A 56,550-nucleotide genomic window follows, 5' to 3' on the forward strand; every position below is an offset into this window, starting at 1 on the left:
CCATCAGTCTGCATCATCTGAATCTCTGTGCGCCGGCAGAATTTGTGCAATGTCTGGGCGGTGTTTTTGAGCATTCGCCGTGGGTGGCGCAAGCGGTGCTGCCGCAGCGTCCGTTTGCCAGCGTGGCGGATTTGCATGCCGCAATGGCAGCGGCAGTCAGGGCGGCCAGCGCAGCGGCGCGCCTGAGCTTGATTCGTGCACATCCCGAACTCGCGGGAAAAGCCGCCATCCGCGGTGAGCTGACTGCCGAATCGACACGCGAGCAAAGCGGCGCCGGGTTGAATCAGTGCAGTCCGCAGGAATTCGCGGAATTACAACGATTAAATGCCGAATATACAAAGAAATTCGGATTTCCTTTCATCATTGCTGTACGCGGACATGACCGGCAAAGTATCATCCGGCACTTCACGCAGCGGCTGGCGGCAGAACCTGCTGCCGAGATGCAGGAATGCATAGAGCAGATTGTTTGCATCGCTGGCTTCCGTCTGGCGGATCTGGTCGCGGACGGCACTCCGTAAAGCTGACGACAGACAGTGCTTTCCTTATCTGCCGGCATGGACTGCGGAACAGATTTTTACTACTGATAAGGAAATTCTATGAAATATCCCATGTACCGCGCCGCTATGGCGATGGCTGTCACATTGCTTGCAGGCAGCGCGATGGCGCAATCCAATGTGAGCGTACAGGGCCTGATGGACGTGTATGCCGGTTCTGTGAAATTCAGTGGCGATAGCGGAAACAAGGCATCGCTGAACAGCGGCGGCATGACCACATCCTGGATGGGTTTTAAAGGCGCGGAAGACCTCGGCGGCGGCTTGAAAGCGGAATTCGCGCTGACTGGTTTCCTGCAGGCTGACACCGGTGCCTCAGGTCGCTTCTATGGCGACACGATGTTTGCCCGTGACGCGAACGTCGCGCTGTCCGGTGCATTTGGCCGCGTCTCGCTGGGGCGCGATCTGGCGCCGAGTTTTTTGCCGACCGTGATTTTCAATCCGTTTGGCGACTCTTTCAGCTTTTCGCCGCTGGTATTGCATACCTGGGTGCCGAGCGGTGATTTTGGCAAACGCACCTGGGCCAATTTTGCAGCGGGCGACTCCGGCTGGAGCAATGAAGTCATTTACACGACGCCGAATTTCAATGGTCTGAGCGCCAATTTCCACTATCAGTTTGGTGAAAAAGCCGGCGATACCGGTACTAAAAATGCGGGTATGAATGCCTTGTATTTCAATGGTCCGCTGGCACTGAGTGCGTATTACCATCAGGTGCAGGTCGCAAATCCGACGCCGGGCGCGCTGATTGACGCGACAGTCGCTCCGGCGAACTATGCCGCGGTGAATAATCAGAAAACCTGGTTTGTCGGCAGTAGCTACGATCTCACCGTTGCCAAACTGTATGCCACGTATTCCAAGAGTAAAGACGACACGGCAACGGCTTTAGTGATGGAAGACAAAACCTACAGCCTCGGGTTGAAAGCGCCTGCTGCCGGTGGCGACATTCTGGCGGGTTTTGCCAGCACCAAACGTACCGGCACCCTGGTCGGTGCGGATTTGAAGCGGGATACCCTGACCGCAGGTTATGACTACAATCTGTCCAAGCGGACGGATGTATATGCATTGGTCATGAGCGATAAAATCAGTATGGCTGGCCGTGCAAACAGCATCGCAGCAGGACTCCGTCACAAGTTCTGATGGATTGAGCGGCGCAGGCTGAATACGAAAACGCATGTTTGCCATGCGGTTTTTTTATGGATGAGCCGATACGATATGATGGTGCTTTACATTTTTTGTTTGATCTCATGAAATCATCCCTGATCTGCTGGCTCGTCGCTGGCCTGACGTTGAGTGCAGCGCCGGTGTGGGCAGAAGACGTCGCGATTGCGCAGTTATTTGCGCAGGAACATGCCGAAGGAACTCTGGTACTGACCGCATTGCACGGCGACCAGCAATATATCCACAACGAACAGCGGGCGCAGCACCGTTATACGCCGGCGTCGACTTTTAAAATTCTGAATACGCTGATTGCGTTGGAAGAAAAAAAGACCAGCCGTGAAGAAGTGTTGAAATGGAATGGCGAGCAATACGATATCCCTTCCTGGAATCGTGATCAGACACTGGAAACGGCATTCCAGAGATCCTGCGTCTGGTGTTATCAGACCTATGCCAGGCGCATCGGCGCGGCCCGCTATCCGTATTATCTGGAGCAGGCAAACTATGGCGTATTGCGGACACCGTTTAATGAAACGACTTTCTGGCTGGATGGCGCTTTGCAGATCAGCGCGCTGGAGCAGATTGCTTTTCTGAAGCGCATGGTTCAGAAAAGCTTGCCTTTCAGCCCGGCTGCTTATGATACCTTGCGCGACATCATGGTCATGGAACGGACACCCGACTACACCATCCGTGCCAAATCCGGCTGGAGCGGCCGCGCTGACCCGCATATCGGCTGGTATGTCGGCTATGTCGAAACAACGGATGAGATCTGGCTGTTTGCGCTCAACATGGAGCTGGCAGACCCCGCACGCCTGCCGGTGCGGCAAAAACTGGTGCGGGCAGCGCTGCAGCAGAAAGGCATTCTGCCCTGAGCGCAGCGCCGTGATTCATCAACATAAACGGCGTCCTGCAATATTGCAGTGAAAAACACGGCAGATCAAAGACGGTTTGCCGTTTTCGTTTACGGTCGATCATCGTTGAAACGCAACCTTGCACCGTTTTTTTATACACTGAAATGTCGTTGAGTTGCTTTTGACCGGCCTGTTTTTCAGCCCGGACTTTGGTAAATAACCCGGTCGAGTTCCGGCAGACCATACACATCGGCATAGCTCAGGAAATCGTCAAACGGTCCGACCTTGCTGATTTCTTTTCCTTTGCGGAACACCATTTGCAGGCCATCTTCGGCATTCCAGTCACAGTCGCATTCAAACAGAATGTAAATTGCCTGATCGCCGGTATGGCGGCGGCATACCAGCGCTTCCGAACCAAACTGAATATGCTGCCAGACATCTTCCGGTGCGGTAATCTGCACACAGGTTTCGCCCTCGGTTTTGGCGAGGCGCGCACAATCGAGGTAGTAGTTAAAAATGGCAGTTTCTGCCGCTTGCAATGTCTCAGGCTGTAATCCGATGAACGCTGTGACGGCATCCGTAAAATCCTGTGGTTGCGAATCGCCGGCATAAGCTTCGAGCAGAAATTCGCAGGCAGTATTCAATGCCGGAATCATCATGGGCTGGCTGATCAGCCAGTCGTTGTCATCATCTCTGGTCAGCGGGCCGAGTGGGGAAATATGCATGGGATATCCTGTCTGTGTGCGGCTGCCATAGGCTGGCAATACCGATAATACCGGCAGCGTAGCACAATCCCGTGCGATCGCTTTGATCTGCCTCCCGTTTTCGGCAGACTGTCCGGATCAGCCGGATGATGCCGGATGCTGCGTCAGATAATCATCCAGTTCTGCATACCAGATACGCTTCTGCTCCGGGCTGACAAACGCTGCCTCGAAACTGTTGCGCGCGATTTGCCCCAGCTCTGCACAACTCAGTTGCAATGCCTCGGCAGCGGCTATGAAATTATCATTCATATAGCCGCCGAAATACGAAGGATCATCCGAGTTGATCGTGATGCACAAGCCGGCCCGCAGCATACGCGCCAGATTGTGATGACGCAGATCCGGCACGACACACAGCTTCAGGTTGGACAGAGGGCACACCGTCAGCGGCGTGCGTTGTTTTGCCAGGTGCTCCATCAGTGCCGTATCATCTTCTGCACGTACACCGTGATCAATCCGTTCAACCTGCAATACATCCAGCGCGCTGCGGATATAGGCCGCTGGTCCCTCTTCTCCGGCATGGGCGACCAGATGCAGTCCCATAGCCGCTGCAATCGCAAATACATGCCGGAATTTTTCCGGCGGATTGCCAGCTTCAGAAGAATCCAGGCCGACGCCGACCCATACATCCGCATAGTCGTCCCGTAAAGGCAGTGCAGCTTCCAGCGTCGCCATCGCATCATCCTCGCTCAGATGACGCAGGAAGCACAGAATCATGCTGCCGGAAAATCCCTGCTGGCGCGCATCGCGCAAGGCGCGGGCAATGCCGGAAAACACAGTGGCGACAGGAATTCCCCGTTCGGTATGGGTTTGCGGATCAAAAAATATTTCAGCATGACGTACATGATCTGCGATTGCCCGCCGGATGTATGCGCTGGTCAGATCATAAAAATCCTGCTCTGTCTGCAGCACTGCCGCCCCGGCGTAATACAGATCGAGAAACGATTGCAGGTCGGTGAAATGGTAAGCTGCCCGGATGGCATCCACCGATGGATAAGGCAGACGGACGCCGTTTTTCTGCGCCAGTGCAAACATCATTTCCGGTTCCAGCGAACCTTCGATATGCAGGTGCAGTTCGGCTTTCGGTAAACCGCGGATAAAGTCGTGCAAATGGGTATTCATGTCTGTTCATTCCGTTTCAGTAACGGCACAGGAAGTACCGTTTGTCAGTGCAGGGGCGTGCGACCACATCTGCAATAATTGTGCTGCGATAGACACCGCAATCACGGCGGGCTCTTTTCCGGTAATGCTGGTGAGGCCAACCGGACAGACCATGCTGCCCAGGCGTTCAGCGTCGATGCCATGCTCGCGCAGCCTGTGCTCGAAACGCGCTCTTTTGGTATCTGAGCCGATGAGGCCGAACCAGGCAACATCATTCCGTCGCAAAATATGTTCGCTGAGTCGCAGATCGAGTCCGTGGTGATGTGTCATGACCAGAAAATACGCACCGGCGGGGGCTGTGGCAATTACCGCTTCCGGGCTGTCGGTGGCTTCCGTCTGGACGGATGCAGCCAGTCCGGCGGGGAACAAATGATCGCGTTCATCCACCCAGATAATGCGGCAGGGCGTGTTCTGCAGTACATTGACCAGCGCGCCGCCGACATGACCGGCCCCGAACAGATACAGCAGCGGCAGTTGTCCCAGCTCCTGTATTGCCGTTTGCAGACATTGCTGCCGTTCTGCCTGGCTCCAGCAATCGGTGCGCTCCAGCAGCAGACTGACGGCGCCGCCGCAGCATTGCCCGAGGCTGGGGCCGAGCGCCAGCTCCAGTGTACGGGGGGCAGATGCGGGTGCTGTTTCAGCCAGCCACAGGCGGGCATGGGCAACCGCTTTCCATTCCAGATGTCCGCCGCCGATGGTATCGTATTGCCGGTTCGCAGTCACCAGCATGCGCGTTTTTGCCGCGCGTGGCACAGAGCCTCTGGTTGCCGTGATGGTGATCAGGACAGCCGGTTCGGTGACAGCAAGCTGCTGCAGGCAGGTCAACCAGTTCAGGGGCGCGGGCATAGATCGGTCTGGAGAAATGAACAGAGGATGACGATAGCAGTTTGCCAAACCAAACATATATGCGGCAGGTGATGCCGCCTATAGCCGGTGCAGGATGCCGGTACCAGGCATCCTGTTATGTACCGCTGTCAGTGCAGATAAACCTGTTGTCCCATACAACCTTCGTATTGTCCGAGAAAATCATCAATTTCTTCGATGCTTGGTTCACTGGCAATCAGCTCGGTCACATCGTTACGAAAACCGACGGCCATCGGGCCGCCGATAAACCACTCACGGCGGATTGTTTTATCGGTAATTTCATAGCCGCCAAAACGCAGGGCTTCATGGTCGGTATCTGCGCTATATTCGACGACGCTGTAATGTTCGCTGTTATAAATGAGATTCATTTTTTGCATCCTTTCTGGCTTGGGAAGTGTCTTCCCGTTTCAACCGGACATGGTGCTCATTGCAGCGGATTTCAAGTCATGCTCAGACAGGGGTGTTCGGATACTGCATCCGTGTCGTTCAGTTTCGCTATTCAATTCACCCCTTAGTTGCTTTACGACGCAAGCACTGCCTGACTTTAGTCTACAGGGAAATAAAAGACTCTGCCAGCAACAGCTGATCGTAGGGGGCTTGCTGTAATGTGTGTTTCAGATTGTCAAGATGCTCCTGGCTGGCCACGCCCAGGTAGAGAAAGCGGGCACCTTGCCGCAGCGCCCGGTTCAGGCTGACGCGCAAAGGCAGGTGGCCGATACAGCAAAAGCAGCCCGGGGCAATGCGCTGCACATGCACTGGTGACAAATCACTGAGAGGCATGCCGCCAGTGGGAAGCCCCTCCAGAATCACGGCAGCCCGCGGATGCTGCAGGCAATTTTCCGCAATCCAGCGTTCTCTTTCCGCATAGCCGGCGCCGCTGACGATGGTCAGCGGTATGCGATCTGCCGGTTTATTCGCCGCGTTTGGCGTACCGGACCGATTCAACGCCGAGCTGCTTCAGTTTGCGATAAAGGTGAGTGCGTTCCAGTCCGGTTTTTTCGGCTACCCGTGTCATGCTGCCGCCTTCGCGGTTCAGGTGGTATTCGAAATAAATCCGCTCAAACGCGTCTCTGGCTTCACGCAGCGGCAGATCAAACGAAAGACTGGCAAACTGGTTGGCAGGTGGTGCGGCGACTGCACCGGTGCCGGCAAACGGGCGGGTTTCAAATCCGCTGTGTACCGCCGGTGTGGCAGCGCCGGTACTGGCACCGCTGCTGACGGGTTCACTGCCGATCACGCGTAAAGCCGGTGCTGGCGGCCGTGCCGGTTCCGGGGTGCGGGTCAGACCCTGTTGCACGGCTTTTAATAATTTTTGCAGGGCGATCGGTTTTTCCAGAAAGTTCAGCGCACCGATACGGGTCGCTTCGACGGCCGTATCTATGGTGGCATGACCTGACATCATAATCACCGGCATGGTCAGCAGACCATCACGTTGCCATTCCTTTAGCAGCGTCACGCCATCGGTGTCCGGCATCCAGATGTCCAGCAATACCAGATCCGGTTTCGCTTCCTGTCTTGCCAGCCTTGCCTGCTGTGCGTTTTCAGCCAGCTGCACGACGTGACCCTCATCACCCAGAATCTCCGAGAGCAGTTCCCGGATTCCCATTTCATCGTCTACGACCAGAATGTTTGCCATAAATTTGCCCTATTACTGCCCCTATGTTTTGCATTTTTGTACCTGCTTCTCTCTGACGGAGACTTCAGGTGAATATCTGCATGCTCATGCCGTATTTGAATCCGGTGCTAACTTTAACAGTAAAATCGCCACTTTTGCACCGTTTGTATCGCTGCGATTTTGAATATCGATTCTACCGCCGTGTTCGTCAATTATTTTTTTGACCATCGCTAACCCCAGGCCGGTTCCGCGCGGTTTCGAGGTTGCATAAGGTTCGAATGCGCGCGCCAGAATCTTGCTGGAAAAACCAGGACCGTTATCGATAATCGACAGGCGCACGGCCTGATGCACATCATTACTTTTGCCGCTGTAGCGTACCACTTCGGTGATGACATCAATTTGCGGCTGGATATCTGACGGATTATCGGCCACAGCGTCCTGCGCATTCTGCAGCAGATTATGGATCACCTGGCGCAGCTGAGTTGCGTCCCCCATGATTTTGGGCAGATCCGGCGCCAGACTCAGGCGGATAAAATCACGTCCATCACCCGCCAGGTACAGATGCAGAACTTCGTCAATCAGCGCCGCCAGATTCAGTTGCGACAGCACGGCTGGCGGTGTTTTGGCATAATCACGGAAGTCATCAACCATGCGCTTCATCGAGGTGACCTGATTGACAATCGTGGTGGTGCTTTTGTTGAGTATTGCCGCATCGCTGTCGCTGAGCTTGTCCTGCAGTTTCATTTGCAGGCGTTCTGCGGAAAGCTGGATCGGGGTCAGCGGGTTTTTGATTTCATGAGCGAGTCTGCGCGCCACTTCGCCCCAGGCGATTGAGCGCTGTGCAGAGATGATGTTGCTGATATCGTCAAACACAATCACATAGCCGTTGCCGGAACCAACCGGCAGGTGAGAGCCGCGCGCCAGCAGCGTGATGCTCTGTTTGTCTGCATCAGGCATGGCATCGGAAGCCGGTTCTGCACTGGCGGTGGAGTCATGGCGCGGCACCTCAATCTGCTGCTGCCAGTGCTGTTCGCGCTCGTCTTTGCCGCCTGCGGCAGACTGCGCATGCTGTTCAGAAAAGGCTTTATCAATCGCTTGCCCGAATTCGCGCATCCCTTCAATCTCTGTCAGAGGCAGACCGATTTTGGCTTCCAGCGGGCGTTGCAGAATCCGTTCCACCGATTCATTGCAGGTGACCAGATGACCCGCCTGATCCAGCACCATCACCCCTGCCGACATATTCGCCAGCACTGACTCCAGATAGGCTTTGGCATTTTCGAGTTCGTTGCGGTTTTTTTCGACGGCGGCGCGGGCGTCGAATAATTGCCGGGTCATCGTATTGAACGATTGCGTCAGGCTGCCCAGCTCATCGCTGCTGGCCACAATCGGACGTGGCGACAAATTGCCTTCGGTGACCGCTTTGGTACCCTCTGCCAGTAACAATAAAGGCCGGGCAAGCTCACCGGAAATCAGGAAAGCGCTGGTGATCGCTGCAAAAATAGCCAGCAGCAGTGTGAGCGTCAGCGTAAAAATGTACATGGTTTTCAGACTGCCGCGCCCCAGCGAACGCATCTGATACTCGCTCGATGCACTTCGCAGCGCCTCGGCATGTGCCGCCAGATTGGCGGGAACCGGCTGTATCAGCTGGAGGTAATAAGTCTCGCGTTGGAGTGACAGGCTGGTATCGCTGGCCTGCATTTGCACCACCACCCGTGAGCGCAGGGTTTTTTCCGGTTCCGTGGTGATGACCGGCCGCTGACTGGTGTTCGCGGAATCGCTGCTGTCCGTTTCCGGGAGATGGATTTTTTCATCCGTGGCAGCATAAAAACGGGCGTTGCGTGCCTGCCGGATCATGTCTGCTGTCGGCAGTTCGGGCACCAGCCGCGCCAGACTCTGGCTGGCAGTAGCAATCAGGCGACCGCGGCTGTTGACAATGGTGGCATCCTGCACCATCGCTCTTTCACGCAAGCGGGAAAGCTGGATGCTGAGCGGTGTTTCCGATGGGGTTGCCAGCTCGCTGGCCATGTCGCGCGCCTTGGCCTGCAGGTCGGCCAGCAGGAAGTCGAGCGCAGCAAGACCGAGGTTTTTGCCGGAATCGAGCGCGGATTCCACTTTCACGTCAAACCAGGATTCGATGGAGCGCGTGACAAACGTGACGGAGACCACATAAATGACTGAGCCGGGCAGAATCCCGACCAGTGCAAACAGCAGAACCAGCCGGGTCATCAGGCGTGAACCGAATTCGCGGTTGCGGTAACGGCTGAACAGGCGCCACAGCAAGGTCACAATCAGTGCCAGTAAGGCCAGCGCGACGACCGCATTCGAGCCCAGCAGCCAGCCGTAGTAAGGCTCAAAATTGGCCGAATTATCCGATGCGGTCGTCAGCAGAAACAGCAGGATGCCCATCAGGGCACCACCGATAATCAGCGCGTACCGCAGGAATCTGGTCACTTGTCTTCCACCTTGAAGGTGAACCGTTTCCAGTCAGACGCAAAACGCCAGTCGCTGTCTTTCAGGGAGGTGATCAGAAAGGTTTTTGGCAGATAACTCAGATCCAGTTTCAGTTTGACTGCCACATTGTAAGTGGCGCCGGCGGTCAGGCTGCCTTTTTCCGCCACGACCCAGCGCCGTGGCCGCAGAACCAGCGCCAGCGCTTCCTCCAGTGTCGGAAAACTTTGTTGCAGGCCGCTGTTAATCGTGGCGGTGTATTGCCGGGTCCAGGTGTTGTAGGCAATTCTGACGGTTTGCACCGAACGGATGGTTTTTTCATCGAACCAGTACCAGCGGGGTCGGGTCAGTTCGATTTCGGTGGAAAACGTCAGCGGAATTTCACGGTTGATCGCGTCAATCAGGCCGTGGCTGAGTTCAAAGCTGAAAGTGGCCGCCAGTCGGTAACCTTCGTCGCTGTTTTCAATCCGCGCCGAACTGACTTCCGCTTCTGCCGCCTGCACCGGTGCAGGCATGATGAGCGCAGTCCACAGCGTTAACAGCAGTGTCAGCGCACAGCGGCACAGGAAATCATTCAGGCGGTCAGGCATGCATTCAGGAAATAGAAAGATTGAGACTGAATGATAACGTGAAGCCGCTGGTTTCCGTTAGCTTTGCTCCGGTTTTTGGAACAGGGCGTAGAACAAACCGTCATGTTCGTTGTGTGCATCGGACGAATTGGCCAGTGTCGGCAATAACTGACCCGGTGCGTCCAGGCGGATGGCGCCGTGTTTTTCGGCAAAGGCAGCAGCCTGCTGTTCGGATTCTGCCGGCCAGATGGAGCAGGTGACCATCAGCAGTTTTCCGCCCGGAGCCAGCATCCGCCACAGATTATCCAGAATCCGGGATGACAGCGCGGCCAGTTGGGCGGTATCGGTCTTGCGGCGCAGCCAGCGGCTGTCCGGATGGCGGCGTACCACGCCGGAAGCCGTACAGGGCACATCCGCCAGAATCCGGTCATACGGCTTGTTATCCCACCAGCCGGAGCGACTGGCATCGCCGTCCTTGATGGTGCAGAACAGTTTCAGCCGTGCCAGATTGTCATGAATTTTTTGTACCCGCGCCGGATCGGTGTCCAGTGCCAGCAACTCGATGTCGGCAGATTCGAGCAGATGCCCGGTTTTTCCTCCCGGTGCGGCACAGGCATCCAGCACCCGCATGCCGTCGTGCACATCCAGTAGCGGTGCGGCCAGCTGTGCCGCTGCATCCTGCACTGATACCATGCCTTCTTCAAAGCCGGGAATCTGCTGAACCGGCATCGGCTTGTCGAGCCGCACGGCAAACGGGCCGATCTGACGCGCACCGATCTGCTGGTTGGCAAGCAATTGCAAATAGGCTTCGGTGCTGCTGGCGCGGCGGTTCACACGCAGCGTCAGCGGCGGCGGATGATTACCTGCGGTCAGGATCGCCTGCCAGTCGGACGGATAGGCGGCTTTCACCTGGTCCACCCACCACTGCGGGTAATTCCAGACTGCCGCAGGCTGTTTCATGACCAGTTTCAGTAATTCGTCTTTTTCGCGCAGATAACGGCGCAGAACGGCGTTCACCATGCCTTTGGCAAACACCATGTGAGAATTGGCGCTGGCAGCGGTGACCGTCTGATCGACCACGACAAAATTCTCGTAAGGTGCGACCTCATTTTCGTTGCTAACCAGTAATGTCAGCGCGCAGCACAGCAAACCGTAGAGCAGGGCAGGCTCCGGCGTTTTGTTGGTCATTGCTTTCAGCAGCGCATCGACCCGTCCGACCTGACGCATGGTACGGTAAGAAATATCCTGGATTGCGCCGCGCGCCTGAGGCAGCGCCTGGGTTTGGACAAAGACTTTATTCAGCGCCTGCGGCAGTGCGGTGCCTTCCAGCACATAAGCGACTGCCTGTGCCGCTCCTGACAGGCTGAATGCGAGCGAATCGGGTTTCAGCTCAATCAGGGGTAATGCCGTATCTGCCGCAGTTTCGGTCTGTGCTTTGGCAGACTGGCGTGCTGGCTTGCCAGCAGGTTTTCCGAGGATTTTTCTTGGTTGTTCTTGCATATCAGTGTTTCGTGAGTACCAGTTTGATGCCGAGTCCGACAAATGCCGTGCCGACGACCCGCTCCAGCCACAGGCGGTAACGCGGATTGCGGTTGGCGCGGCGCGCCAGTGTACCAGCGAGAAAGGCCGTACCGCTATTCCAGAGCGTGCTCATTACGACAAAAATAGCGCCAAGCAGCAGGAAAGAGGTGGTTTTATGCGGTGCATCGGGATCCACGAACTGGGGGAAGAACGACAGGAAAAACAGGACGACCTTGGGATTGAGCACATTTGTCATGATGGCTTGCCAGAAAATGGTCAGCAAGGGGCGGCGTTCCGGCTCGGTGGAACGGGCGACCAGCGCTGCCGGTTTGCTCGATGCCATGCGGATGCCCAGATAGATCAGATACGCGCCGCCGGCCAGTTTGATGATAGTGAAAGCCAGTGCCGATGTGGCAATAATGGCTGTCAGTCCGAAAGCCGATGCAAATGCGTGAACCAGACAGCCGACCGAAATACCGAGTGCGGAAATGAGTCCGGCAGTACGTCCCTGTGCGATGCTGCGTCCGACGATGTAGGCCGTGTCCGGGCCGGGCGTAGCATTCAGCAACAGGACGGCCAGGCAAAACAGGCCGAAATTGACGATACCAAGATGTTCCATAGCAGTGCTTTCCGTCAGAAAAAGAGATTTAAGCCACAGCAGGTGGCGTGAATGGATGCTGATCCAGCCAGGTACGCAAATCATCAAATACTTTTGTCGCATCCAGTTCGTTCAGGATTTCGTGATAAAAACCGGGGTAATAGTGTGCCTGTACATGGCTGGGCCGGATGGCAGCGGCAAAGCGCTGGCTGCCGGCCGGGTCCACCAGATGATCGTCCATGGCGACCAGCAGCAACACCGGCACGCTGATGCCGGAAGCATGGGCATGCGTGAATTCGATTGCTGCCAGCATACTGTGCAGCAGACGCGCGCTGATTTTCGGATGGACCAGTGCATCGTTTTCGTAAGCCTGAATCACTTCGGCATCATGCGATAAATAGCGGGTTTTGAGGCCATTCGGCAGACCCGTGCCGGGAAACAGCCGGGTCGCAATGCGCAGCAGCCATTGTTCTGCACCGGACATGCGGATCGCCAGCGCCGGTGACGACAGGATCAGGCCACTGACCGGCGCGATGGCGCCGGCGACAAAGCGGGCGGCAAACAATCCGCCCATGCTGTGTCCCATCAGTAGTGGCGGGGCGCACAGCTGGCTGCTGAAATCCCGGATCACTTCTTCGGCATCACGCAAGATGGCGAGGTTATCCGGCACATCGCCCGCCGCACCGTCCGACTGGCCGTGTCCGCGGTGGTCGTAGGTGCGGACAGTAAAACCAAGAGCATTGAAAAAACGGGCAACATGGGCATAGCGGCCGCAATGCTCACCGAGACCGTGCATGATGACGATCCCTTGCGCTGCGGTTCTGGCGCCGGCAACGGCAGCAGCAGGCCAGTCGCGGACAAATAGCCGGATGCCGTTGCTGGTGATGAATTCGGATTCGTTGGTATGCTCGATGTGTGCCGTCATGAATCAGACACCCCAGACGACTTCTTTTTGCATTTTATTGGCGGCGTGCAGCATTTCCAGGACGGGAAACACGCGGGCCGCAAAAGAAACCGGTTCCGGGATTTCATGTTCATGGTCGTCGCCTTTTTCGCTGTGGTGCGCATTCACATCCCGGCTGACTTCCTCGGATACCGGATGCGCCTTGCTATCAGCGATGGCGGCTTCGATTTTGACGATGGCCAGCGGTAATTCCGCCGGAGTGATAATCCCGCGATCAACATCCTTGTGCAGCAGATCGAGAATGCGGCGGGCGTGTTCTTTGTACATGGTGATCTCTGTTGCGGCTTTGGATTTAAACGTGATCAGCATGGTTTTGGCTCCTTGTTTCTATCGTTCCGGTAGGGACGGCTGGTTCGTGTGCTGCAATCAGGATGAGGTTGTTGCGTCAAGAATGTCCTTGGCTGCAGACAGCTATTGACTGTGGTCATTTCTATGATAATCCGATTTCCGGTATTGTGGTGACTGTGGTTTCAGTTTGGCCGGAATGAACGCATAAATGTATCGATCAGATCCTGATCCAGCTTTTTTTCCGGCCCCAGTGCGATAATCTGATAGATATGCTCGCCCTGAATCACGAAGCGTGCCGCCATCAGCACGGGTTCACCGTTGCCCAGTCTGCCATGTATCTGCAGCACATCTCCCGGAATGTGGTTGTCCGTCGTGGTTGTCGCCTGAATATTGCGTAGCATGCCCTGTTTCATGGCTTCGGATACCTTGCCTGCCTGGCCGGCATCGTCCAGCTTCAGTGTGCCAACCGCAAAACTGATTCCGCCGGCTTCAGCAGCAGTCATCTGCATGGTCAGCGGCAGTCCCGCAAGCACCACAGGCTTTGACATGCTGGCAGGTTTGCCCGGCATCAGTATGCTGAACGGAACATCATTGCCGCGCACTTCGCGCCAGTCAAACTGCGGGCTGCAGGCGTTCAGGAGCAGTGCACATCCTGCGATCAGCATTAATCTTGTTATCAGTCGCATCGGTCGTTAAATCCATCAGTGTGGCTGGGTATGGAATTTCCGCAGCGCAAATGCCACACCGGCGCACAGCAGGATAACACCGGCGAGGATCGGCATGGCGGGCAAAGTCTGACGTAACGCAAAAGCATAAGACAGCGCTGCCAGTGTTTCAAAGACGATCAGCTGCCCGCTGAGACTGGTCGCCAGTTTCTGGCTGGCGTAATTCCATAGTAAGGTTCCCAGCCATGATGCCAGCAAGCCCAGCATGAACATGATCAGTACGAATTTTTGCGGTGTGCTGCCCAGGGGAAACTGGAATGCAGAAACATCCTGCTGATTGTGGAGCAGACCGTAACCGACGAGGCCGGCTAATGCCAGCGGCAAGGTTGCCAGTCCCTGCACGGTTGCCCAGGTGCCGGGCGGGATATGCGGATTATTTTTCAGATAACGGCTGTTCATGATCGGATACCAGGTCCAGGCTGCCACGGCGACCAGGGCAAGCAAAGTACCTTTGACATAATCGTTGATGCTGCGCTGGTGATCCAGATGCTGCAATTCTTCGCCATTCACCAGCATGATGCCGCTGAAAATCAGGAGCAGCGGAAACAACAGTTTTTTCCACGCAATCGCTTCGGACGGATGGTGCGGCGACCAGTTGGCGCAAACTGCAATCACGACGGGCAGGGTGCCGATCAGCATGGTTGGTAACGGCGCATCCGCCAGTTGAATTGCGCTGGCGAGTGCGGCGTAGTAAATGATGTTACCGATCAGAACCAGTTTCAGCGCACTGATCCAGTCCTGCCGGTGTAGCTGACGGATGCGCTGCCGATCCAGCCATGCAGGAAACAGCGCAATCAGACCGAATGCAAAATAGCGGCCGAATGACAGCATCAGACCGGGATAATCAGGCAACAAAAGTGGCGTGATAAATACCAGCCCCCACAATAGCCCGGCGCCGAGTGCGGCCATGACTCCATTGAACATAAGCACTTTCTCAAGAAATGGCATTTTAAGCCGTTCAGCATCCTATGATAATCGGTTTATCGCCGGCATACGCTGCCGGGCCGGATGAATTTACCACGGTGCTGGGTTATCATAGAGCGGCATTCGCTGTTAAGGCGGATGTCTTGCCCGACTTTTCAATATCTGGGGTTACGATGTCATTGCGTCATATTGCTGTACTGGCGGTTTTTCCGCTGCTGCTGAGTGCCTGCGACCGGCTGGGGATTGCTGATCCTGCCAGAGAGGCGGCACAGAAAGAGGCGGACGCACGTGCGACCGGCAGCGCCTGCCGTCATGCCGGCCGCGCGATTGAAGACTGCTATGCGCTCAATCCTGATGCGGCGCGTTCTGCGGTGTACGCCGGCTGGAAAGAGATGAATGACTATATGCGCGAAAATAAAATCGAGAACGTGAAGCCGGAGATTGCGCATAACGCACCGGTCGCCGATGAGAATGCCAGCGCGTCCGAATCCGCTTCTGCTTCCGCCTCTGCTTCCGCATCGGGCAAGTCCAAAAAATAAACGGATAGATCTACTGACCTTTGTCCTGTCTGCTCATCAGGCGGGCGATATTGTTTTTCTGATTTTCTGAACATGTTCACGATACGACTCATGCAGGAACAAGACCTGGACGCGGTGTTTCATGTCCAGACCCAGGCTTATGTCCCGCAGATGGTGGAGTCGATGGTCTTGTTGCGCGAACGCCTGCAGGTCGCTGCCAACTGCTGCTGGGTGGCTTGCGATGCTTTGGGTGCAGGGGCGTATCTGATGAGCTATCCTTCCGTGTCCGGAAAAATTTCCCGGTTGGGAGAGTCTTTTTGGGTTGCGGCAATGCCTGATACCCTGTATCTGCACGATGTTGCAGTCGGCCAGCGTCTGGCAGGTAAAGGGATCGGCGTGGCTCTGATACAGCAGGCATTACAGTATGCGCGTCAGCAGGGATGGCGTCATGTCGGGCTGGTATCGGTACAAGACACCCTGGCGTTCTGGCAAAAGCAGGGATTCAGCGTATGTGAAGGGCCGCCCCCCGGGCAGGAAGTTGCGTTGCAGACCTACTCAGGGGTAGCGTATTACTGTGAAAGGAAGCTGGATTTTCCGGACTGAATCAGGTGGCCGGAACTGTGATTATTCCTCGGTCTGATCCTGTTGTTTTTTTCCTTTCTGCTTGTGGTAAATGATTTTCTTTTTACCGCCTTCGCAAACGCCGACAACCCGTAATTTGGTTTCGGTTTCTTTGGGTACGATTTTGAGCGTGTAGTCGTTCACGCCCTTGCGTTCCAGTTTCGCATGGACTTTCTCTGCAATTGCCTCACAGGGAGTGATCGCCGCCCAGGATGAGGCACTGCCAAGCAAAGAAATGGCTACCAGACTTTGAGCCACGAAGTATTGATTCATTTTGTCTTCTCCTGTTCCATGGATGATTTGCTGCTGTTAATCAGAAGCTGGTGGTAAAAACGTATCATTTCTACATAATTTTTAACAGAGATGCGTTCATTGGTTCCATGAAAACGTGGTAAATCATCACTCGTGGCACGGACCGGCGAAAATTTGAAAATATGTTGGCTGAGTTTTTCAAAATGACGTGAATCCGTTGCTCCCAGCATCAGGCCGGGAGCAACGATGGTGTCGGCGAACACTTCGCGCACTGTCCGGTTCAGTGTCTGGTAAGCCGCCGAATCTGAGGCGGCCACCTGCGATGGCTCCGAGTTACCCGGTAAAGCGGTGATATGCAGCGCATCGTTGCCGACAGTTTTTCGGATGTGCTCAATCATGCTGGCCTGCGTATCACCTGGCAAGGTGCGAAAATTGACCGTGGCATCGATATGGCCCGGCAATACATTGTCCTTGTTGCCCGCATGAATAGTGGTCAGCGCAGTCGTGGTGCGCAGGATCGCGTTGGTGCTGCCGGCTTTTTCGAGCTGACTTTGCACCAGCGGGCCAAACAGCCACAGATTCGATAGCAACACCCGGTTCACGCCATCCATTTCGGGTGCAATCGTTTGAAACATATCCAGTGCCACGCCGCGTATATTGGCAGGTAGCTGTTGCTGTTCAAGCTGGTTTAATGCTGTGCTCATCATGCCGATGGCTGTCTTTTGCGGTGGCATGGAAGAATGTCCGGGCGTAGCATCCAGACTCAGATGGACGCTGGCATAGCCCTTTTCTGCCACGCCGATCAGAGCCGCAGCAGGTTTCAGTCCTTTCAGGATACCTTCTGTCACAAGCATTCCTTCATCCAGAATGAAGGCGAATTGCAGATGCCTGCTTTCGAGCAACTGTGCAATGACTTTCGCACCCTGCAGGCCGCCGACCTCTTCATCGTGGCCGAATGCCAGGTAAATGGTACGGTGCGGTTTGTAGCCATCGGCCAGCAGCCTTTCAACAGCCTCCATGATGGCAAACAGATTGCCTTTATCGTCCCATGCACCGCGTCCCCAGATCATGCCGTCTTTGACGATACCGGCGAAGGGCGGCTGTTCCCATCGCGCTTCTGTTCCCGGCGCGATCGGCACCACATCCTGATGCGCCATCAGCAGCACGGGCTGGGCGTTCGGATCGCTACCTTCCCAGCGGTACAGCAGGCTATGGCCGCCAATGACTTCCCGTTGCAACTGACGATGGATCAGCGGGAACGATGTTGCCATGTGTTGATGCAGCTGCCGGAATTCTTCCTGAGCGGTCTGGCCGTCGCCGGCTGAGATGGTTTTGATGCGCAGAGCACCAGCCAGTCTGCCGGAGAGCGCATTTTCGTCAAGACTGAGCATTGGTGCTGGGGTAACCGGGATTTGCCGGGATGCGTGACGCCATGTATTTCCGGCGATGATTAAAATCAATAACAATAAAATGCCTGAAAGCAATAAAATAATCCGTCTGGTCATGATGATGTCTCTTTATACTGATTAGAATAATTGTCGGATACTACTTCTCATCATTTCACATCTCTTACTTCTCTGGCAACATAAAGTGGCGCGAGTGTCGGATGTGAACACAGTCGGCTGAAGCTGGCCTGATAATCTGATAAACCCGAATCTGAGCGATATAACTTTTTGATGAAAACCGCAGCATTACATACTGGCCGGATTGCAAAGGGACTGGCGTTGTGCCTGATCATGGCAATTGTGCTGGCGGCCGGTGCGTTTGTGTATACGCTGCGCTTGCAGGAAATCAGGAAATGGGAGAAACAGACCGAGACTTACAGCATTGTGCTGGCCGAGTCGACCAGCCTGCAGATGGATTTTGCCTACGCTGCGCTGGGCAATATTGCTGAACGCATTCAGGATCGCTGGAGTATCAGCGCCGAATATTTGTCGACCAAGCTGGGGACCTATGATTTTCATCAGTTCCTGAATGAAAAGGTCGCTTTATTTCCATCGATTGAGGTGATTTCGATTCTGGATGTGGATGGTCGGGTGATCAGTACTTCCCGCGCTTTTCCGGCACCGGATTACAGTCTGGATGACCGCGATTACTTTCAGGTGCAGCGTGATAATCCGGTGCTGGGAACTTATCTGAGTAATCCTGTGCGCAGTAAAGCGACGGGGAAATGGCTGTTTTTTTTAAGTCAGCGGCTGACAGGCAGTGACGGTGAATTTATCGGAGTTGTGACGCTCGGCATCTCACCGGATTTTTATACCGGTTTTTATCAGAAACTGGGCTCGGAAGGGCATACCTCCATCAGCCTGCTGCGCAATGACTTCACTTTCCTTGCGCGCTGGCCTGAGAACGATGCCGTGATGGGCAAGAAAAATACGACAGGCAGCACATATCACCTGATTCACGATCTGCAGAAAAATTCCGGCGTACTCATTACGGATGGCGCACCCATGTCCGACGGCGGAGTGATCAGAACCCGCATGACGGCCATACAGTCGTTGAAAAAATATCCGCTGATTATCAATTTTTCCATCGACCCTGAATTGTATCTGTCTGACTGGCGCACGATGACGACGGCGATTGCCATCGTCGCTCTGGCAGCGATTGCCGCAGTTGTTGCTGCGTTCCGGGTGCTGATTCGGTTATCCCAGCAAAAAGACCACGACATGCAGGTCATGACCGGATTGAAGCGCGAGGCCGATATCATCAACCGTAGCCAGGCCGGATTACTCCATAGCCTGACCGAACAGCAAAAGGCACTCAAAGATTCGTCCGACCGCTTGCAGGCTATTTTCCAGAATGCGGCGGACGGTATTGTGATGATTGATGATGCCGGTATGATTGAAACAATGAATCCGGCGGCGCTCGGCATCTTTGGTTATAGCCAGAACGCATTGCCTGCCGACAGCAGCCGGCTTTTTTCCAGCCTGCGTCAGTTGGATGTACCGGGATTATCTGTCGTATCCGATGAATCTCTGGAGAATAGTCCGGTGCGGATGGAAACGGAGTGCCTGCGTAAGAATGGCACGCTGTTTCCGGCTGAATTATCCGTCAGCAGATATCGTTTGGCAGGACAGCGCAAGATCATAATCACCATGCGGGATATTTCTGAGCGTCGCAAGATCGAGCGCATGAAAAATGAGTTCATTTCAACCGTCAGCCATGAGTTGCGGACGCCGCTGACCGCGATACGCGGCGCATTAGGTTTGCTGGCTGGCGGTGCTGCCGGAGATATCCCTCTCACATTATCGCCGCTGATTTCGATAGCGAACAAGAACAGCGAAACTCTGGCGCGCCTGATTAATGATTTACTGGATATACAGAAAATCGAAGCCGGGAAAATGGATTTCAGTTTTGAACGGCTGAACGTGCTCAATTTGCTGGACAATGCTGCACACAATAATCAAAGCCTTGCCGAGAGCCAGGGGGTTCGTATTGAGCTCGATACAGATCCGGCGATGCCGCCGGAAACGGCTGTACTGGTGGATTATGGCCGCTTCCAGCAAGTGATGGCGAACCTGATTTCCAATGCCTGCAAATATTCGCCCTCCGGCAGCAAAGTCCGCTTAATGGCGATGCTGACTGATGCGCGCAGTCTGCGGGTGGCGGTGTCGGATCAGGGCGAAGGTGTGCCGGATAATTTCCATGACCGGATATTTAATAAATTTTCTCAGGCAGATTCTTCCGACACCCGGGCCAAAGGTGGCACCGGGCTGGGGCTGGCGATTTCCAGATTGCTGGTGCAACAAATGCATGGCGAAATCGGGTTTTATAACCTGCCTGCTGAACAGGGTGGCGGTGCCTATTTTTTTATTGATTTGCCAGTCGCTGATGCTGAAACTGCCTGAATCAGAGTAAGCCGATTTCTTTGGCGCGGACGCCCTGAAAAACGGTATTGAGCTGCTGACTGTTCAGACCGTACAGGCGACCAAACAATCCACCGAGGATGGCGCGGTACTCGTTTAAGACGGGGTAGTCGCGGTTCTGGAATAGCTGCCCCGGCGTCAGACTGATCTGCTCCCCCAGTATCTGGCCACCGCGCACATTGCCGCCCATGACCCAATAAACACTGCCATGTCCGTGATCTGTACCGCGTTTGCCGTTTTCGCGAAAGGTGCGGCCAAATTCGCTGATGACCACCACGGTGGTTTGCTGCCACTGGCTGCCCATGCCATCGCGGAATGCGGTCAGACCGCGGCCAAGTTCATCCAGTTTCCCGGCCAGCATGCCTTTGGCGGCACCCTGATCGACATGCGTATCCCAACCGCCGATATCGACGAAACCCAAGGTATATTTGTCCCGCATCATTTTCGCGATGCGTTGCGCTTCCAGCGTAAAACTCTTGGTGGTAATGGCGTTACGGTTGGCGGCGTCCATTTCTTCCTGCATTTCGCGAGCGACTTCCTGCCGGACTGTAAAGCCTTCATTGACCTGCTGCGCCAGCCCGGTCTGACCGTACATTTTTTCAATCAGCTGGCTTTGCCGCGCATCGAGGTTCTGACGGGAGATATTTCTGACGGCCGTATTCACGACCTCTGCCTGGCCTTGCATCGCCAGCGGCAACTGATCGGTAAACGCCATTGCGGGCACCGGGCCGCCGCTGCTATTTAACACGGCAGCCAGCCGGTTCATGAAGCCGGAATGGAAATCACGGCGCCCATTCAATGGCTGCCCCAGTTCGATACTGTCCTGTGTTTCAAAATGACTGCGTGACAGATCATCAGTACCTGCAAACGGAACGAAGGCAATTTCATTTTGCAAATACAGCGGATAGATACTGTCGCGCAGTACCGGATGCAAGCCCCAGTCGGCATTCAGTGCCAGTGCTGAATCGGCGCCAGTGCCCGGACGGGCGATGGCAATGTTGGGACGGGATTCGTAATAAAAACTGCTGCCGGTTGGTACCAGCAAATGACAGGCATCATAGCCGCCGCGCAGAAAAACCAGCAACAGCTTGTTCTGTACAGTCGGCGCTGCCAGCAACTGACTGCTGTAGCTCAGTGCGGGTAGGGCTGTCAGGGCAGCCATGCGTTGCAGAAGTTGACGGCGATCCATACATTATCCTTTGATTATTAAAAATCAGCGCCGCATCATCTCGGGCGATGCCAGAAACAGCATATTCCACTCTGCTGGTGTTTTTGCCTGTTCTAATGTCTGCTGGGTGTCTTTCCCTAACGTCTGACTGAGCGTTTTGACATACATGGAATTGGCCAGTGCGGGTGCTGGCGGTTTTTCCAGCATAGTCTGATTATCTGTCTTGAACAGTGCCGGCGTGCCGGCAGATAAAGCCCGTGCGACATCAAACCGTGTTGCCATCTGGCCCGGGCTGGCCCAGGCGCTTTCTGTCATCGCATAACCGTCTGGCGTCTGCCTGCCATTCAGCGGTTCACCCATCATGTTCAGCCAGTTCAGGATGGGACCGGTATTGACGATGCAATTACCGTCGTATGCCAGACGGATCGATGAGACGGTGTAATGCAGCGGGTCTTTGAATTTATTACCGAGCGAAGCGATAAATTCGGGCGATTCAAACATGGTCAGCAAAGTGCGCGGGATATTGCCGTCGCTTTCCAGAAAGGTTTTTGCCATGTTTTGTATCAGCGCCTCGGATGGTGTGTCGGAAACAAAGTAAACCGCCATTTTCTGGCTGATGTAGCGGGCGGTTGCAGGCTGCCTGCTCAACAGGGTCAGTACATCTTCCAGTTCGTTTAATCCTCGTCCCGGGATGCGTGTTCCCAGAATCTGCTTTTCGCCAAAATCATGGCGTTGCGGATTGAATTCAAATAAACCGTGGCGCACATAAACACGGCTCAGTTCGGGGCGGATTTTGGGGTTGTTTGGTGTGAGATTCACGCCGACGCCGGTCAGTACCCGTGCCAGTTCCTGCACATCACGCTGGGTATAGCCGCTGTTGACGCCCATGGTGTGCAGCTCCATGAGTTCACGTGCGTAGTTTTCGTTGATGCGGTTGACAGCATTGTGCTCATTGTCCAGGTAACGCAGCATCGCGGGATGATAGACCGTTGCTTTGAGCAGATCCCGGAAATTGCCGAGCGCATGCGGGCGGATGGCGTTTTCTTCAAAATCACCCAGCATGGCGCGCAGATTATGCTTGCCGCTGTGGATGTTGAAATGATTCATCCAGAACCAGGTCATCTGTTCCTGCAACTGGTTTGGGGAATAAATGTCGCGTAGCAGGGAACGTGTCATCGCTTCGCGCGCCAGGCGATTCAGCTCCTGCTGATAATCTTTGCGCAGGCTGTCGTCAGTGCCTTTTTGCTGCTCTGCGGCGATACGTCTTTTCTCCAGCGCAAAAATCATCTGGTCCAGCGGCTGTTGCGAAATCGTCATGGCGCTGATCTGCGCCTGCACCACTGGCGGAACGACCGTCGCACGCCCCCACAATTGTTGATGCAAAAAGAGATCTGTCCCGACGGCCTGCAACTGTTGATAAGTAGAAAAATTACTGCCCCAGGTCACGCGGTTTAATAGTTGTTCTGGCTTGACTCCTGCCTGACTAAGCACCTTGCTGGCGGGAGGCGGTGATTTATAAGTTGCTGTATTCGTACCGGAGGGTGACTGATGCGCACAGGCAGCCAGCAGACACACGAAACTTGTGGAAACGAAACGCGAAAGGGGTGCAGCGGTTAACATGAGAACTCATTTCTCCGGACACAATCAACGGTCGTCAGCATACAACGGATTACCCGCAGAATAGATGACTGTGACAGGAAAAATAGTGGGACTGACGGTAATTCAATCGCTTACATTTCTTCAGGGAAATGTAAGCAATGTTGTCAGACGATATCGCTATCGTCGCTGATCCCGGCGTCTGTATCGGTGAAGTCTGTCGTGAAGTCCGGTGAGCTGGCAGGTTCCGGATTTTGTGAAAAATAACCGGGGATCATGCCGCCTTCATTAGACGTCAGTTGTTGATTCATGGACTGGTCGGTGAGCACGGAGTGCTGCGATCCGCCACCAATCAGATGGCTCAGTCCCTGATACAAAAAGGCACCGGCGGCGACACCGGCAGCGGTTGCTGCCACATTACCCAGCAGGCTGCCACCCTGACCACCGAAAAAACTGCTGCCCGACTGCGGGATAGCTGTTGCTGCAAAAGGCGCGCTGGCGGCAGCGGTTCCGTAGGTCGTCAAAGGATTGCCGGTAACGGATGTTGCTGCTGGCGCATTGACAGCGACAGTAACCGGAGCCGGACTCAGTGGGCGGGTGCTGGCGCTATTGCCCCAGGCGCTGCTGGCCGGATCAAGAAAGGGTGTAGCGGCGGATGAAGCGGGCAGGGCATTGAGTGCCTTTTGTTCGCGCAGATCGGCCTGCAGGCTGCTGATCTGTGTATTGGCGGCGACCAGTGCTTGCTCCAGCAGCAGCGCACGCTGTACCAGCAGATACGTGGTATCCGGCTGGCGGGTTGCTGCCTGGCTGATCAATGCAGCTGCCTGCGGATCTTTGCTGACACCTTGCACTTGCACCAGCTGATCGAGAAAATTTTGTAAAACTTGCATTTCCTGAGGGGACATTGCTCTCTCCTGTCGAGGGTGATATGGCCCTATCTGGTCACGCTGTGATGATTTTCAATAGTCCCGCAGGGCACGCCGGTATTGAATGGCTTCGGCGACATGCGCCATGCGGATGTCGGGTTCTCCGGCCAGATCGGCAATAGTGCGGGCAACCTTCAGAACCCGGTGATAGGCGCGTGCCGACCAGTTGAATTTTTGCATCGCCTGTTTCAGCATCTGAGCTGCTTTTTCTTCCGGCTGGCAGAGTGTGTCGATATCGCTGGTGGTCAGCAGATTATTCGGTTTTCCCTGCCTGCGTTGCTGGCGCTGAAATGCCTGTTCGACCCGCTGCCGGATCTGGAGGCTGGTCTCACCGGCTTTTTGCGCCTGCAAATCTTCATACGGCAGCGCGGCAACCTGTATCTGCAGATCAATCCGGTCCAGCAACGGGCCGGAAATTTTGTTCTGATAACGCGCCACCATGTCGGGCGTGCAGCGGCACTGGCCATTGCTGTGCCCCAGATAGCCACAGGGGCATGGGTTCATGGCGGCGATCAGCTGAAAGCGGGCTGGAAAATCGGCTTGCTTTGCCGCACGCGAAATCGTGATGTGTCCGGATTCCAATGGCTCGCGCAAAACTTCCAGCACCTTGCGGTCGAACTCCGGTAATTCGTCGAGAAACAGTACGCCATGATGCGCGAGCGAGACTTCGCCGGGACGGGGTGTGCCACCGCCACCGACCAGCGCGACTGCGGATGAGGTATGGTGCGGAGAGCGAAATGGCCGGGATTTCCAGCGTTGCACAGAAAACCCCGAAGTCAGCGACTGAACGGCGGCCGATTCAAGCGCTTCCTGATCGGTCATGGCCGGCAAGATACCCGGAAAGCGGGATGCCAGCATAGATTTTCCGGTACCCGGAGGACCGACCATCAGCACAGAATGGTTGCCGGCCGCGGCAATTTCCAGTGCCCGTTTTGCCTGCAACTGGCCTTTGACATCTGCCAGATCGGCATAGCTGGTATTCCCGCAATGCAGCGTGGAGCGATGCGGTGCCAATCTTGCACTGTCATCGGTAGCGGCAAAGTGGGCGCATACCTGCAGCAGCGAGTCGGCCGGATAAATCGTGGCATCGCTGACCAGCGCAGCTTCGCTTGCATTCTCACGCGGCAGGATAAATGCGGCCTGCTTTTGCGGGGAATGCTGGCAGATGGCGAAGGTCATGGCGAGCGCTCCGCGGATCGGACGCAGCTCCCCGGAGAGCGACAGTTCGCCGGCAAATTCATACTGGTCGAGCTGATCGGCGCGTAACTGTCCGGAAGCGATCAGGATACCCAGCGCGATCGGTAAATCAAAGCGGCCTGATTCTTTGGGTAAGTCCGCAGGCGCCAGATTGACGGTGATCCGTTTGGCGGGAAATTCAAAGCGTGAATTCTGCAGCGCTGCTCTTACCCGGTCTTTGGATTCCTTGACTTCTGTTTCCGGCAAACCAACGATCGTAAATGCAGGTAAACCGTTAGCCAGATGCACTTCAACCGTGACCTGCGGGGCATGCATGCCGCTTAAGGCACGGCTTTTAAGTACGGCCAGCGACATTTATTGATCAGACTGTTGCTCTTCCATAGCGGCGATGCGTGCTTCCAGCGCCTCCAGTTTGGCGCGGGTTTTGGCCAGCACCTGTGCCTGAATATCGAATTCTTCCCGGGTCACCAGATCCAGTCTGGAAAAGCCTTGCGTCAAGACGGCTTTGACATTTTTTTCTATATCTTTGGCAGGTGAATTTTCCAGAGCCTGGCTGATTTTGGATTGAATATCGTTAAAAAAATTGGATTTATCCATGAGTTTTGCCTGAAATAGTGATGACCAGCAACGCACGCGTCATAGATGCACGCAACTGGTGCGAAACAGAAATTGGTAAAAGGCTGCTGATTTTTTTCGCATTAAAACGGTGCAAAACATATTCTCTGCACCAGATCGGTTCTGTTGCTGCTGAATTTACTTATATCTTTAGGAAATCATAGCGCAAAGCGTTGTCGCTGCCCATTGGTATGGTGATTTTCTTTGCACCGTGACAAGTGGTATCCGGAATATGGGCAGTGATTGCACTGTTATTAGCATGATCTTCCGGTGTCATCAAAGCTGGCACGACTCCTGCTAATACCTGATTAAACATCTTTTAGGGTTCATTTCCGATATTGCCACGAACGATCTTCTGGCGATACGCACCGGTGACCGATGAAGTGAGTTCAGTTGAGTTTCTTATTCCAAAACCAAGTTATGCAGATAAAAGAAGGGGAAGCGTCATGAAAAAATCCGTACTCGCCGTTGCAGTTGCCACGACATTGTTGAGTGGCTTTGCCTATGCTGATGAACCGAAGCCAGATAATGAACTGAGTTTCAATATCGGCGTTGCCAGTGAATACCGTTATCGCGCTATTGCGCAGTCACGCATGGAACCTGCTTTGCAGGGTGGCGCTGACTATACCAATAATCCGACCGGATTGTATGCCGGTACCTGGTTGTCCACGATTAAGTGGATTAAGGATGCCGGTGGCAGCGGTGATCTGGAATGGGATATTTACGGCGGCAAGCGCGGTGAAATCACCAAGGATGTCAGCTATGACATCGGCGTGCTGAGCTATGTGTATCTGTCGAACGGCCTCGATAAAGTGCCGGGCTCTGCGAATGCGAACACCACGGAGATTTACGGTCAGATCGGTACCGGGCCGTTTTACGCGAAATACTCGCATTCCGTTACCAATCTGTTCGGATTTGTGAACAGTAAAAACAGCGGCTATCTTGATCTGGGCGCGAATATTGAATTACCGGAAGCGTACACACTGAATCTGCACGTTGGGCGGCAGACGGTGAAAAATAATTCGGCCTATAGCTACAACGACTGGAAAATCGGTCTGACCAAAGAATTCTTTGGCGTCTCTTTCAGTCTGGCAGCGCTGGGCACCACGGCTGATAAAAACCTGTATGTGACGCCGGCAGGAAAATTTACCGGCAAAACGACTCTGGTGCTCACAGCCGTCAAAACTTTCTGAGATGAGAGAACACTATGAAACTGATTACTGCCATCATCAAACCCTTTAAACTCGACGAAGTCCGCGAAGCCCTGTCGGAAATGGGAGTGCAGGGCATTACCGTCACTGAAGTCAAAGGCTTTGGCCGTCAGAAAGGACACACCGAGTTGTACCGCGGTGCCGAGTATGTGGTCGATTTCCTGCCTAAAACAAAAATTGAAGCAGCCGTGGATGACGCGATCGTCGAACGCGCTATCGAAGCGATTGAGAATGCTGCCCGGACCGGAAAAATCGGTGACGGCAAGATTTTTGTCTATGACCTGCAACAAGTTGTGCGTATCCGTACCGGTGAAACCGGTAACGATGCACTCTGATTCGCCTACGAGGGAGTTCACATGAAAACATTATTCAAGAACATACTGATCGCAGGCGCTCTGCTTGTATCGGTGGGAACGACATCCATGGGATGGGCGGATGAAATACCGGTGAAAGCTGATGCGACAGCCGCCAGCCAGGCGGTCACTGCTTCCGCAACTGCCGCCACCCCGGCAGCGCCGGTTTCTGCTGCGGCAGCATCGGTCACATCAGCGGCACCGGCAGCAGTCGCCGATGCAGTGGCCGCATCCGCCGCGGCGCCGGCACCGGTAGCAAACAAGGGTGATACCGCCTGGATGCTGGTGGCGACGCTGCTGGTGATCCTGATGACGATTCCGGGTCTGGCATTGTTCTACGGTGGCCTGGTGCGTTCTAAAAACATGCTGTCGATCCTGATGCAGGTATTCATGATTTTTGCCGTCATCATTGTCCTGTGGTGTATTTACGGCTATTCGCTGGCATTTACCGAAGGTGGTAAATTCATCGGTTCGTTCGATCGCGTATTTCTGAAAGGCATCTGGGATCCTGCCAAGGCCACATTCTCCACTGCAGCGACGTTCAGTAAGGGTGTCGTGATTCCTGAATTTGTCTATGTGGCTTTTCAGGCGACATTTGCGGCAATTACCTGCGGCCTGATCATCGGTGCTTTTGCCGAGCGCGCAAAGTTCACCGCCGTACTGCTGTTTGTCGTGCTGTGGTTCACGTTCAGCTATTTGCCTGTAGCACATATGGTCTGGTTCTGGACCGGTCCGGATGCGATCAAAGATGCGGCAACGCTGGCGACCGAAACAGCAAAAGGCGGTTATCTGTGGCAGAAAGGCGCGCTCGATTTTGCAGGCGGTACTGTGGTGCATATCAATGCGGCGATTGCCGGCCTGATCGGTGCCATCCTGATCGGTAAGCGGGTTGGCTATGGTAAAGAATCCATGGCGCCGCACTCACTGACGATGACCATGATCGGCGCATCGCTGCTGTGGGTGGGCTGGTTCGGTTTCAATGCGGGCTCCGCGCTGGAGGCGGCAGACGTGGCTGCGCTGGCGTTCGTGAATACATTGCTGGCAACGGCTGCGGCAACAGTTTCCTGGGTGTTTGGTGAGTGGATGTCGAAAGGCAAGCCTTCCATGCTGGGCGGCGCTTCCGGTGCGGTGGCAGGTCTGGTGGCGATTACGCCGGCATGCGGCTTTGTCGGTCCGATGGGTGCGCTGATCATTGGCCTGCTCGCCGGCATCGTCTGTCTGTGGGGTGTGAATGGTCTGAAACGCCTGCTGGGTGTGGATGATGCGTTGGACGTATTCGGTGTGCACGGCGTCGGCGGTATTCTGGGAGCATTGCTGACCGGCGTGTTTGCTGCGCCATCCTTAGGCGGTCAGGGTATTTTCGATTATGTGACCAATAAAATGTCGGCAGATCCGTATTCGATCGCGGATCAGGTCATGACTCAGGCAACCGCGGTCGGTGTGACGGTGCTGTGGTCGGCAGTGGTCTCGGTGATTGCGTACAAGCTGGTGGATCTGGTCATCGGCCTGCGTGTTCCTGAAGATGAGGAACGTGAAGGTCTGGATATCACCAGCCACGGCGAGTCTGCCTATCATTCCTGATGCAGTCCTGATGCGGCTGACTGACAGTCGCAAGCCAAGTCTTGATGTAGTCAAGCTAGTATCCTCAGTGTCATGTGCAGAGCGCGTGGCACTGATTCCACGGTTCAGTCTCCGGCTGAACCGTTTTTTTATTGCAGGCAGTATTGCAGATAGCGGTGCCAGGAACGGATTGCGGCGGATAAAAAAACACCGGCAGTGTGAAACTGGCCGGTGTTTTTTTTGAACCTGCCCGGAGTCGTGCAGCGCATTGCTCTCCGGGGCGGACGGTACAGGATTACTTGGCTTCTTCCTTGCGGACATATAACCAAAGACGTCCCAGATCGGCTGTGCCGTCGGCAGCCTGCAGGGATTTGAAAATCTCCGCAGCTTTATCGCGGTTGCCCGATTGCAGGTAAGCCATGCCGAGGTGCAGGCGGGCTTCATCAACCGACTTCAGACCACCTTTGGCAATGCCTTGCTCCATCAGGGCGATGCCTTTTTCGGCCTGATGATTGATCACATAGTTGTACCCGATATTGACCAGACCGGTACCGGTCTTGGCGTTTTTGGCGGCAGTTTCACCGGCATCCAGCGATTTGATGTCTTCCGCAGCCTGTTTGTAGACGCGGTCTTTGAGCTGCTTGTGTTTGGGGGCTTCTTTTCCGGTGCCCAGCAGGTTGGCGGCATAACCTGCGTCCACGGCGGTTTTCGCTTCTGCCGGCAAGCCTGCCAGCAGCGCGAGCTCGGCCATTTCCACGTATTGCGCAGCATCATCCATATTGTTGGTTGCCAGCAGCAGGCGGTACAGATCAAGACGCAGGCGATCCGAGAAGCCGGGTTTATGTTCGACCCGGTAAATCAGGTCGCCCCAGTATTCGCGGGTCGGATAATGCTGAACCACGCGCTCCAGCACGGCGGTGTAGCCGGCATTGTCTTTGAGCTGCTGGTAGCTGCTGGCCAGCAGGCGCAGGTTTTCTTCGGTGGTGATGCGCTGCGCTTTTTCATCGTCAGCCAGCATGGTCTTCAACTGAGCAATCGCATTCTGGAAATCACCCTTGAGGTAGTAGCAGCGTGCCAGCAGATTGTTCATCTGCGCATTGGCGTTGCTCTTCTCGATATAGCGTTTGGCCCAGACGATGGCTTCAGCATAATTTTTTTCGTTGTAATAGGTACCTGCCAATCCCTCGATCAGGCGCAATTTCTCATTGTCTTTGAGAAATTCGGAATTGATCATTTTGTCAAAGGAAGTGGCCAGCAGCGGTGTATTGTTGGTGCCGGAAGCAACGACTGCGCGCATACGGCTCAGGGCGAATACTTCGTAAGGCGTTTTGTTTTCCATGCTGTCGAGCGCATTGATTTTTTCTGTCGCTTCGGCAAACTGTTTCTTGTCCAGCAATTCCTGAATTTCAGTCAATGGTTTGCCCATTTCTTTGCGCACTACCATTTTTTTGGCCAATTCGGCCTTATCTGCTGCTTCATCTGCGTAAGCGGTTCCGGTAGTGACAGGCAGCACGCCCGAGCCGAGTGCTGCCAACATCATGGCAGCGAACAGGAAAGAAATTTTTTTCATGGGATATCCGGTAAAAAATGAAGATGACCGCACGAGCGCGGGTTCGTCACAAAACGCTCAGCCATCGGCATCTGTTGACAGCTAATGGGCGGAAGCGGGCATTATAACTGAGTCGGCAGGCAGAACCTGTGGTCAGGCTTTACCACTTGCAACCGGTATCTACTACGGTACTGACCGCCAGGGGAATCAACCCGAGTAGTCCGATGCCGGAATACGCTTTCAGGCAGTCTTTCCGCTCTGCCTTACGGGTGCCGTCAGCCAGTTGTTTTTCCAGGTTTTCATCGCGCCGGTGGCTTTGCTGGATTTTCTCGATGGTATCCGGCTGGCGCTGGCGGTCGATGGCCAGTGCGCTGCGTTTCAGATTGTCCAGGTCGAGTGCAGGAGCCGGACCGGGGAGCGCGGCTTCCTGAGGGGATGCGCTGCTGGCCGGCGCAGGGATATTCATGCCCTGCACCGCCACGGCAGGCGGTGGCGTGACCGGTTGCCGGCGGCTGATGCGCGGCGTTATGCGGGTCGTTGCCTGTTGTTGCGTGAGAGATGGTGCGGGCTTGTTGTGCGGAGTTTCCGGCGTCAGCGGCAGTAGTTGCAGGTAGTGGATTACGGCTTGTTTATCAGCCGGACGAAACCACGACGATTGCTGAATGATGAGAATCACGAATCCGAGATGCAGCGCCGCAACAGCAACGATGGATGCTGTGCGTGCAACAGGGATATGGGCAGGAGAAGTGCGCATCGGTAACCTGATTGTCATTGAGACCACGTTTCAGACTCAGTGTTTTGGTAAAAAGTTCAACACTTCCCGTTGTTGCAAACGGCTGGCGATGATGTGTGTAGAACATCATCGCAATCAATTGCGTAAATTGCGCAATATCAGATGCTCAATACCAATGCAATAGCGATGGCTTAATGCATGCCGGCAGCTACGCCGGTTTCCGGCTGGTATTGCACCAGAATCCAGGGCTTGACGACCACCGTCCAGACTTCCAGATCCAGGTCCAGCCAGTTCTGCGCCTGCTGATCGCTCATACGGACAATTTTTCCTGCATGCAGCAAGGCCTGGATTTCACTGGCACGGTCTTCGGCCATCAGGCAGGCGACTGCCACCAGGTCCAGATCATGCTGGACTTCGATCACGGTACCGGAAGCGAAATGTTTCAGCAGATCACGCCAGGGATAACGGGCAGTTTCCTGATTGATCCTGGCCGGTAAAGATGTGTTGGAGAGGGTGGACGTCATGGTTTGGAATAGGATGAGGTGCAGGAAAAATGGTATATGTTTCTACTGCGGTGGTGCTGTTCCGATGTGATCTGAAATGGATATATTCCCTTTCAATAATCCGGCCAGTTCGTTCAGAATTGCCGCACAGTGTTTTTCTTTGAGACGGAATTGCAGGCGCGCACGATCGCTGTAATCGATATGCAATACCTGCGCTTCGTATTTGTCCAGTAAACGCCGCACTGCTGATTCATCGGAAAAATCAATGCTGATCGTGAGCGTGTGCATGAGCTCGACGGCGATCAGCTGTGCCAGTTTGCAGGTTTCCGAAATAGCCTGGCCATAAGCGCGGGTCAGACCGCCTGCACCCAGTTTGGTCCCGCCCCAGTAGCGGACTACCACTGCCAGCACGTTAGTGATTTCTTTATGCACCAGCACGTTATACATTGGCCTGGCAGCGGTGCCCGAAGGTTCGCCATCGTCATCCAGCCCGGAATCACCGGCGCAGATCAACGCCCAGCAAACATGCACAGCACCCGGATGCGCTGCCCGTATCTGCGCCAGCCGCTGCCGTGCTTCTGCTCTGTTGTGCAAGGGATACAGTTGTCCCAGAAAACGGCTTTTCTTGATTTCAATTTCCGCAAAAGCGGGAGCGGCCAGCTGGAACATCAGAAAAAATACAGAAAAAAGGTGAAGCTGCGCAGACAGCCCGCAGCGCTCAGAACCGTGTCAACCCGGGCTGCTGCGCAGAAAGAAAATGAAGGATGATATGCACGGACAGGCATTACTGGATAACGAAATTGACGAAAAACACATCGGTCACGCCGTCATGTTCTTTCAGTCCCAGTACTCCATTCAGGCGCTCCTTGATTTCATCAATTAGCGCATGCTTGCCTTCGGAATTCTGAATCTGGGCAGACTCTTTACCACTCAATAACATAATCATTGAATGCCGGACAACGGGCATATACAACTTGATTTTGTCCGCAGCCTCGACACTGGCGACCTGCAACGTGATATTGATTTGCAGGTAACGGTCAAAGCTGGACAGATTGACGGTAAACGGCTCCAGTACCGCAGTCGGTGTGCCGGCGTTGGCTTCTTTTCCGCCTGAATTGGCCAGGGCAGAACCTGATTGCAGCGCGGATAGCAACAAGATCGCTGTCAGCAAGGTTTTCAAAGAAGTGATGTTCAGCATGGCAGGACACTCCGGTTATTGCCTGTTCTATTCATAAACTGGTTGCAGGACAGGGCGGGTGACCTGCGTTGCACACATTGCCACTGCGCCCTCTCCCGGCATTCAATGATTAAACGCTCAATGGTTTGTAACGGATGCGTTTTGGTTTTGCACCTTCCTCACCCAGACGTTTTTTCTTGTCGGCTTCATATTCCTGATAGTTGCCGTCAAAGAACGTTACCTGAGAATTGCCTTCAAACGCGAGAATATGCGTCGCGATACGATCGAGGAACCAGCGGTCATGCGAGATCACCATCACGCTGCCGGCGAATTCGAGTAGCGCATCTTCCAGCGCGCGTAGCGTTTCCACGTCGAGATCGTTGGATGGTTCATCGAGCAGCAGCACGTTACCGCCCTGCAGCAAAGTTTTGGCCAGATGCAGGCGACCACGTTCGCCACCGGACAGATTGCCGACGATCTTTTGCTGGTCGCCGCCTTTGAAATTGAAACGTCCCAGATAGGCGCGCGATGGCATCTCAAAGCGACCGACAGTCAGGATGTCGGCGCCATTCGCAACATCTTCAAACACGGTCTTGGTATTACCCAAGTCTTCACGCGACTGATCGACCAGCGAGATTTTGGCAGTCTGGCCGAGTACCACTTCGCCGCTGTCCGGCTGTTCCAGACCCTTGATCATTTTGAACAAGGTGGATTTACCGGCGCCGTTCGGGCCGATGATACCGACGATCGCGCCGGGCGGAATCCGGAAACTCAGATTGTCGATCAGCAGGCGGTCACCAAAGGCTTTCGAGACATTTTTAAATTCGATGACTTCATTGCCCAGACGCTCCGCAACCGGAATGAAAATCTCCTGCGTTTCATTGCGTTTCTGGTATTCGTGCTCGCTCATCTCGTTGAAGCGCGCCAGGCGTGCTTTCGATTTGGCCTGACGCGCTTTCGGATTCTGGCGTGACCATTCCAGTTCTTTTTGCAAGGCTTTCTGGCGTGCCGATTCGGTCGCTTCTTCCTGTTTCAGGCGAGCCTGCTTCTGATCCAGCCAGGACGAGTAATTGCCTTTCCACGGAATGCCGGCGCCGCGGTCGAGTTCCAGTATCCATTCGGCGGCGTTATCGAGGAAGTAGCGGTCATGCGTGATCGCCACCACCGTGCCGGGGAAGCGCAGCAGGAATTGTTCCAGCCAGTCGACCGATTCGGCGTCCAGATGGTTGGTCGGTTCGTCGAGCAGCAGCATGTCGGGTTTCGACAACAGCAGGCGGCACAGCGCGACACGGCGTTTTTCACCGCCCGACAGCACGCCGATTTTGGCATCCCAGGCCGGCAGACGCAGCGCATCGGCCGCCATCTCCAGCTGCAGTTCGACGTTGTCGCCGGCGGAGGTGGAAATGATGGCTTCGAGTTTTGCCTGTTCTTCGGCCAGCGCATCGAAATCGGCGTTTTCTTCCGCATACGCGGCATACACTTCTTCCAGACGCGCCTTGGCGGCAAACACTTCGCCCAGCGCCGATTCGACAGCTTCCCGCACGGTCTGCTCAGGGTCGAGCTGCGGTTCCTGCGGCAGGTAGCCGATGTTCAGGTTCGGCATCGGAATGGCTTCGCCCTGAATGTCTTTATCAATCCCCGCCATGATTTTCTGCAGCGAGGATTTACCGGAGCCATTCAGACCGAGCACGCCGATCTTGGCGCCAGGGAAGAAGGAGAGGGAGATATCTTTCAGAATCTGGCGTTTGGGCGGCACGATTTTGCCGACGCGATTCATGGTATAGACGTAATTAGCCATTTTTGAGATGTTTTAGATGGAAAACAGAATGACCGCAAGGATACCTCAAGCAGGGGCAGGGCGGCGGTTTTTACTGGATTTATCGCAGATTTGTGCTTCGCAACAATTTTGATGTAGCTCAAATTGTAAGAGTCTGTGAAGACTACACTTGCTTCATCAACTCAGACAACCAAGGAAAACAAAATGAAAAAAATTGTTATAGCGATCTCTTTAGCAACTATCGGTCTGGCAGCGACTCAGGCAATGGCTCAGCAAAGCCCATGGATGGTACGTGCCCGCGTTGTGAACATCAGCCCTGCAAATGGCTCTGATCCGGTTGGCGGTATTGGCGCAGCAGACCGTATCGCGGTCAGCAACAAAACGATCCCTGAAGTGGATATTTCTTATTTCGTGACACCAAACTGGTCTGCAGAACTGGTTCTGACTTATCCGCAAAAACATGACGTGACACTGGATGGTGCCACCATCGGCAGCTTCAAGCACCTGCCACCGACTCTGACTGCGCAGTATCACTTTACACCTGACGCGGCATTCAGTCCTTATGTTGGCGCCGGTGTGAATTACACCCGCATCTCGGATGTGAACCTGCTCAAAGGTGCTGCTGATCTGGATAAAAGCAGTATTGGTTTTGCTGTGCAGGCAGGTGTGGATTTTAAACTGGACAAAAACTGGTCTTTGAATCTGGATGTGAAAAAAGTGCAGATCCGCAGCGATGTGACTTCTGCTGGCACCAAAATCAGTGCAGTCAAGGTTGACCCATGGCTGGTAGGCGTTGGCGTAGGCTACCGCTTCTGATACGGAAAGTTGTTGTAGTGGGGGGAGAAGCCGGTCTGTGACCGGCTTTTTTTTAGTAAAAATACCATGACCACCCCAGGTTGCACAGGGTGCATACGCGAAACAGCCAGCCGTCCTATAATCAGTCCCGCCGTCAGGCAATGCCGCCTGTCTGCCTAACCTGATTTGACGGAGAATCACCATGACGATTTCTATGTATGCCGCCTCGGTACCGGTATTGACACAAATGCTGGACAGTCTGAGCGATGTGCTGCACAAAGCGGCAGCACATGCCGCTGCCAAAAATATTGCTCCGGAAGTATTGCTGCAGGCGAGGCTGTTTCCCGACATGTTTCCGCTGCTGCGGCAGGTGCAGATTGCCGGCGATTTTGCCAAGGGCATCGCAGGCCGTCTGGCACAAACTGAACTGCCCGTTTACGAAGACAATGAACAGACGTTTGCTGACCTGCAGACACGGATCGCACGTACCCGCGATTTTATCCAAAGCATCAAGGCAGCTGACATGGCGGACAGCGAGACACTGGAAATCGTATTACGTCCCGGCACGCCGAAGGAACAGCGCCTGAGTGGTCAGAATTATCTGTTGCATTACGGATTGCCGCAGTTCTTCTTCCATATCACGACGGCATATGACATCCTGCGCCATGCTGGTGTGGAGCTGGGTAAAAAAGATTACATGGGTCGGTATTGAGCATCCAGTATGACCCCTGAGCATACCAGCCGTTCAGGGAAGGTTCTGACTGATGCTGTATCTGTCTGCAGCGCGGCAAGTCGCATGTTGTATAAGATATTTGGCTTACATTGCAGTGATTTTTGTCTGCCGCACAGGGCGCTTATGGACGGGCATGCACAATGTCCCGCTTCATGGGTGCCAGCCTGGCGATCAGCCGGTTTTGCAGGCGCGACGCGATACCAACCTGCTCCATGGCGATCTGTAAATCTTCTGCCAGTGCGTTGAACTGGGCTGACGTAATCTGCAGACCCTCATGCGTTTCCTTCATGCCGTCGCCGCTATACCGGCAGGGCCCGTCGCTGAGGACACAAAATTGTTCCTTGAGCAAACTTGCCAGGCGTTTCAGATTGCTGTCCCGGAAGCTGTCTTTGATGCGCGCATCCTGCAGCGCCAGTGCCAGCATGTGATCGACGATCTGGCTGATACCTGCGTTTTCCCCCAGTTCGGCATACAGAGTGACAGCTGCGGGAGATTCCTGAGTCAATGCTGACTGAGCCATTGAAAAAAACAGGGTAAAGACAGTCAGACAAGATAGCAAACGGATTCGCATCATCAATTCCCCATTTGTACGGAAAGATACCAGCCACGCTGATTAACCGGATTAAATACCGTGATATCGCCCAGTCTTGCATAAGCCAGGGTCAGCGAAAGATTTTTATTCGGAAACCATGCCAGAAACGCATCGTAGTAAGCTTTTTCATGATCGATGGAGAGATTCTGCGGCTTACGGCGATATTCCACCCCAACTGCCAGTTTGCGGTTCAGCAGATAGGCGGCGGACAGTTCCGGCATCAGCTGATAGCGATTGTTCAGATCGCCGCCAAAACCGAGCAAGCCCATCTGGTTGGCTTTGGTTGCGCGCAGCGTGCCATTGAGCAACAGGCTTTGCGCCAGAAATAATTTGCTGGCGGCTACGTAATAATCGATACCGTGATCGTCTTTGGCGCCCAACTGTGTGACGCTGGTGATGCCCAGTCCTTCCAGTCCCTGTACCGGCTGACTGCGTTTATACATGGCGCCAATGGCAAGCTGCGGTTTCCAGTTGTCCTGATCGGCAATCAGGTCGCCGCTGATTCGCAGTTTGATTCCGGCGATGTCCTGTCTGAGTGAAAGCTGATTCAGCGGTGCTTTGCTGCCGCTGAATTCCTGCCGGCCAAGTGACAGTTCCAGTTTGTCGCAAAAGCCGACAGCAACGCCGTAGGCCTTGAGCCGGTAATCCTGCGTGGGCAGCACTGTGAGATGTGCATTGATGCCATAACTGTCCTCGGTGCCGTAACTGGTGATCAGCGCCCACGGCACGATGCCACCGCCGCCAGCACCTTCTACCTGTTTCACACCGCCGGTCGCGAGTAATTTCCCGCTGTCGGGTGGCAGCAGTTCGGCCTGTGTCAGCGGCGGCATCCACGCGAGGAAAAACGGAAGCAGATATCTTGTCAGGAGACGCATAAAATTTCCATTCAAAAAGTGAAGGCAGCTGTCGCTGTCAAGGAGCCGGTGACCATCGTTATTTTTCTATTGTAGGCATTTTTATGCCGGGACAAATACAAAAAATGAAAACAAGTGACGCGATGATAACGGCTGTCAATGACAATCAATAAATTTGTCATGGCGAGTTGAATGTCGGTAGTGTTCATTTTTGAAACATCTGTACTGTCATTTTCTGGTCATATACCGAGCGCTACTTCTACTGGCTGGGATTACGGAGGTGAAACGCCGTATTATGCTTACCAATCTCTTTGAAATCGTCGTACATACTGGTAAGCTCGGTAACATGACGGTAAATGCAATCCGGATTTGCCAGTGTGATTGCCCGGCAACCGTAAGACGAAATGTTCCATCAGCTTTTTCGTAGATGAGTTTTCGCTTATATGAGTCGTTCTTCTTTACGCCGTGAGCTGGTTATCCCGATTACCATTCTGGTCGTCGGTGTTTCCGCAGCCATTGGCTGGGTATCGATGAAGGCGAGTACTGACGCGGTCCAGACACTCACACAGCGCGTGCTGACAGATATGGCGAATCGCATCAACAGCGCCACGGAAAAGCATCTGGACGGTGCGCTGATTGCGCTCGATTCGGTGGCGCCCGCTGCTAACCGTGTGCCGCGCGAACACCCTTTTGTGACCGATATGTATGCGCTGGAAGACAAGTTCTGGAGCGCCAGTGGATTGTTCATGGATGTGAATAATTACGTTTATTTCGGTGGCAAGGATGGCCGCTTTGTCGGTGTGTACCGGATTTCCAAAAACGAAGTCCAGCTATTCTGGCGTACGCCGGAGGCGGATCATCGCGACGTCTACCGTGTGACCTCAATCGGTGACCGTTCCAACCTGATCCGCAAGGACGAATTCGATCCGCGCAAGCGCCCTTGGTATCAGGCGGCGATGAATTCGGAAACGCCGGTCTGGTCAAAGATTTATAATAATTTTTCGTTTCATTATCCGACCATCACCTTGGCGAAAGCTGTTTTTCAAAAAAATCATGAATTCGTCGGCGTGGTTGCAACGGATGTGACGCTGAAAGAATTGTCAAATTTTTTACGCAAGCTGGAAATCAGTAAAAACAGTGTTGCTTATATCGTTGATGCCGAGGGCTATATCGTGGCCACTTCCGGCAAGGAACTGCCGGAGCGCACCATGAATGGTTTGCCGGAGCGCATGCGTGCCGTTGATATGAAAACTGCGCTGATCAGCGAGACATTTTCTCATATTGCCAACACGGTCTTGAATCAGGCAGAGAACGGCACCCGCGAAATGGAGCTTAGTATCGGCACCGTCGATGTGGCGATTTCTCCATTGGGCAATGCACAGGGGCTGAACTGGCAGACTATCGTCGCCGTGCCGCGCGCTGATTTTATGAGCAGCATCAATCAGGGGTTTATGCAAAGTGTTGTGATCGCCATTGCCTGCATCATTTTTGCACTGACGATTGGACTGACGATCGTTGAGCGTGTGATCCGCGATATCCGCAAGCTGACTGCAGCGGCAAATCTGTTCGGTAATGGCGAACCTATGCCCAAACTGGATATCCGCCGTTCAGATGAAATCGGTATTCTGGCGCAGACCTTCACTGAAATGGAAAGTAAGCTGCGTTTCGATAAACTCACGCAGGTAGCGAACCGAGAATCCCTGTTTGCCCAGATCACCCATTTGCAAAAAGAAGCGCGCCAGAATCCGGGCAGTTCTATCGGTTTTACTTTGCTGTTTATCGATCTCGACCGCTTCAAAATGGTGAATGACAATCATGGACATGATGCGGGTGACAAAGTGCTGATTATCACCGCAGCGAGACTGCGTTCAGCGATCCGCGATACCGATGAGGTCGCGCGTTATGGCGGCGACGAATTTGTATTGCTGTTGAAAGAAACCAAAAATTCGATTGATATCCATCAGATGGTGGACAAAATTTCTGCGCTGGTTGAGCAGCCGATTGCGCTTGAGCATGCGGTGGTCGACATCGGTGCTTCAATCGGCTGGGCCAGCTTTCCGGAAGATGGTAATGATCACATGCGGCTCATTAAGATTGCCGACAGCCGCATGTATAACCGGAAAAGAGACCGTAAGTCCGGTCAGATCATTCAGATCGTCTGATGTTGATTCCATTCGACCAGCCAGGCTGGCAGGTCGCTGGCCGGCATGGGTTTGGCAATGTGATAGCCCTGCGCATGATCGCAGCCCAGTTCAGTCAGCAGGCTGATGACCTCCGCATTTTCAACGCCTTCGGCCACCACCCGCAGTCCCATATTGTGACCCAGGTCGATGGTAGATTTCACAATCTTGGTATCGTCGGCATTTTTTTCCATTTTCAGCACGAAGGATTTGTCAATTTTTAATTCGTCGACCGGTAACCGTTTCAGATAGGCGAGAGAAGAATAGCCGGTGCCGAAATCGTCGATTGACAATTCCATTCCCATGGCGTGCAGACGATCGAGTGTCTGATGCGCCCGTACCGGATCATCCATGATGGCGCTTTCGGTAATTTCCAGGCAAAACGAAGAGGCTGCAACCTGATGTTGCTGTAGGATGCCAGAAAATTTTGAAGGTAATTCCTGATCCAGCAAATCGCGGGTGGAAATATTCACGGACAACTTGATGTTCAGCCCTGCACGCTGCCAGTCACGGCTCGCGGCAGCGGCGGCATTCATGACCCAGTGCGTCAGCTGACGGATGAAGCCGGTTTGCTCGGCAAAGGGAATAAACTGGTCCGGAAAAATGAAGTTGCGTTCCGGATGTATCCAGCGTACCAATGCTTCGGCTGCAACGATCTGACCGGTGTGCAGAGAGAGCTTGGGTTGCACATACAACCGGAATTGCTTGTGTTCCAGTGCTGCCCGCATGTCGCTGAGCAGGGAAAGGTTTTGCTGGCTGGATTTATCAATCTCGGGCGAGTAGATAACGGCGCCATTTTTGAGCTGCTTGGCGACATACATCGCCACTTCAGTACGGCTTAGCAGACTGGCTGCGTCACTGGCATGTTCCGGGTATCCGGCGATACCGATGCCCGCACCGATATCGACGGTCTGGTCTTCAATGGTGATCGGCTTTTCAAGCGCCAGCAGGATTTTTTCGGCTACCTGCATGGCCTCATTCTGGCTGACGCCGGGCAGCATCGCTGCGAATTCATCTCCTCCCAGACGGGCAGGTTTGATGTTGTTTGTCCCCAGTTCGCTATTAAGAATCACCGCTACCTGTTGCAGCAGCAGATCGCCGAAACGATGTCCCATCACATCGTTCACATGTTTAAAGCGATCCAGATCCATCATCAGCACATAGCAGGTGCTGACGCGCATGCCAGCCTGACGGATGGCATCGTCCAGCATATTGGTAAACAGTGTACGGTTTGGCAGATTGGTCAGCGTATCCCAGTACGCCAGATGGCTGATTTCCTTTTCGCGCTGGGCAATCGCATCCCGCATCTGGGAGAAACTCGTGGCCAGATCGCCAATTTCATCTTTGCGCTGAATATTGATCGGGGTCTGGTAGTCACCGGCACCCAGCCGGCGTGCCTGGTCTGCCAGCTGCCTGACCGGACCGGCAATCCGTCCGGCGGTGACTGCGCTGATGATGGTGGCCAGAATGCCGCCCAGAACAGTCAGGATCAGCAGGTTTCTCTGTAACTGTTTATACGGTGCAACCGCCTCGCTGATAGAAATTTGCAGCACGGCGATGGTTTTGCTTTTTTCATTCTGCACCAACGGCAATATGCTGGCGCTGTAATAGCTGTCGCCCAGTTCAAAATCGCGCAGGATTTCGGTCCGCCAGCTGTTGGCGGGCAGCATCTGCGCCAGCGCATTGGCATCGCTTTGACCGAGGGTGGAAATGTGCGGAGTCCAGGCCTGCCCATTGACCGAAGTCAGCAGGCTGATCTGCAGCTGGCTTAATTCACGCATATCGTTAATGAGTTTGCTGTCAACGGGGATCGCCATCGCGACCCAGCTGATCGTGACCGGCGCCAGAATCGGTACCATCACCATCTGATAGGGTTTGCCGTCCACCATGTCTGTACTGGAAGCATGTCCCTGTTTTCCGGCCTGCTGAATCAGTACTGACACCGATTTTTGCAGACCACGTGCCAGCGTATCGCTGCTGGTGGCGGTGATTTTTCCTTCGAGATCGACCAACATGGTCAAGTCGGCCCCGAGCCGCTGACCGTGGTTCAGCAGGGTCGATACGATGGTTTCGGTGTCATGCGTGCCGATCGCTTCCCGGAAAGCATAGTCCTTGGAAAGCAGGGTAGCGCCTTGAATCAGCTTTTGTGCGTTTTGTTCCAACAGACGGGAAAATATTTTTTCGCTTAACCGCAGTTCTTCATGGATCGCATTGCGTGCATTGCTGTCGATGGCATTGCCAATCGCAAAATAACTGACCAGCTGCAAGGCTAGCAGTAAACTGATGAACAGAAAAACAATCCTGTTTTTCAGGCTGTGAAAACGCATGTGAATTAGCCTTTCATGTTTCAGTCTCCGCAGGGAAACAAGAATTGGAATGACAGTAACCAGCCTTGTTCCGATTGGTTCAGAGTGGCAGTTTAACCAACAATGGCGCGGTGTCTGTGCCGGTCTGCCAAGGCTGTTCATGCACGGCACTGCCTGCTGCCTGCTGATAATGCCAGACTTTGAGCGTGTATTTGCCCACTGGCATGGCAGGCAAATGCGCTATGCCTCTGGCATCTGTTTTTGCAAAGTAAGGTGTATTCACGATCTGGATATAGGCAACCATCTGATCATGGATATTACAGCCGACCACCACCGTACCGGGCTGGTCGAACACAAGCGGGGCGGAAGGTTTGCCGGAGTAAAGCTTGAGCTCAAACGGTTTCGGCGTGGAAAAGGAATAGGCGTGATGTTTGACAGTGTCATTGTTGGGAAATGACACCGAAGTGCCGGTTTGTATGACGGACACCAGCGGCAGGAATTTCCGGTCCTTTTGCTGGATTTCGGCACTACCGGGTTTGGGCAGCACTGTGCCAGCGGCAGGTTCGGCGTATACGACCGCATTTTCCAGGTCGGCTCCCTGGGCATTCACCACATGCACAGCTGGCCGGTCAGACGCGGCGTGGGTTACCGGGCTGACAGTCAGTAAGCTTGACAGTAAAGCGGGCAGAAAAAGCGAATACAGAGTGAACTGCAGGGCGCGCATAGAGAACCTCGTGAGCTGAAAGCCGGGTGTTTATCTTACTCTGTTTCCCCGCGCTCTTGCAGATATCCGGTGTGGCGGAGAGCATAGATCTGACAGCTTTCTTCACCGATACATCTCAGTAACCCGCCGGAGCAGCAGTTTAACTGGAGCGCTGAACCCGACGTGTTGTGGTCAGGACCACTACGCTGCCCAGAATGATGGCCATCGCCAGCATCGCCTTGGCGGATAAATGCTCACCGCCGAATACCACACCCAGCGTCACGGCAATAACCGGATTAACATACGCATAACTTGCGGCGAGTCCGGTGTGCACTTTGGACAGCAGATACATATATGCCGTGAATGCCAGTAAGGATCCTGCGATTACCAGGTAAGCCCAGGCAGCGAATGCGGGCATGGTCAGCGGGCCATTCATGTGCTCGCCGCGCAGCAGGCTCAGGATGACCAGAAACAGGCCGCCGACCAGCATTTCACTGGCAAAACCCATGCCGCCTGCCGCCATCCTGAGTCTTTTCTGCGACAGTATGGAGCCGACATCCCAGCTCAGAATCGCACCCAGCAACAGGATAATTCCCATTGGCTGTGCGGCAAAGCCGTGATCGGATGCCAGCAGCATGGCACCGGCAAAACCGGAGACGATGCCTATCCATTCGCGCCGTTTCGGCCAGTCGCCGAACAGACCTGATAATCCCGATAAAATCATCGGCGAGCAGGCGATGAATACCGCTGTTAGACCGGACGATACATATTGCTGCGCACATGCCGTCAGGCCGGTGCCGCCGCCCAGCATCAGAATGCCGATGATGCCGCCGTCACGCCATTCGCGCATCGTTGGATTGGGCGCGCTGTGCCACTTTTGCCACAAATACAAAATTGCTCCGGCCACCAGAAAACGGGTGCCGATCATCAGCAAAGGTGGAAACGCCGTCAGCGCGACCTGTATCGCAAAATAGGTTGAACCCCAGACGATGTACACCGTCAACAGGGCAGTCAGTACGGATTTCGGTAAATGGCGCATGGCAGTTTTTTCTGTTCGGATCAGACCACAGTGTAAGTCAGCGAAACCCGATGATGAATGGATGATTGAAGGTAAATCGGTTATATTCCTTTTGAATTAAACGAAAAAAGCAGAATTTTCCATGAAGCCAGAATTAGATCTGATGGATGCCAGAATCCTCGATATTTTGCAGTCAGATGCTCGCGTGACGCTGGCTGAAATCGGCCGCCGCATTCATCTGAGCCAGCCTGCGGTGGCCGAGAGAGTGAAACGCATGGAAGCGGCGAATGTCATCACGGGTTACCATGCGCGCGTGAATCCGGAGGCCCTGGGTTATGGCATCACCGCGTTCGTGCGTATCGCCAGCCGTTCCAGCGATATTCCCGTGGTCAAGATTGCCGAACAGGTGCCGGAAGTGATCGAATGTCATGCGATTACCGGCGAAGACTGCGTGATCGTCAAAGTAGTGGCGCCGTCGGTGAGAGAGCTGGAGCGGGTGATCGCCAGCCTGGCGCGTTGTGGCGTGACCTCGACTTCGCTGATTCTGTCATCGTCGATAGAGCGGCGCTCAATACAACCGGTGGGCTGAGTCATGGAACTGCGCCAGCTCCGTTATTTCGTCGCCATTGTTGATCACGGCTCCCTGTCCCGCGCGGCGCGTGTCCTGCATATCGTGCAGCCAGCATTGACACAGCAATTGCAACAACTCGAAGAAGAACTCGGCGCCACACTGCTGCATCGTTCAGCCCAGGGCATGCAGGCAACCGATGCCGGAAAGCTGTTTTATGAACATGCTCAGGCCATTCTTAAACAAGTCAGCGATGCCAGATCTGCCGTAGCGCAATCGACCGACAAACCTGCGGGAACCGTGGCGCTGGGAATACCCCAAAGCGTTTCGGGTGCGCTGGCATTGCCGCTGTTGATGGCAGTGCGGGAGACATATCCCGATATTGTGTTTCAACTGACTGAGGAGCTGACAGGCAACCTCACAGAACAATTGCGCTCTGGTCGCCTGAATCTGGCGATCCTGTTTGATGACGGGCAACTATCCGGCCTGAACACGGTTGCTTTAGTGGAAGAGCAGATGATGTATATCACCCGTCATGATTCCCGTTTTATCTGCAAACGCAAAACCATCAGTCTCGATCAGGCTTTACAGATACCCCTGATTTTGCCCAGCATTCAGCATGGTGTGCGCCCCCGGATTGAACGCGTAGTACGTGAACATGGCCGTACTATTGATAAAGTGATTGATATCACATCGATTGCGATCCTCAAATCCGCATTGCTGGCCGATATGGGAGCAACGATTTTGCCGGTGTCACCGGTGTTGGCAGAAATCAATCGGGGCGAATTACATGCCTGTGCTTTTCGCGATGTAGAATTGTCCCGTACCGTCACCTTATGCACATCAAAAAACATTCCGCTGACGAATGCAGCAATGGCAGTGGAAAAGCTCGTGCAACAGGTGACGCACGATCTCTGCCGCAGCAATACATGGCCGGGAGCACGCAGTCTGCTGCACTAAAGTATTCATCAGGGCAGGCGATGATCAGGTAGCGTCCTGCGCTGGTCTCCTGAACCGGATGCTGATCAGGTGTATCTTATGGAGGCCGTCGCAGGAATGAAGCCAGATCCAGTCACCATGCCATGTTCCGGAAGATCGTGCGCTGTTCTGGTATCAGCAAGCGTGCTGGCATAGACAGCAACATCAGCGATATCTGTGAGATCAGCGCCGGTACCCGGCAGCACCGATTTTTCTGTGGCAGTCAGTATCGCAGACAGTCCGATAAATGCGGGATATGCTTCGGTAATGACATACACAGGCACTTCAGCCAGATAAGCAGAAAAGCGACCTTTCTGTTCAAAGCGCTGGCGGAAGCCGGAGCGTAGCAGAAAATCGCCAAGACGCGGCACAATGCCGCCACCGATGTAAATACCACCACGTGCGCCCAGTGTGACTGCCAAATTGCCGGCCATCGTACCCAGCATGTCACAGAATACGGAGAGCACTTCCCGGCAAAGCGGACAGGTATTATCGAGCCCGCGCAGCAGAATTTCTGGTGCATCGATATCGTCGATGGCTTTTGCTGCCTTCTCCGTCCCTCCGGTCTCCTCTGTGGCTTTTTGCCGTCGCGCTGCCAGTGCACGGTAAATCAGACGTAAGCCCGGACCTGAGAGTAAACGTTCCGCAGAGACATGTTCGAATTCCTGCCATGCAAACCGCAAAATATCGATTTCAAGTGCATTCGCTGGTGTAAAGCTGACGTGTCCGCCTTCGCTATGCAAAGGCACCCAGGCGTTCTCTGTCCAGACCAGACCTGATACGCCCAGACCAGTGCCGGCTCCCAGCAGGCCAATTGCCGCCTTTGGCAAGGCTGGCTGGCCACCGGCCTGATACTTCTGTGCAGTACTCAGCATCGGCAAAGACATTGCCAGTGCCGTGAAATCATTCACCACGATCAGAGAATCCAGTCCGAACTCTGCCTGGACTGCAGTAATGGAAAAACTCCAGTGATGATTGGTCATCTGTACCTGGTCATCATGGACCGGATTGGCAATCGCAATACCTGCCTGCCGTACCTCGGCCGCGCCAGCAGCAATGCTGGCAGCGTCTTGCAGATAGGCGCGCATGGCGAGTGACAGACTGGCATAACCGGCGCAGGGCAATACCTGCACTGCCTCTATCTGTCCTTGTGCAGTTTCAAGTGCAAAGCGGGCGTTGGTACCGCCAATATCAGCTAATAATTTGGGATAACTCATATCAGATTCCAGAATGATGCGACACGTTGTATTCCATGTGTGAAGGCGATGCAGACGTCATGCCAGACGTTGTTCGCTGACCGGATCGAAGAACACGGCCTGTGATAAATCAAATGCCAGGCGCATCGCTTGACCAGGCACTGCAAATGCGCGTGGATGCGCGCGACATGTGGTACGCACCTGATTGAAACTGGAAAATACCAGCGTATCCGGCCCGGTCGGCTCGGTCAGCTCTATTGTGCAATCCACTTCCGTAGGCTTGTAGTCATGTACCGTTTCTGAATGGCGCGCGCTGATTGCATCTGTCACGTGTTCCGGACGTATCCCCAGCACGATATCGTTGCCCGCCTGATAGCTCTGTCGCAACTGCTGCAGCATTGGCGCAGGCAGTGGCAAGGCCGTTGTCTGCCCTTGGTGGTTCAGGGTAAATGCCAGACCATCCTGATGAGAAATGAGTTGACCGCGCAAAAAATTCATTGATGGCGAACCAATAAATCCGGCAACAAACATATTAGACGGCTGATCATAAATTTCTTGCGGGCTACCGAATTGCTGTACCACGCCGTCTTTCATGACCGCGATCTTGTCGCCCAATGTCATCGCTTCGACCTGATCATGCGTCACATAGACCGTGGTCGTCCCCAGACGCTGATGCATGAGCTTGATTTCGGCTCGCATTTCCACGCGTAATTTTGCATCCAGATTGGAGAGTGGCTCATCAAACAGAAACAGCGATGGATTTCGCGCAATCGCCCTGCCCATCGCAACGCGTTGACGCTGACCGCCGGACAAATGCGCGGGTTTGCGATCCAGTAAATGCGTCATTTGCAAGGTTTCTGCCACCCGATCTACGATTTTCTTTTGTTCTGCCGCCGGCACTTTGCGGATGCCCAGACCAAAAGAAATATTTTCCCTGACTGTCATGGTCGGATACAGGGCATACGACTGGAATACCATCGCAATATCACGAGATTTTGGTGGCACATCATTGACGCATTTGTCACCGATATAAATACCGCCCTCAGAGACAGTTTCCAGTCCGGCGATCATGTTCAGAAGCGTTGATTTACCGCAGCCTGATCCACCGACCAGAATTAAAAATTCACCATCCTGAATCTCCAGATTAATGCCTTTTAAAATATCGGCACCGTTAGAATAGACCTTGCGCACATTGCGGATTGATAAGCTAGCCATGTTTGTTCTCCTGATATTCTTTGACGATGCCCTGGCATAGCCGAAGGCATCGCTGTGTTATGTCGTTGTTTCTGGTGCTGTCAGCCTTTGACGGCACCGGCAGTCAGTCCTCTGACAAAATATTTGCCAGCCAGCAGATAAATCAGCAACGTTGGCAGTGCCGCGATAATCGCGGCGGCCATATTTACGTTGTATTCAGTCACGCCGGTCGAGGTATTTACCAGATTATTCAATGCCACCGTGACCGGTTGCGCATCGGTGCCGCCGAATACCACACCAAACAGAAAGTCATTCCAGATCTGGGTAAATTGCCAGATGAAACACACCATGAAAATCGGCACCGATAGCGGCAGAATCACGCTGCGATAAATCCTGAAAAAGCCAGCACCATCAATCCGGGCAGCCTTGACCAGCTCATCTGGTACGCTTATGTAGTAGTTGCGGAAAAACAATGTCGTGAAAGCGACACCGTAGACAATATGGACGAATATCAAGCCGCCCGTGGTGTTCGCCAGTTCTGCTATGCCGAGCAAGCGTGCCATTGGCAAAATCACGACCTGAAATGGAATAAAACAACCGACCATGAGTGCGGTGAAAACGATTTCCGAGCCTTTAAACTTCCAGTGCGCCAGCACATAGCCGTTGATTGAGCCTATCAAGGTTGAGATCAGCACGGCCGGCACTGCCATTTTTACTGAGTTCCAGAAATACGGTGCCAGACCTTCGCAGCGAACGCCGGTGCAGGCAGCCCCCCAGGCTTTTTTCCAGGCAGAAAAACTGGGATGCAGTGGGAAATCCAGCAGATTTCCACTGCGAATTTCGTCCAGCGATTTGACCGATGTGGTCAGCATCACGTAGAGCGGAGCGAGGTAATAAAAGGCACATAACACCAGTAAGGTATAAATTACCAGCCGCCCCGGGCTGAATGGTCGGCTTGTTTCAGTGGCCATGGCGTGTCTCCTTGGTTTCCAGATAAATCAATGGCACTAAGACGGCCAGTACGGTCATCAGCATCATCATGGCAGAGGCAGCCCCTAAGCCGAGTTGACCACGGGTGAAAGAGAACTGATACATAAAAATTGCCGGAACATCCGAAGACGTACCTGGACCGCCGGCGGTCAGCGCCATGACCAGATCAAAACTCTTGATGGCGATATGAGATAACACCAGCAAGACACTGAAAAATACGGGACGTAATGCCGGAATCACGATACGGCGGTAAATCGTCGGCAAGCTGGCGCCATCGACCATGGCAGCCTTGATGATGCTGTCGTCCACACCGCGTAAGCCCGCCAGAAACAGTGCCATCACAAAACCTGAGGATTGCCAGACGCCGGCAATCACGACGGTATAAATCGCCATATCGGAATCGACCAGCCAGTCCATGGAAAATTGCTGAAATCCCCATTCATGCACCATTTTTTCGAGGCCAAGGCCGGGATTTAATATCCATTTCCACGCTGCACCGGTGACGATGAAAGACAGCGCCATCGGGTATAAATAAATTGCCCGCAATGCACCTTCCATTCTGATTTTCTGATCCAGAAATACGGCAAGCAACAGGCCTGCGATTAGGCATATCAGAATGAACAGGCCACCGAAAATGGCGAGATTGCTGGCGGCGACCGACCATCGATCGAGTTCAAACAACGCCATATACTGATCAAAGCCGACCAGATCGCCGTTGGGCATCAGGCGGGAATTGGTCAACGATAAATAAGCGGTGAAGCCGATGAAACCATACACGAACAGCAACGATGCCAATATCGTCGGTGAGAGCACGATACGCGGCAGCCAGTGATCCGCCAGTGCGTGTAAACGCGATGGGGCAACCGTGCCATGCCGGGTGGTGGGTAAGATAATTTCTGATCTGGATGTGACCGACATACTTGTCTCCGGGAACTAAGGAGAGGTCGCTGCAAGGAGACCTCAGGCAAGCGACGTTTTGCAGACAGAACGTCGCTTGCCTCGGAATATAACTGATGAAACTTATTTGGCCTTTGCTGCTTTTGCCAGAGCTTGTGCTGCGGCTTGTGATGTCATGTTGGAATTCATGAATTTGGCAATCACATCCTGAATTGCGCCAGCTTTGGCAGAGTCAATCGCCATGCCATGCGCAAAACTTGGCACCAGTCCGCCGGACTTGCTGGTGGCATCCATATCGTCCATGGATTTCAGCGCACAGCTATCAAATTTGGCGCGGGAAACGCCGGCACGTGCAGGAATAGAGCCCTTGTTCAGATTGAACACTTCTTGAAATTCCGGACTCATAACCGCATTCGCCAGGGTAAGTTGCGCTTTTTGCTGATCCGCTCCCTTAACATTGAACATGGCTAAAGAATCGATGTTGAAAGTGAAGGCCTTGTCCGTGCCGGGTGCCGCCAGACACAGGAAGTCTTTTCCTGGTTGTTTGCCAGCGGCAGTAAATTCACCTTTGGCCCAGTCACCCATAAATTGCATACCGGCTTTGCCATTAATGACCATGGCAGTGGCCAGGTTCCAGTCACGTCCTGCGGCATCTTTGTCGATGTAGGTTTTAATTTTTGCCAGTGTATCAAAAGCTTTGATCATGGTCGGGCTGGTCAGGCTGGCGGCATCCAGCTGGACGATGGCTTTCTTATAGAATTCCGCGCCGCCAACACCAAGCACGACGGATTCAAACACGGTTGCATCCTGCCACGGTTGCCCACCGTGAGCGACTGCAATCAGGCCGGCCTTTTTGATCTTGTCGGCAGCGGCAAAAAACTCGTCAAAATTCGTTGGTGCAGTAGCACCGGCCTTTTTCAGCACATCAGGATTAACCCACAGCCAGTTGACGCGATGTACATTGATTGGCGCTGCAACATAATGGCCTTTGTATTTCATGATGCCGGAAACAACCTTGGGCAGTACCGCATCCCATTTGCCTTCGTTGGCGGCGGCATCAATATTGGCGAGTACACCCTCATTACCCCACTCCTGAATAGACGGGCCTTTGATCTGGGCTGCAGTCGGTGCACTGCCTGCCATGACACGTGCTTTCAGCGCTGTCATGGCATTTTCACCACCGCCACCAGCGACTGCAAAATCTTTCCAGCTGACACCTTTGGATTCCATGATTTTTTTCAGTTCCGCAGCAGACCGGGCTTCGCCGCCAGCAGTCCAGTAATGCAGGACTTCTACTTCAGCAGCATGTACCGGTAAGACGCCTGCGCAGATGCTGATGGCCATGATAGCGTTTGTGATGTGTTTCAGTTTCATGTTAATTTTCTCCGTATTTGCTGTCCATACATGGTGTCAGCAATGGTGTTGAATTTTGTAGAATTGTGTAGAACTATACCCAGCCTTGCTGGGGGGGATGCGCCCGTCTGCATTGATGCGTCTATCATCCGTCCATCACGCTGCTGCACAACAGTCAAGTGATACAGCAGTGCAATGACAGCCGGATGACATCGGAATCACCTCAGAACCAGGTCTCCAGTTGAATGCCAACAGAGGTGCCGCTGGTGTTGTTACCATAGACAGGGCCAGAATTATTGCTGGCATTGACTGCTGCGATGGCGGCTTTATTCCATTTACCGTAGGTGACAAAGGCACGCAATTCAGGACGCGACCAGTAAGATTCGCCCATCGCAATGGTAGGTGCAATAGTGAACTTGGTCAGGCGCAGATCGTCACCGCCATTCGCTTGCGTCACTCTGCTGGTTCCCAGTTCGGCCTGCAACTTGAAGTTTTGAGTGAATGCATAGACAGGACGTACACCCAATGTGGACCAGGTTGAGGAACCTTGTGCATCAGATTTATCACGTTGCATCAGGGCGACAAATTCCATGCTGAATTGCTTGGTCGGCTGTATCACGAGATCATCGAAAATACGCAAACGAGTCACGTCTGAACCCAGCGCAGTGCTGCCCGAGCTGCCAATGCGGTCACAACAAGGACCACCAACGCCAGTGCCCGGACCTACGCCATATTGCAAACCGAGTGTATTTGTGCCGCCAAGTACTTTGTCTTGCTTATGAAAGATAGAAAATTGCCAGCCATTGTGTTTGTTTTCACCTTGTGCGCTGATGATGGACAGCGCTGCATCTACTGTGCCATTGGTATTGACTGGCAAACCTTCATAAGTGAAATTCTGGCGGATTGCCGCGTTGGTGCTGAGAACCTGACCCGTTGTTGCATCAAACACAGTGCTGTCATTGTCTTTGAATATGGCATAACTGGCTTTACCTGCACCGGCAGGAATCTTGTCAAAGCCGCCGCCTGTACCGTTCAGGTTGATGTATTGCAGATCCAGCATGTGGATGTCCGGACGGAAATAGTAGCGCTTACCTATCCATGCGACACCGCCATTCAGAAAGTCCAGTCCTTTGGCTTCAACATACGCCTTAGCAATTTCTGGTTTGGCATTGCCAAAATCCGAACCGTTTTTATAAGCATCAAGCCAGAGTGTGCCGACAAAGCTGACGCCGTTTTCAGATTTCGCGAGTTCTTTGGTGTAGCCGCCTTCAAAGTAACTGTCGCATTCGTTACCAAGGCGGTATTTCATGGTGTTGCCGCCAAGATCGTAGCAACTTTGCGGCCCTTTGGCGGAACTGCTGCCAGCACCGGCGCGCAGATAGCCGTGGAATTCGCCCTCAGCTTCACTGGCATGAGCGAAACCAGAACTGATTGCCATAGCGAACAGCGTGGGAAAAACACTGAGTGTGCTTCTTTTCATAATATCTCCGTCATTATTTTTTGATTTGAATATGGGCGCCGTTCCGGTCTGCACGCCGATCAGGGGAAGCTGAGGCGATCGATCGTGGTTATGTTGTGGCGGACAGACAGTAACATCCGGAAAATTGTGATGCCAAACACAGTTTCCTGATGGCATTAATGAATGTTAAGTAATTGATTTAATTGGTTAAAATTGTTTTTTACCGTGTCGTTGAGATTACATTTCTTTACAATGCAGATGGATGTCGTGTATTGGATGATATGTTTGTTTCTCTGGGGCAGAAGCCTGTTTTACAGGGCAATTCTGCTGGTAAGTATTTGCAAGGTAAGCTCACACTTCTTTACAAAACCCTATCCTTAATTACCTCCGTAATATTGCAGACTTAGGCTATAGTCTGTGCCGAGACAAAGAGGGATCCCCAGGTGCAAACAGCAAAAAAAATATTGTTGCCCTATATGGAATCAGGTACGGAAATGGCTACGATATGGCGCCAGCCACAACGTGGTGTACTGGTATTGATTCTGCTGATATTGGTGCATATCTCTGCTTGCGCGGAGTCATTACAGGTGCTTCACTGGTGGCGTTCCGCCGGCGAGCAAAAGGCGGTCGCTGTCCTGAACAATCGTATGGCTCAGGAAAATATCCAGTGGCGTGACGGTCTGGTGCCCAGCGGCTCCGGCATCGGCGCCAATATCGTCCTGAAAAGCCGCGTGCTTGCCGGTAATGCACCAGAGGTGGCACAACTGAATGGCGTGCTGATTTCCGAATGGGCGGATCTCGGTCTTTTGCTGGAAATGGACAGTGTCGCCACTTCCGGAAAATGGGAAAAACTACTTTTACCCAGCGTCTGGAGTCTGGTGCAGTCACATGGACATCTGGTGGCGGCACCACTGGGTGTGCACAGAACCAATACGCTGTTTTTCAATAAAAAAATCTTCAGTAAATATGATCTGAGTGCACCAAGTACCTGGGATGAATTCGAGCAGATTGCCAAAAAACTGCAGCAGGCAGGTATTGTCCCTCTGGCGCAAAGTACCGAGCCATGGCAACTGGCGACCCTGTTTGAAACGATCCTGCTATCGGAATCCAGTCCGGCTTTTTATCAGGATGCCTTCGTCAGAAAAGAGCCTGCTGCGTTTTACGATCAACGTTTTTCGCGTGCCCTGAAACGCTTGCGTACCTTGAAAAAATACATGATGTTGTCAGCACAGGAGCGTACATGGATGGAAATGGCGCGCGAGCTGGCGGATGGCAATGCAGCGATGATGATTATGGGCGACTGGGTCAAGGGCGAACTCAATGCAATGGGGCTCGTCACCGATGTCGGATTTGGTTGCACTGCTGTGCCAGAGACAGGTAATTACCATTTGTACAATATCGATACACTGGTCATGCTGGCAAAAGACAACAGTCTGCGCACCACGCAGGAAAAGTTTGCCCAAATGCTGATTTCACCTGCGTTGCAGGCGGAATACAATCAGGTGAAAGGATCGGTTTCCGTGTTACGCAATCCTGATCTCAGCAAAATGGACAGCTGTTCTCGCGCTTCATGGAAATTATTTTCCCGTGGCAGCAGCGTGCAGGTGCCGAGTCTCGTGCATCGCATGGCGACCGATGAAATATCAAAAGATGCCATCATTGCAGAAATACACCGATTCTTCATGGACGATCAGATGACCATAGGGGAAACGCAAAGACGGCTGGGGGCAATCGCCCGTTATCTCTCCAAAACAAAAGCAGGAAATGATGCGCAAGATATTAATCGTTGATGACGATCAGAAAACGCGTACGCTGTTAAAAGCGTATCTGGAAAAAAATCAGTACGAAGTCCGGCTCGCCCATAATGGCGAATCGTTTCTGGCAGAGTTTCAGCGTTATATCGACGAATTATCAATCGTGATACTGGACGTGATGCTGCCCGATACCGATGGTTTTGCGTTGTGTAAAACCGTTCGTCATCGCTCGAATGTACCGATCATTATGCTGACTGCCAGTTCTGATGAAACAGACCGTATTGTCGGCCTGGAACTGGGGGCCGATGACTATATCGCCAAACCCTATAGTCCGCGTGAACTGCTGGCCAGAATCAAGGCGATTCATCGTCGCACCGGCATTGAAAATACCAGCGCTCCACGTTTTTATCGGTTTGTCGGTTTTACACTTGATACGGTGGAACGTTCGGTAGTGGATGCGGACGGCAGTCCGGTGACATTGACGGGCATGGATTTTCAGTTGCTCAAGTATTTTGTCGAACATCCAGGCGATATTCTGGATCGCAGTGTTCTGTGTGAAGAAACCCGTGGCCGTGACGTCGGTCCACTGGATCGCTCGCTGGATGTGCAGATCAGCCGCCTGCGTTTGCGTTTGCACGATGACGGTAAACAGCCGATACTGATTAAAACGGTGCGTGGCGCAGGATATGTTTTTTCAGCGGATGTCAGTGTGTCCAATGTCTGATGCTGTGTCAACACGTACTGCCTTGTCCGCCAGGCTGACGCGCTGGATGCCGCAGTCTTTATGGGGCAGGTTGACGATCGTGATGGTCGTTGGCGTCATGTTGACGCAGTTTGTTGGCAATGCATTCTGGGCGGCACAGGTAAAGACCGAATCCGAAGCAGAAGTCAGGGCATCTTCACAACATCTGGCACGGAGTGCTGCCAGTACCATACGCTATTTCCTGAGCTTGCCGGTCAATTACCGTTCACTGGTGATACAACAATTTCGCGAAATGGGTGGCACCCGTTTTTTTGTGAACATCAACAAAAAACCGGTGACCCAGGAAGATTTTGATGACAAGGGGCTGGCTGCCCTGGCGGTACGTCAGGTGCAAAACGGTATCCGTGAAGACCTGCCGAATACGGCAGATATCCGTGTTGCGTTTTCCTGGCCTGCTGATCTGCGCCTTGCTGAAGATGGATCCGGTATCAGTGATGTGCCTGACCAGTGGGTGCAGCACATATTGGTGACCAAGCCAAAACCCGCGCCAATACTGGTGATACAGGCAGAACTTGAACCCGGGAACTGGTTATATCTGGCAACCCTGATGCCGAATCCTTATTTTTTGGAAAGTAATAATCCCTTCGCTGGTGATCGTGTCTTGTTGCAGGTGCTGACACTGGCTGCGGTATTGGTATTGTCGATCCTGGTCGTGCGCTGGATCACACGGCCATTGGCGGCATTGTCCGAGGCAGCAGAAGCGTTCGGGCAGGGGGAGCGGATGCCTGCACTGCCGGAAACCGGCAGCCGCGAATTCGTGAATACCGCACGTGCTTTCAGTGCCATGCGGGAACGTATTCAACGCTATATCGAAGACAGAGAAAGGCTGTTCGTCTCGATTTCGCATGATTTGCGCACACCGATCATGCGTCTGAAACTGCGTGCAGAATTGCTCGATGATGAAGCGCTCAGTGTCGAATTTCATGATGACCTCGATGAGCTCGACATGATGGTGAAAGGTGCCTTGCAATGCGTGAAGGATAGCGATATTCACGAAAATCCAACCGAAATCCGGCTCGATGCGCTGATTAGTCGCATGGTGCGTGGCGTCAGTCTGGCGGGGCATGAGATTGCATTTGCAGAATCCGGACTCAGCGTGATTGCCAAACCGCTGGCACTGAAACGCGCGATTGGCAACCTGATTGATAATGCGCTGCATTATGGCAAGCAGGTTGAAATCCGGGTGTTTCAAGAAGCCGGTAAGATTGCGATTCAGGTACGCGACCATGGCCCCGGTGTACCGGAAGAGGCGCTCAAGAGTTTGTTTGAACCGTATGTGCGTCTCGAACACGGGCGTCATCAAAACACGCTTGGTATGGGACTCGGGCTGGCAATTGCGCGTGACATTGCGCATAGCCATCAGGGGGAACTGGTGCTGGCGAATGCGGTGGATGGCGGCTTTGTCGCCACTATCCTGTTAGCCGCACAGGGTCAGCCTGACCCGACTTCGGGGAATATTGCCTGAATTCAGGCGGGTTAAATAAGGATCATCATAAAAAATGATAGCCCTATTTTAATTTCATATTTTCTTTCTGTCGCCCGTTCTCTTAGACTGTGATCACAGCAGATTTCAACGGAAGTCAACGGAATTCAAAGTAGC

56 protein-coding genes (1 of these 56 running past the window's edge) are annotated in these 56,550 nt (G+C 53.7%); 17 read left to right on the top strand and 39 right to left on the bottom strand.

Going from position 1 to position 56,550, the window contains the following annotated elements; translation table 11 throughout:
* The 3 genes from uraD to blaOXA all read left to right on the top strand — a co-directional run.
* Window positions 1–518, top strand: partial view of a 2-oxo-4-hydroxy-4-carboxy-5-ureidoimidazoline decarboxylase gene (gene uraD, locus HV832_RS08560; protein ID WP_176803200.1) — the 3' portion only. 16 nt of this gene lie to the left of the window's left edge; the window shows 518 of its 534 coding nt (coding positions 17–534); its start codon lies beyond the left edge, outside the window; the stop codon is at window positions 516–518.
* 78 nt (window positions 519–596) lie between these two features.
* Window positions 597–1,688, top strand: a complete 1,092-nt coding sequence (locus HV832_RS08565; RefSeq protein WP_223827184.1) for a porin — start codon at window positions 597–599, stop codon at window positions 1,686–1,688.
* Between the two features lie 56 nt (window positions 1,689–1,744).
* The gene (gene blaOXA, locus HV832_RS08570) at window positions 1,745–2,578 is read left to right on the top strand and encodes a class D beta-lactamase (protein ID WP_399310192.1); all 834 of its coding nucleotides are present in this window, start codon (window positions 1,745–1,747) and stop codon (window positions 2,576–2,578) included.
* 176 nt (window positions 2,579–2,754) lie between these two features.
* On the opposite strand, the gene HV832_RS08575 is transcribed toward blaOXA, so the two are convergent.
* From HV832_RS08575 to HV832_RS08640, 14 genes are all read right to left on the bottom strand, one after another.
* A complete protein-coding gene (locus HV832_RS08575) occupies window positions 2,755–3,282 on the bottom strand; it encodes a DUF6985 domain-containing protein (RefSeq protein ID WP_176803204.1) in 528 nt (175 codons plus the stop codon).
* A 117-nt stretch (window positions 3,283–3,399) separates the two neighbouring features.
* The gene (locus HV832_RS08580) at window positions 3,400–4,440 is read right to left on the bottom strand and encodes an adenosine deaminase (RefSeq protein ID WP_176803206.1); all 1,041 of its coding nucleotides are present in this window, start codon (window positions 4,438–4,440) and stop codon (window positions 3,400–3,402) included.
* A 6-nt stretch (window positions 4,441–4,446) separates the two neighbouring features.
* Complete coding sequence (gene xdhC / locus HV832_RS08585) at window positions 4,447–5,325, bottom strand: xanthine dehydrogenase accessory protein XdhC (protein ID WP_176803208.1); 879 nt, start codon at window positions 5,323–5,325, stop codon at window positions 4,447–4,449.
* 128 nt (window positions 5,326–5,453) lie between these two features.
* A complete protein-coding gene (locus HV832_RS08590) occupies window positions 5,454–5,711 on the bottom strand; it encodes a BTH_I0359 family protein (protein ID WP_176803210.1) in 258 nt (85 codons plus the stop codon).
* Between the two features lie 181 nt (window positions 5,712–5,892).
* A complete protein-coding gene (locus HV832_RS08595) occupies window positions 5,893–6,288 on the bottom strand; it encodes a GTPase (protein WP_223827185.1) in 396 nt (131 codons plus the stop codon).
* Entirely contained in the window at window positions 6,254–6,979 is a 726-nt protein-coding gene (locus HV832_RS08600; RefSeq protein WP_176803212.1) for a response regulator, read from the bottom strand. The genes HV832_RS08595 and HV832_RS08600 overlap by 35 nt, the downstream gene beginning before the upstream one ends.
* 84 nt (window positions 6,980–7,063) lie before the next feature.
* The gene (locus HV832_RS08605) at window positions 7,064–9,409 is read right to left on the bottom strand and encodes a sensor histidine kinase (RefSeq protein ID WP_176803214.1); all 2,346 of its coding nucleotides are present in this window, start codon (window positions 9,407–9,409) and stop codon (window positions 7,064–7,066) included.
* Window positions 9,406–9,996, bottom strand: coding sequence for a DUF4390 domain-containing protein (locus HV832_RS08610; protein ID WP_176803216.1), 591 nt, complete (start codon window positions 9,994–9,996; stop codon window positions 9,406–9,408). The genes HV832_RS08605 and HV832_RS08610 overlap by 4 nt, the downstream gene beginning before the upstream one ends.
* Window positions 9,997–10,053: 57 nt before the next feature.
* Window positions 10,054–11,475, bottom strand: a complete 1,422-nt coding sequence (gene rsmB, locus HV832_RS08615; protein ID WP_176803218.1) for a 16S rRNA (cytosine(967)-C(5))-methyltransferase RsmB — start codon at window positions 11,473–11,475, stop codon at window positions 10,054–10,056.
* 1 nt (window position 11,476) lies between these two features.
* The gene (locus HV832_RS08620; RefSeq protein WP_176803220.1) at window positions 11,477–12,115 is read right to left on the bottom strand and encodes a LysE family translocator; all 639 of its coding nucleotides are present in this window, start codon (window positions 12,113–12,115) and stop codon (window positions 11,477–11,479) included.
* 28 nt (window positions 12,116–12,143) lie between these two features.
* Window positions 12,144–13,019, bottom strand: coding sequence for an alpha/beta hydrolase (locus HV832_RS08625; RefSeq protein WP_176803222.1), 876 nt, complete (start codon window positions 13,017–13,019; stop codon window positions 12,144–12,146).
* A gap of 3 nt (window positions 13,020–13,022) precedes the next feature.
* Window positions 13,023–13,367, bottom strand: coding sequence for a DUF1840 domain-containing protein (locus tag HV832_RS08630; RefSeq protein WP_176803223.1), 345 nt, complete (start codon window positions 13,365–13,367; stop codon window positions 13,023–13,025).
* A gap of 161 nt (window positions 13,368–13,528) precedes the next feature.
* On the bottom strand, window positions 13,529–14,032 hold the full coding sequence (locus HV832_RS08635; protein WP_176803225.1) for a hypothetical protein: 504 nt from the start codon (window positions 14,030–14,032) through the stop codon (window positions 13,529–13,531).
* A 15-nt stretch (window positions 14,033–14,047) separates the two neighbouring features.
* On the bottom strand, window positions 14,048–14,995 hold the full coding sequence (locus HV832_RS08640; protein ID WP_176803227.1) for a DMT family transporter: 948 nt from the start codon (window positions 14,993–14,995) through the stop codon (window positions 14,048–14,050).
* 173 nt (window positions 14,996–15,168) lie between these two features.
* On the opposite strand from HV832_RS08640, the gene HV832_RS08645 reads away from it, so the two are divergent.
* Both HV832_RS08645 and HV832_RS08650 read left to right on the top strand, forming a co-directional pair.
* Window positions 15,169–15,534 carry a hypothetical protein gene (locus HV832_RS08645; RefSeq protein ID WP_176803229.1) on the top strand — a complete coding sequence of 122 codons (366 nt, stop codon included), beginning with the start codon at window positions 15,169–15,171 and terminating at the stop codon, window positions 15,532–15,534.
* A gap of 90 nt (window positions 15,535–15,624) precedes the next feature.
* Complete coding sequence (locus HV832_RS08650; RefSeq protein ID WP_176803231.1) at window positions 15,625–16,116, top strand: GNAT family N-acetyltransferase; 492 nt, start codon at window positions 15,625–15,627, stop codon at window positions 16,114–16,116.
* 21 nt (window positions 16,117–16,137) lie between these two features.
* Here the strand turns inward: HV832_RS08650 and HV832_RS08655 are convergent, their stop codons facing one another.
* Window positions 16,138–16,407: a DUF1161 domain-containing protein gene (locus HV832_RS08655; protein ID WP_176803233.1), complete on the bottom strand. Its 270-nt coding sequence runs from the start codon at window positions 16,405–16,407 to the stop codon at window positions 16,138–16,140.
* Entirely contained in the window at window positions 16,404–17,891 is a 1,488-nt protein-coding gene (locus tag HV832_RS08660) for a M20 family peptidase (RefSeq protein ID WP_176803235.1), read from the bottom strand. Before HV832_RS08660 ends, HV832_RS08655 begins: the two co-directional genes overlap by 4 nt.
* 171 nt (window positions 17,892–18,062) lie before the next feature.
* On the opposite strand from HV832_RS08660, the gene HV832_RS08665 reads away from it, so the two are divergent.
* Window positions 18,063–20,234, top strand: a complete 2,172-nt coding sequence (locus HV832_RS08665; RefSeq protein ID WP_176803237.1) for an ATP-binding protein — start codon at window positions 18,063–18,065, stop codon at window positions 20,232–20,234.
* Window position 20,235: 1 nt separating this feature from the next.
* Here HV832_RS08665 and HV832_RS08670 read toward each other — a convergent pair whose 3' ends face one another.
* The 6 genes from HV832_RS08670 to HV832_RS08695 form a co-directional block, all read right to left on the bottom strand.
* A complete protein-coding gene (locus tag HV832_RS08670) occupies window positions 20,236–21,441 on the bottom strand; it encodes a DUF1501 domain-containing protein (protein WP_176803239.1) in 1,206 nt (401 codons plus the stop codon).
* A 24-nt stretch (window positions 21,442–21,465) separates the two neighbouring features.
* Window positions 21,466–23,040, bottom strand: coding sequence for a DUF1800 domain-containing protein (locus HV832_RS08675; protein ID WP_176803241.1), 1,575 nt, complete (start codon window positions 23,038–23,040; stop codon window positions 21,466–21,468).
* A 143-nt stretch (window positions 23,041–23,183) separates the two neighbouring features.
* On the bottom strand, window positions 23,184–23,921 hold the full coding sequence (locus HV832_RS08680; protein ID WP_176803243.1) for a DUF2076 family protein: 738 nt from the start codon (window positions 23,919–23,921) through the stop codon (window positions 23,184–23,186).
* Between the two features lie 54 nt (window positions 23,922–23,975).
* Window positions 23,976–25,493: a YifB family Mg chelatase-like AAA ATPase gene (locus HV832_RS08685; protein ID WP_176803245.1), complete on the bottom strand. Its 1,518-nt coding sequence runs from the start codon at window positions 25,491–25,493 to the stop codon at window positions 23,976–23,978.
* Complete coding sequence (locus HV832_RS08690; RefSeq protein ID WP_176803247.1) at window positions 25,494–25,736, bottom strand: accessory factor UbiK family protein; 243 nt, start codon at window positions 25,734–25,736, stop codon at window positions 25,494–25,496.
* Window positions 25,737–25,896: 160 nt separating this feature from the next.
* Window positions 25,897–26,070: a hypothetical protein gene (locus HV832_RS08695; RefSeq protein ID WP_176803249.1), complete on the bottom strand. Its 174-nt coding sequence runs from the start codon at window positions 26,068–26,070 to the stop codon at window positions 25,897–25,899.
* 130 nt (window positions 26,071–26,200) lie between these two features.
* On the opposite strand from HV832_RS08695, the gene HV832_RS08700 reads away from it, so the two are divergent.
* Genes HV832_RS08700 through HV832_RS08710 form a run of 3 tightly spaced genes read left to right on the top strand, consistent with a single transcriptional unit; the run spans window position 26,201 to window position 28,899 of the window.
* The gene (locus HV832_RS08700) at window positions 26,201–26,947 is read left to right on the top strand and encodes a TorF family putative porin (RefSeq protein ID WP_176803251.1); all 747 of its coding nucleotides are present in this window, start codon (window positions 26,201–26,203) and stop codon (window positions 26,945–26,947) included.
* Window positions 26,948–26,961: 14 nt separating this feature from the next.
* A complete protein-coding gene (locus HV832_RS08705; RefSeq protein WP_176803253.1) occupies window positions 26,962–27,300 on the top strand; it encodes a P-II family nitrogen regulator in 339 nt (112 codons plus the stop codon).
* Window positions 27,301–27,321: 21 nt separating this feature from the next.
* Window positions 27,322–28,899: an ammonium transporter gene (locus HV832_RS08710; protein WP_176803255.1), complete on the top strand. Its 1,578-nt coding sequence runs from the start codon at window positions 27,322–27,324 to the stop codon at window positions 28,897–28,899.
* Window positions 28,900–29,173: 274 nt separating this feature from the next.
* Here HV832_RS08710 and HV832_RS08715 read toward each other — a convergent pair whose 3' ends face one another.
* The 6 genes from HV832_RS08715 to ettA form a co-directional block, all read right to left on the bottom strand.
* Entirely contained in the window at window positions 29,174–30,448 is a 1,275-nt protein-coding gene (locus tag HV832_RS08715) for a tetratricopeptide repeat protein (RefSeq protein ID WP_176803257.1), read from the bottom strand.
* Window positions 30,449–30,587: 139 nt separating this feature from the next.
* The gene (locus HV832_RS08720) at window positions 30,588–31,199 is read right to left on the bottom strand and encodes a hypothetical protein (RefSeq protein ID WP_176803259.1); all 612 of its coding nucleotides are present in this window, start codon (window positions 31,197–31,199) and stop codon (window positions 30,588–30,590) included.
* A 152-nt stretch (window positions 31,200–31,351) separates the two neighbouring features.
* A complete protein-coding gene (locus HV832_RS08725; RefSeq protein WP_176803260.1) occupies window positions 31,352–31,684 on the bottom strand; it encodes a DUF2288 domain-containing protein in 333 nt (110 codons plus the stop codon).
* Between the two features lie 42 nt (window positions 31,685–31,726).
* Window positions 31,727–32,332: an IMPACT family protein gene (locus HV832_RS08730; RefSeq protein ID WP_176803262.1), complete on the bottom strand. Its 606-nt coding sequence runs from the start codon at window positions 32,330–32,332 to the stop codon at window positions 31,727–31,729.
* A 115-nt stretch (window positions 32,333–32,447) separates the two neighbouring features.
* Window positions 32,448–32,861, bottom strand: a complete 414-nt coding sequence (locus HV832_RS08735) for a flagellar basal body-associated FliL family protein (protein ID WP_176803264.1) — start codon at window positions 32,859–32,861, stop codon at window positions 32,448–32,450.
* A gap of 109 nt (window positions 32,862–32,970) precedes the next feature.
* A complete protein-coding gene (ettA, locus tag HV832_RS08740) occupies window positions 32,971–34,638 on the bottom strand; it encodes an energy-dependent translational throttle protein EttA (protein ID WP_176803266.1) in 1,668 nt (555 codons plus the stop codon).
* 183 nt (window positions 34,639–34,821) lie between these two features.
* Between ettA and HV832_RS08745 the strand changes: the two genes are divergently transcribed.
* Together HV832_RS08745 and HV832_RS08750 are read left to right on the top strand one after the other, a co-directional pair.
* Window positions 34,822–35,433, top strand: coding sequence for an OmpW/AlkL family protein (locus HV832_RS08745; RefSeq protein WP_176803268.1), 612 nt, complete (start codon window positions 34,822–34,824; stop codon window positions 35,431–35,433).
* A 181-nt stretch (window positions 35,434–35,614) separates the two neighbouring features.
* Window positions 35,615–36,124, top strand: coding sequence for a DUF1993 domain-containing protein (locus HV832_RS08750; protein ID WP_176803270.1), 510 nt, complete (start codon window positions 35,615–35,617; stop codon window positions 36,122–36,124).
* Window positions 36,125–36,266: 142 nt separating this feature from the next.
* Here HV832_RS08750 and HV832_RS08755 read toward each other — a convergent pair whose 3' ends face one another.
* Window positions 36,267–36,719, bottom strand: coding sequence for a group I truncated hemoglobin (locus HV832_RS08755; protein WP_223827187.1), 453 nt, complete (start codon window positions 36,717–36,719; stop codon window positions 36,267–36,269).
* Complete coding sequence (locus HV832_RS08760) at window positions 36,719–37,567, bottom strand: DUF3034 family protein (protein WP_223827198.1); 849 nt, start codon at window positions 37,565–37,567, stop codon at window positions 36,719–36,721. The genes HV832_RS08755 and HV832_RS08760 overlap by 1 nt, the downstream gene beginning before the upstream one ends.
* A 467-nt stretch (window positions 37,568–38,034) precedes the next feature.
* On the opposite strand from HV832_RS08760, the gene HV832_RS08765 reads away from it, so the two are divergent.
* Complete coding sequence (locus HV832_RS08765; protein ID WP_176803280.1) at window positions 38,035–39,753, top strand: diguanylate cyclase domain-containing protein; 1,719 nt, start codon at window positions 38,035–38,037, stop codon at window positions 39,751–39,753.
* Here HV832_RS08765 and HV832_RS08770 read toward each other — a convergent pair.
* From HV832_RS08770 to yedA, 3 genes are all read right to left on the bottom strand, one after another.
* The gene (locus HV832_RS08770; protein WP_218131996.1) at window positions 39,741–42,098 is read right to left on the bottom strand and encodes a bifunctional diguanylate cyclase/phosphodiesterase; all 2,358 of its coding nucleotides are present in this window, start codon (window positions 42,096–42,098) and stop codon (window positions 39,741–39,743) included. The two genes, HV832_RS08765 and HV832_RS08770, sit on opposite strands and share 13 nt — an antisense overlap.
* 79 nt (window positions 42,099–42,177) lie before the next feature.
* Window positions 42,178–42,801 (bottom strand): methylamine utilization protein, encoded by a 624-nt coding sequence (locus HV832_RS08775; protein ID WP_176803282.1) that lies wholly within the window; start codon window positions 42,799–42,801, stop codon window positions 42,178–42,180.
* 139 nt (window positions 42,802–42,940) lie between these two features.
* On the bottom strand, window positions 42,941–43,819 hold the full coding sequence (gene yedA, locus HV832_RS08780; RefSeq protein ID WP_176803284.1) for a drug/metabolite exporter YedA: 879 nt from the start codon (window positions 43,817–43,819) through the stop codon (window positions 42,941–42,943).
* A 121-nt stretch (window positions 43,820–43,940) separates the two neighbouring features.
* Between yedA and HV832_RS08785 the strand changes: the two genes are divergently transcribed.
* Window positions 43,941–44,387: an Lrp/AsnC family transcriptional regulator gene (locus HV832_RS08785; RefSeq protein ID WP_176803286.1), complete on the top strand. Its 447-nt coding sequence runs from the start codon at window positions 43,941–43,943 to the stop codon at window positions 44,385–44,387.
* Between the two features lie 3 nt (window positions 44,388–44,390).
* Complete coding sequence (locus HV832_RS08790) at window positions 44,391–45,326, top strand: LysR substrate-binding domain-containing protein (protein ID WP_176803288.1); 936 nt, start codon at window positions 44,391–44,393, stop codon at window positions 45,324–45,326.
* A 65-nt stretch (window positions 45,327–45,391) separates the two neighbouring features.
* Here HV832_RS08790 and HV832_RS08795 read toward each other — a convergent pair whose 3' ends face one another.
* The 6 genes from HV832_RS08795 to HV832_RS08820 all read right to left on the bottom strand — a co-directional run bounded on the left by HV832_RS08795 (window position 45,392) and on the right by HV832_RS08820 (window position 52,454).
* Window positions 45,392–46,561, bottom strand: coding sequence for a glucokinase (locus HV832_RS08795; protein WP_176803290.1), 1,170 nt, complete (start codon window positions 46,559–46,561; stop codon window positions 45,392–45,394).
* A gap of 57 nt (window positions 46,562–46,618) precedes the next feature.
* Window positions 46,619–47,755, bottom strand: coding sequence for an ABC transporter ATP-binding protein (locus HV832_RS08800; protein ID WP_176803292.1), 1,137 nt, complete (start codon window positions 47,753–47,755; stop codon window positions 46,619–46,621).
* A gap of 80 nt (window positions 47,756–47,835) precedes the next feature.
* On the bottom strand, window positions 47,836–48,705 hold the full coding sequence (locus HV832_RS08805; RefSeq protein WP_176803294.1) for a carbohydrate ABC transporter permease: 870 nt from the start codon (window positions 48,703–48,705) through the stop codon (window positions 47,836–47,838).
* Window positions 48,695–49,618 carry a carbohydrate ABC transporter permease gene (locus tag HV832_RS08810; protein ID WP_399310277.1) on the bottom strand — a complete coding sequence of 308 codons (924 nt, stop codon included), beginning with the start codon at window positions 49,616–49,618 and terminating at the stop codon, window positions 48,695–48,697. The genes HV832_RS08805 and HV832_RS08810 overlap by 11 nt, the downstream gene beginning before the upstream one ends.
* A gap of 126 nt (window positions 49,619–49,744) precedes the next feature.
* Window positions 49,745–50,995 carry an ABC transporter substrate-binding protein gene (locus HV832_RS08815; RefSeq protein WP_176803297.1) on the bottom strand — a complete coding sequence of 417 codons (1,251 nt, stop codon included), beginning with the start codon at window positions 50,993–50,995 and terminating at the stop codon, window positions 49,745–49,747.
* A 202-nt stretch (window positions 50,996–51,197) separates the two neighbouring features.
* Complete coding sequence (locus HV832_RS08820) at window positions 51,198–52,454, bottom strand: maltoporin (RefSeq protein ID WP_176803299.1); 1,257 nt, start codon at window positions 52,452–52,454, stop codon at window positions 51,198–51,200.
* 473 nt (window positions 52,455–52,927) lie between these two features.
* Here HV832_RS08820 and HV832_RS08825 point away from each other — a divergent pair, with 473 nt between their 5' ends.
* From HV832_RS08825 to HV832_RS08835, 3 genes are read left to right on the top strand one after another with little or no spacing between them, the layout of a single operon-like run.
* Window positions 52,928–54,223 (top strand): ABC transporter substrate-binding protein, encoded by a 1,296-nt coding sequence (locus tag HV832_RS08825; protein WP_176803300.1) that lies wholly within the window; start codon window positions 52,928–52,930, stop codon window positions 54,221–54,223.
* A complete protein-coding gene (locus HV832_RS08830; RefSeq protein WP_176803301.1) occupies window positions 54,198–54,911 on the top strand; it encodes a response regulator in 714 nt (237 codons plus the stop codon). The genes HV832_RS08825 and HV832_RS08830 overlap by 26 nt, the downstream gene beginning before the upstream one ends.
* Window positions 54,904–56,415, top strand: coding sequence for an ATP-binding protein (locus HV832_RS08835; RefSeq protein ID WP_223827188.1), 1,512 nt, complete (start codon window positions 54,904–54,906; stop codon window positions 56,413–56,415). Before HV832_RS08830 ends, HV832_RS08835 begins: the two co-directional genes overlap by 8 nt.
* The last annotated feature ends 135 nt before the right edge of the window (window positions 56,416–56,550 follow it).

The organism is Cognatundibacterium oligocarboniphilum (assembly GCF_013377855.1).
Lineage (GTDB): Bacteria > Pseudomonadota > Gammaproteobacteria > Burkholderiales > Burkholderiaceae_D > Undibacterium > Undibacterium oligocarboniphilum.

What these genes read in the sequence shown, in the direction of transcription:
- HV832_RS08675 (WP_176803241.1), bottom strand. Translation starts at nt 23,040, where the DNA reads ATGTTAACCGCTGCACCCCTTTCGCGTTTCGTTTCCACAAGTTTCGTG.
- HV832_RS08745 (WP_176803268.1), top strand. Translation starts at nt 34,822, where the DNA reads ATGAAAAAAATTGTTATAGCGATCTCTTTAGCAACTATCGGTCTGGCA.
- HV832_RS08805 (WP_176803294.1), bottom strand. Translation starts at nt 48,705, where the DNA reads ATGGCCACTGAAACAAGCCGACCATTCAGCCCGGGGCGGCTGGTAATT.
- HV832_RS08815 (WP_176803297.1), bottom strand. Translation starts at nt 50,995, where the DNA reads ATGAAACTGAAACACATCACAAACGCTATCATGGCCATCAGCATCTGC.
- HV832_RS08590 (WP_176803210.1), bottom strand. Translation starts at nt 5,711, where the DNA reads ATGAATCTCATTTATAACAGCGAACATTACAGCGTCGTCGAATATAGC.
- HV832_RS08670 (WP_176803239.1), bottom strand. Translation starts at nt 21,441, where the DNA reads ATGGATCGCCGTCAACTTCTGCAACGCATGGCTGCCCTGACAGCCCTA.
- rsmB (WP_176803218.1), bottom strand. Translation starts at nt 11,475, where the DNA reads ATGCAAGAACAACCAAGAAAAATCCTCGGAAAACCTGCTGGCAAGCCA.
- HV832_RS08665 (WP_176803237.1), top strand. Translation starts at nt 18,063, where the DNA reads ATGAAAACCGCAGCATTACATACTGGCCGGATTGCAAAGGGACTGGCG.
- HV832_RS08645 (WP_176803229.1), top strand. Translation starts at nt 15,169, where the DNA reads ATGTCATTGCGTCATATTGCTGTACTGGCGGTTTTTCCGCTGCTGCTG.
- HV832_RS08730 (WP_176803262.1), bottom strand. Translation starts at nt 32,332, where the DNA reads ATGTTCCAGCTGGCCGCTCCCGCTTTTGCGGAAATTGAAATCAAGAAA.
- HV832_RS08620 (WP_176803220.1), bottom strand. Translation starts at nt 12,115, where the DNA reads ATGGAACATCTTGGTATCGTCAATTTCGGCCTGTTTTGCCTGGCCGTC.
- xdhC (WP_176803208.1), bottom strand. Translation starts at nt 5,325, where the DNA reads ATGCCCGCGCCCCTGAACTGGTTGACCTGCCTGCAGCAGCTTGCTGTC.
- HV832_RS08725 (WP_176803260.1), bottom strand. Translation starts at nt 31,684, where the DNA reads ATGACGTCCACCCTCTCCAACACATCTTTACCGGCCAGGATCAATCAG.
- HV832_RS08785 (WP_176803286.1), top strand. Translation starts at nt 43,941, where the DNA reads ATGAAGCCAGAATTAGATCTGATGGATGCCAGAATCCTCGATATTTTG.
- yedA (WP_176803284.1), bottom strand. Translation starts at nt 43,819, where the DNA reads ATGCGCCATTTACCGAAATCCGTACTGACTGCCCTGTTGACGGTGTAC.
- ettA (WP_176803266.1), bottom strand. Translation starts at nt 34,638, where the DNA reads ATGGCTAATTACGTCTATACCATGAATCGCGTCGGCAAAATCGTGCCG.
- HV832_RS08625 (WP_176803222.1), bottom strand. Translation starts at nt 13,019, where the DNA reads ATGACGGCACACATCGAGCATACCAACGAATCCGAATTCATCACCAGC.
- HV832_RS08660 (WP_176803235.1), bottom strand. Translation starts at nt 17,891, where the DNA reads ATGACCAGACGGATTATTTTATTGCTTTCAGGCATTTTATTGTTATTG.
- HV832_RS08715 (WP_176803257.1), bottom strand. Translation starts at nt 30,448, where the DNA reads ATGAAAAAAATTTCTTTCCTGTTCGCTGCCATGATGTTGGCAGCACTC.
- HV832_RS08710 (WP_176803255.1), top strand. Translation starts at nt 27,322, where the DNA reads ATGAAAACATTATTCAAGAACATACTGATCGCAGGCGCTCTGCTTGTA.
- HV832_RS08600 (WP_176803212.1), bottom strand. Translation starts at nt 6,979, where the DNA reads ATGGCAAACATTCTGGTCGTAGACGATGAAATGGGAATCCGGGAACTG.
- HV832_RS08760 (WP_223827198.1), bottom strand. Translation starts at nt 37,567, where the DNA reads ATGCCGCCGCTGACACAGGCCGAACTGCTGCCACCCGACAGCGGGAAA.
- HV832_RS08750 (WP_176803270.1), top strand. Translation starts at nt 35,615, where the DNA reads ATGACGATTTCTATGTATGCCGCCTCGGTACCGGTATTGACACAAATG.
- HV832_RS08695 (WP_176803249.1), bottom strand. Translation starts at nt 26,070, where the DNA reads ATGTTTAATCAGGTATTAGCAGGAGTCGTGCCAGCTTTGATGACACCG.
- HV832_RS08630 (WP_176803223.1), bottom strand. Translation starts at nt 13,367, where the DNA reads ATGCTGATCACGTTTAAATCCAAAGCCGCAACAGAGATCACCATGTAC.
- HV832_RS08835 (WP_223827188.1), top strand. Translation starts at nt 54,904, where the DNA reads ATGTCTGATGCTGTGTCAACACGTACTGCCTTGTCCGCCAGGCTGACG.
- HV832_RS08575 (WP_176803204.1), bottom strand. Translation starts at nt 3,282, where the DNA reads ATGCATATTTCCCCACTCGGCCCGCTGACCAGAGATGATGACAACGAC.
- HV832_RS08640 (WP_176803227.1), bottom strand. Translation starts at nt 14,995, where the DNA reads ATGTTCAATGGAGTCATGGCCGCACTCGGCGCCGGGCTATTGTGGGGG.
- HV832_RS08765 (WP_176803280.1), top strand. Translation starts at nt 38,035, where the DNA reads ATGAGTCGTTCTTCTTTACGCCGTGAGCTGGTTATCCCGATTACCATT.
- HV832_RS08770 (WP_218131996.1), bottom strand. Translation starts at nt 42,098, where the DNA reads ATGCGTTTTCACAGCCTGAAAAACAGGATTGTTTTTCTGTTCATCAGT.
- HV832_RS08830 (WP_176803301.1), top strand. Translation starts at nt 54,198, where the DNA reads ATGATGCGCAAGATATTAATCGTTGATGACGATCAGAAAACGCGTACG.
- HV832_RS08565 (WP_223827184.1), top strand. Translation starts at nt 597, where the DNA reads ATGAAATATCCCATGTACCGCGCCGCTATGGCGATGGCTGTCACATTG.
- HV832_RS08820 (WP_176803299.1), bottom strand. Translation starts at nt 52,454, where the DNA reads ATGAAAAGAAGCACACTCAGTGTTTTTCCCACGCTGTTCGCTATGGCA.
- HV832_RS08635 (WP_176803225.1), bottom strand. Translation starts at nt 14,032, where the DNA reads ATGCGACTGATAACAAGATTAATGCTGATCGCAGGATGTGCACTGCTC.
- HV832_RS08610 (WP_176803216.1), bottom strand. Translation starts at nt 9,996, where the DNA reads ATGCCTGACCGCCTGAATGATTTCCTGTGCCGCTGTGCGCTGACACTG.
- HV832_RS08755 (WP_223827187.1), bottom strand. Translation starts at nt 36,719, where the DNA reads ATGATGCGAATCCGTTTGCTATCTTGTCTGACTGTCTTTACCCTGTTT.
- HV832_RS08790 (WP_176803288.1), top strand. Translation starts at nt 44,391, where the DNA reads ATGGAACTGCGCCAGCTCCGTTATTTCGTCGCCATTGTTGATCACGGC.
- HV832_RS08680 (WP_176803243.1), bottom strand. Translation starts at nt 23,921, where the DNA reads ATGTCCCCTCAGGAAATGCAAGTTTTACAAAATTTTCTCGATCAGCTG.
- HV832_RS08705 (WP_176803253.1), top strand. Translation starts at nt 26,962, where the DNA reads ATGAAACTGATTACTGCCATCATCAAACCCTTTAAACTCGACGAAGTC.
- HV832_RS08685 (WP_176803245.1), bottom strand. Translation starts at nt 25,493, where the DNA reads ATGTCGCTGGCCGTACTTAAAAGCCGTGCCTTAAGCGGCATGCATGCC.
- blaOXA (WP_399310192.1), top strand. Translation starts at nt 1,745, where the DNA reads ATGGATGAGCCGATACGATATGATGGTGCTTTACATTTTTTGTTTGAT.
- HV832_RS08795 (WP_176803290.1), bottom strand. Translation starts at nt 46,561, where the DNA reads ATGAGTTATCCCAAATTATTAGCTGATATTGGCGGTACCAACGCCCGC.
- HV832_RS08735 (WP_176803264.1), bottom strand. Translation starts at nt 32,861, where the DNA reads ATGCTGAACATCACTTCTTTGAAAACCTTGCTGACAGCGATCTTGTTG.
- HV832_RS08775 (WP_176803282.1), bottom strand. Translation starts at nt 42,801, where the DNA reads ATGCGCGCCCTGCAGTTCACTCTGTATTCGCTTTTTCTGCCCGCTTTA.
- HV832_RS08655 (WP_176803233.1), bottom strand. Translation starts at nt 16,407, where the DNA reads ATGAATCAATACTTCGTGGCTCAAAGTCTGGTAGCCATTTCTTTGCTT.
- HV832_RS08720 (WP_176803259.1), bottom strand. Translation starts at nt 31,199, where the DNA reads ATGACAATCAGGTTACCGATGCGCACTTCTCCTGCCCATATCCCTGTT.
- HV832_RS08700 (WP_176803251.1), top strand. Translation starts at nt 26,201, where the DNA reads ATGAAAAAATCCGTACTCGCCGTTGCAGTTGCCACGACATTGTTGAGT.
- HV832_RS08800 (WP_176803292.1), bottom strand. Translation starts at nt 47,755, where the DNA reads ATGGCTAGCTTATCAATCCGCAATGTGCGCAAGGTCTATTCTAACGGT.
- HV832_RS08650 (WP_176803231.1), top strand. Translation starts at nt 15,625, where the DNA reads ATGCAGGAACAAGACCTGGACGCGGTGTTTCATGTCCAGACCCAGGCT.
- HV832_RS08580 (WP_176803206.1), bottom strand. Translation starts at nt 4,440, where the DNA reads ATGAATACCCATTTGCACGACTTTATCCGCGGTTTACCGAAAGCCGAA.
- HV832_RS08690 (WP_176803247.1), bottom strand. Translation starts at nt 25,736, where the DNA reads ATGGATAAATCCAATTTTTTTAACGATATTCAATCCAAAATCAGCCAG.
- HV832_RS08825 (WP_176803300.1), top strand. Translation starts at nt 52,928, where the DNA reads ATGGCTACGATATGGCGCCAGCCACAACGTGGTGTACTGGTATTGATT.